Genomic DNA, 54,859 nt, shown 5'->3' with positions numbered 1-54,859 from the left:
GAGGGCAGCCGTTCGCCTGGGGTAGAAGGTCAGAAGCCGATGCAACGCCAAGCTGCCGCCGAACCATGCGGCGATGATCAAAGTGAGATCGTTACTCACGACAATGGCCATCACAGCGGCAAGCGTGGCCAGCAACGCACTGGCGTAGAAATGTTGCCGCGCCTCTCCTTGAAGGTGGCGCCTCGAATACCCGACGATGACCACGCCGAGAAAACTCACGAGCAGCAACATGACGGATGCAGCGAGGTCGATGCGAAACATCCCGCCAACTGACGGGCCGATCCCCCACACCCAGAGCAGCACGCACGCGATGCATGCCATGAGCGCTGCCAAGCCCGCACTCCAAGCCATGCGCCAAACGCGCCCGGGCTGCGTCCCGAGGCGCGCACACGCCGCGGATCCCATTCCAAAAATCAGCAACGGCACTGCGCATGCGATCTCGCCAATCCCCACGGTGAAGCTCCCGATACTGTTGATATCGTGTAGTTTCAGGCCTGCGCGTCATTCTGTAAAATAGATGATTTAGAACAAAACGTTCATGAAAAAAGAACAGATCGCGGCGAGCCGAATCAACTACCGTCACCTGCATGCGTTCTGGGCCGTCGCCCGGCAGGGCCATCTCACGCGCGCGGCCGAGCAGTTGCATGTGTCCCAGTCGGCCTTGTCCACGCAGATTCGTGAGCTGGAGGACCGCCTGGGTACCCCTCTGTTCGTGCGCGAGGGGCGCGGCCTGCAAATCACCGAAGAGGGCAGCATCGTCTTCGATTACGCCCAGGCCATTTTCGACCTCGGGGCGGAAATGCTGGCGACGCTCGAGGGTTCGGGGCAATCGCTCGTACAGCACCTGCGTGTGGGCAGCGTGGCCACCTTATCGCGTAATTTCCAGGACAACCTTTTCCGCCCCCTTCTACCGCGGCCGGACGTACGACTCACGCTCGAGTCGGGGAGTCTCGACGAATTGCTCGTCAAGCTGCGCATGCACAAGCTCGACGTCGTGCTGTCCAACCGTGCGGTGGCCAAGGACGCTGAGAACGCATGGCGTTGCAAGCGCATCGCACGGCAGGCGGTGAGTTTGATCGGGCATCCCGAGCTGGTCCCCGAAAGATTCCGCTTTCCGCGTGACTTGCAAGGCCACAAGCTCGTTTTGCCCGGGTCCAGCAGTGAAGTCCGGGCGCGTTTTGATGCACTTTGTGAGGAACACGGCATCAAACCTGCAATCCTTGCCGAGGTGGACGACATGGCCATGCTGCGCTTGCTGGCGCGCGACTCGGGCGCCCTGGCAGTGCTACCCGCCGTGGTCGTGCAAGACGAGATTCAGCAAGGCGTGCTGCGTGAACTGATGCGCCTGCCCGGAATCGAGGAGCATTTTTATGCCATCACCGTGCCGCGCCGGTTCGATCCGCCCTTGCTCAAAACCATGCTGCAAGCCGCCCGACAAGACACCCTGAGCATGACCGGCGGCTCCACAGCAGCGCCAGTTGGTAGCTGACCAAGCGGACGTCCAGATGCGGCCGCGAACCACGCAACGCGGCCGTCCGTTCAGGCCGAACTGCCGTCACTGGCCGAATTCTGTTCGGGTGACGGTAGAAACTCTGGAAGCCCGCGGGTTGAACACCTAGGCCGAGACGGGCGAGTGGATTTTGTTCAAAGTCGGGAGGTCCCCATCAAAAATTTGGTGGGCATTCAGCCATGACCTTTCGACCTTGTCGAGATCACTCGTCTCGATCCAATGGAAGAGCACGGCACGACCAACACCTGTCGCTGCGTGTTCATGTCGATGCGAAATTGATCAGCGTGCCGACGAAGGGCTGATCAGGCGCTTCATGCTGAGCAGCTCGTCGACGCGCGGCTGACATCGCGGCGTTTGGTCAAACCAAGATCGGCATGATGGTCAAATTCTTGTCGGTACGCACATACCTGGGTTCCCATCTGGGGTTTGGCATGCAGTTCGGCACCATCGACAAGCACCCGGCCTTCGAGCAGTATTGGGCGAGGATCAGCGCTCGCCCTGCGGTGGTGCGAGCACGGCAGTTCGACGATGCGTTGATCTCGAAGAAATCTGCCAATGCTTGAGAGCAGGATCGATTTCAACGGACACCATGAAAGGCGTCATGGCAATGGGCCCCATCAAGCTCAGCGTCCGTCCAGCAGGCCGCGTTCATCTGGCGAGTGGTCAGTCCCGCAGGAGGACCAAGCTTGCCACTGCCTGTTTGTTGACCGGAACCTGGAGTACGGCTCCAGCAACGCCCACCGCCGTGCTCGTCAACCCGTTTCACGACCCATTTGAGCAAGTCACGCGAGGCTTGCAGGCTTGCGCGGTGCCCAGCCCCCCCGACCTACACCCACGCGGAGATGCAGGAGGAAGAACACTATCGCGTCGATCAGAGCAATAGCTGCCATCTAGCCGGCAAATGCCGTCTGTCCAATAGCTTTCTGTACGACCGTGGCATTGCGAGCACTTTGCTTCCCGTACTGCGTGCGGATCCGCAATTGCATGACACCAGCGTATGGATACTGGTCCAGGGGCGCCTCGTGCAATTGCTCGGTTGTGTCTCGCGGCAGGAACAGATCGCGCATCTTGAAGCGGTAGCCCGCGCCACACCCGATGTGCAAGCCGTGCTCAGCAGCATCTTGGTGGGCACACATGGCAAACCGCCTTACCCGCGTATGGCAGTGCTGTGTGGGTCAGGCCTGCTTAAGGCAATGCAGAACAAGTCCCCCGCACGCGGATAAGGCGGTAAAGGTATTTGCATGATGAAACAACAGACCCTTGCCATGGCAGCCGATTCGGAATCGGGATACGAGCAATATCGCAAGCCCACGCGGCGCGATGAATTCTTGAAGGCCATGGAGGCCATCGTGCCGTGGTCGGCCTTGTGCGAGGTCATCGAGCCGCACGATCCCAAGGCGGGCAACGGCCCCGCCCACCCATCGGACTGGAGCGCATGCTGCGCATCCACTTCATCCAGCACTGGTTCAATCTGGCCGACCTGGCCTGCGAGGACGCGCTGTACGACAGCGCCAGCCTGCGCCGCTTTGTCGGAATTGACCTGGGCCGTGAGCCGGTGCCCGACGCCACCACCTTGCTCAAGTTCCGCCGCCTGCTCAATCACAACAAGCTCGGTGAGGCGCTGTTTGCTCAGGTGGGGCGCGGGAACTGCAAGCGCGGGGCTTCAAGGTCAACACCGGCACCATTGTGGACGCCACCATCATTGGCGCGCCCAGCTCCACCAAGAACGCTGACAAGGCGCGCGACCCCGAGATGCACCAGACCCGCAAGGGCCAGCAGTGGTACTTCGGCATGAAGCTGCACATCGGGGTGGACAGCCGCACGGGGCTGGCGCACAGCGCCGTGGTCACGGCGGCCAATGTGCATGACAAACATCCGCTGCCCGAACTGCTGCATGGCAATGCACAACGTGTGCATGGCGACTCGGCCTATGCCAGCCAGAAAGAGCTGATCGCCAGCAAAGCCCCCAAGGCCAACGACTTTCCAAACCAGCGTACCCGGCGCCCTGGCGGCATCGTGGATGAGGTGCAGCGCGGCAAGAATCGCAACAAGTCGAAGATTCGGGCTCGGGTGGAGCACGTCTTTGGCGTAGTCAAGCGGCTGTGGGGCTTTGGCAAGGTGCGTGACCGGGGGCTGCAAAAGCATGCGACGCGGGCGTTTACAGCGTTGGCACTGGCCAATCTTTACCTCAGCCGCCAAAGGCTGATGGCACAGGTGCGTCCATGAGGGCGAAAAACGGGCCAGATGGCCCGTGCATCAGGCCCGGTGGGCCGCAAAATGGGGCGAGGTATGCCTCGTTTCGACCCCTTTGCTCCATCAGGAGGCTGTGTTGGCGTTTTGACGGAGCTTGTTCAGCGTCGCCTTAGGGCGACGCTGAACAAGTCCCTCGTGCGCATCGCTCGGCTGCAAGAGCCGAAGCGTCGCATCAAGTTTGGCCTCCTGAAGGGCAAGCTGACCGTCCCGACAGACTTCGACGCGCCTTTGCCCGACGATGTGCTGGCCGGCTTCGAGGGACGCTGATGCGCCTCCTGCTGGACACGCACATCTTCTTGTGGGCCGTTGCGGGGTCACCGCTGCTAAAAGCCCCAGCCCGCCGTCTCATCGAGTCCGCCGACGAGGTCTACGTCTCGGCAGCCTCCATCTGGGAGGTCGCCATCAAGGCCCGCCTGGGAAAGATCGAGGCAGACCCCGCGCGCGTTGGCGGCAGCCATCGAGGCGAGCGGGTTCTGGAACTTCCCGTCAGAGCGACGCATGCTGCCGGCGTGGCCCAGCTTGCGCTTCACCACAACGACCCATTCGACCGGCTCCTGATGGCCCAAGCACGGGTCGAGCCGCTCAAGTTGGTCACTGTCGACGCGATGCTGGCCAAGTACAGCGACGTTGTGGTCCTGGTCTGAATCGTTGTCGATGCCCGTGCACTGAGGTCGCAAGCCCGAGCCAAGGCTTGCTCGAAGCCATCGGCATGCCGGTCACCAGCACGATTGGGTGACAGCGCCTTATTGAAAGCTGCGTTTGGCATTTGCGCGACAACCGGGTCAGGTCCCGGATGACGCGACCCGGATCCACCGCGCAGCCTTTTCCGCAATCATCAGCGTCGGGCTGTTGATGTTGCCGCTGGGAATGACGGGCATCACGCCCGCATCCACCACGCGCAGGCCTTCGATGGTGCCCCCGCGGCCGTCGCGCAGACGCAGGCGGGTGTCGACCACGGCTTGCGGGTCGTCCAAGCGGCCCATCGCGGTGGTGCCGGCGGGGTGGAAGATGGTGGTGGCGATGTCGCCGGCCAGGCGCGCCAGTTCTTCGTCCGTCCGGAACTGAACCCCGGGCTTGAATTCCTCCGGCTGGTACTGCGCCAGCGCCGGCTGGGCGACGATGCGGCGGGTGAGGCGCAGGCTGTCGGCGGCCACTTGCCGGTCGGCCTCGGTGCTCAGGTAGTTGGGCGCGATGGCCGGGGCGTCTTCGAAGCGCGGACTGGTGATGCGCACCGTGCCGCGGCTGCCGGGGTTGAGGTTGCAGACGCTGGCGGTGAAGGCGTCGAAGCCGTGGAGCGGTTCACCGAAGGCATCCAGGCTCAGCGGCTGGACGTGGTACTGGATGTTGGGGTGCGTGTACTGCGCGCTGCTGCGGGTGAACACGCCGAGCTGGCTGGGCGCCATGCTCATCGGCCCGCTGCGCTTGAGCGCGTATTCCAGCGCGATGGCGGCCTTGCCCCAGGCGCTGGCGGCGCGGGTGTTGAGGGTGCGCGTGCCCTGCACCTTGAACACCGCGCGAATCTGCAGATGGTCTTGCAGATTGGCGCCCACCCCGGGCAGATCGGCCACGGGCGCAATGCCCTGCTGCCGCAGCAGGGCGGCCGGGCCGATGCCCGAGAGCTGCAGGATTTGCGGCGAGCCGATCGCCCCGGCGCTGAGGATGACTTCCCCCTTGGCGTGCGCCGTCACCATCTCCTGGCCGGTCCACACATCCACGCCGCTGCAACGCAGGCTGCCGTCGGGCTGGGTGTCGATGCGCAGGCGCGAAACCTGCGCCGAGGTCCACAGCTCGAAGTTGGGCCGGCCGTAGCAGGTGGGGCGCAGAAACGCCTTGGCGGCGTTCCAGCGCCAGCCCGCCTTCTGGTTGACCTCGAAGTAGTTCACACCCTCGTTCGTGCCGCGGTTGAAGTCGTCGGTGGCGGGAATGCCGGCCTGCTGCGCGGCCCGGGCGAAGGCGTCGAGAACGTCCCAGCGCAGGCGCTGCTTCTCCACGCGCCATTCGCCGCCGTGGCCGTGCCATCGGGCGAAGTCGGGGTCGGCCTTGGCCGGGTCGTCGCCGCGCCAGTGGTTTTCGTGGGCGATGAAGTCGGGCAGGCAGGCGTTCCAGTTCCAGGACTCGTCGCCGAGTTGCTGCGCCCAGGCGTCGTAGTCGCGCGCCTGGCCGCGCATGTAGATCATGCCGTTGATGCTGCTGCACCCGCCCAGCACTTTGCCGCGCGGGTAGCGCAGGGTGCGGCCGTTCAGGCCCGCGTCCGGCTCGGTCTGGTAGAGCCAGTCGGTGCGCGGGTTGCCGATGCAATAGAGATAGCCCACCGGAATGTGAATCCAGTGGTAGTCGTCCTTGCCGCCGGCCTCGATCAGCAGCACGCTTTTGCTCGGGTCGGCGCTCAGCCGGTTGGCGAGCAGGCTGCCCGCGGTGCCGGCGCCGATGACGATGAAATCGAAGGTGGTGTCGCGCATGGTGGTCAACATCATCGCATGCCATCAAGGCTTGTCGCGCAATGCCCGAGCAGCGTTTGGGGCGAGCCCCCATTGCCACCATCCCCCTCCCTGCCTCCCCCACGACGTGGGGGAGGAGAGAACACTCCCTCCCCACTCGTGGGGAGGGTTGGGGTGGGGACAGAGCGGCAGGCGGACGCTGCGGTGCTTGTCTTACTTCGCCGTCGGCATGACGAACTCGGCGCCCTTGGGCGTGCTCTCCGGCCAGCGCTGCATGATGCTTTTTTGCTTGGTGTAGAAGCGCACGCCTTCTTCGCCGTAGGCGTGCATGTCGCCGAACAGGCTGGCCTTCCAGCCGCCGAAGCCATGCCAGGCCATGGGCACCGGAATGGGCACGTTGATGCCCACCATGCCCACCTGGACGCGGCGGGCGAATTCGCGCGCCACATGGCCGTCGCGGGTGAAGCAGGCCACGCCGTTGCCGAAGGCGTGGGCGTTCACCAGATCGAGCGCGGCGGTGAAGTCGGGCACGCGCACGCAGCTCAGCACCGGGCCGAAAATTTCGTCCTGGTAGATGCGCATGTCGGGGGTGACCTGGTCGAACAGGGTGCCGCCGAGCCAGAAGCCCTGAGATTCTGGGCCCCCGTTCGCTGACGCGACCGCACCCCCGGGGGGCTGCGCCAGCGCCTTGGGGCGGCCCGGCGTCGCTGGCTTGTGTCCAGCAATGGTGAAGTTGCGGCCATCGACCAGCAGTTTCGCGCCCTGCTGCACGCCGGAGGCGATCATGCCGCTGATGCGCTCGCGCGCCGCGGCGGTGACGATGGGGCCCATCTCGGCGTCCAACTCCATGCCGTTCTTCACCTTGAGCTGCTGCGTGCGCTCGATCAGCCTGGGCATGATCTTGTCGGCCACGCCGCCCACCAGCACGCCCACCGAAATGGCCATGCAGCGTTCGCCGGCCGAGCCAAAAGCGCTGCCGATGAGCGCATCGACCACCTGGTCGAGGTCGGCGTCGGGCATCACCACCATGTGGTTCTTCGCTCCGCCCAGTGCCTGCGCCCGCTTGCCGAAGCGCGCCGCCTCCTGCGCGATGTGATGCGCCACCGGCGTGGAGCCGACGAAACTGATGGCGCGCACGTCCGGGTGCTCCAGCAGCGCATCCACCGCGGCCTTGTCGCCCTGCACCACGTTGAACACGCCGTCGGGCAGGCCGGCCTGCTTGAACAGCTCGGCCATGAGCAGGCTGGGGGAGGGGTCGAGCGGGCTGGGCTTGAGCACGAAGGTGTTGCCCGCGGCGATGGCCACCGGGAACATCCAGCACGGCACCATGCAGGGGAAGTTGAACGGCGTGACCCCGGCGACCACGCCCAGCGGCTGGCGCAGCGTCCAGTTGTCGATGCCGGTGGACGCTTGCTCGGTGTAGTCGCCCTTGAGCAGTTGCGGAATGCCGCAGGCGAACTCGATGATTTCGATGCCGCGCGTGACCTCGCCCTGGGCGTCGGTGAACACCTTGCCATGCTCGGCGGTGATCATCGCCGCGAGGGTGTCGCGGTGCTGGTTCATCAGCTCCAGAAACTTGAACAGCACCCGCGCGCGGCGCAGCGGCGGGGTGTCGGCCCACTTCGGAAACGCCGCTTGCGCAGCGGCCACCGCGGTGCCGACATCGCTGGCATCGGCCAGGGCGACCTGGCGCGCCACCTGGCCGGTGGCCGGGTTGTAGATCGGCTGGCTGCGGCCGCTGGCGCCCGGCGTGGCGTGGCCCTGAATGAAATGGCCGACCGTGGCCGTGGCGGTAAAGGCTTCTGGGGCACCCATGCGAGTCTCCTGGACTGAATGTGCAATCGGCCAATCGTAGGCCTCGGCTCCGAGCCTGAACAGCCATATGGAGTGACAACATTGTTCAAATTCGTGAACAATGGACCGATGACTGCATCCATGGGCCGATGACCTCTCCCATTCCTCCCCGCGACGACCTGCTGTGGCAGCAGGTGCATTGGCTTGGCGTCATTGCCAGCGCCGGCAGCCTGACGGCGGCGGCGCAGCGCCTGGGCGTGTCCAAGGCCGCCGTGAGCCAGCATCTCGCCCTGCTGGAGCGCCGGGTGGGGGTGCCGCTGGTGCGGCGCACCACCCGCGCCCTGCGCCTGACCGAAGCCGGCCAGGGCCTGGTGGACGACACCGTGCCAGCCTTCGCGCAGATCGCCCATGGCGTGGCCGCGGCGCACGAACTGGCGCAGGCGCCGCGCGGGCTGGTACGCGTGACCGCCCCGGTGGCGCTGGGGCGGCAGCATATCGCCCCGCATCTGCTGGACTTCCTGCGGCGCTATCCCGACATTCGCGTCGAGCTGGAACTGTCGGACCGGCTGGTCAACCTGCCGCAAGAGGGATTCGATCTGGCGATTCGCCATGTCGCCGCGCCGCCCGACAGCACCGTGGCCTGGAAGCTGTGCGCCACGCGCTCGCTGCTGGTGGCCGCGAACGGCTATTTGCGCAGGCGCGGCGCGCCGCAACATCCGGACGATCTGGCCGGGCATGATTGCCTTACCTATCTGCGACCGGGCGCGGCGGTGTGGATGTTCGAGCGCGCGAACGAAGCCGGTGGCACATCACAAACCGAGGGGCAGCCCGAGCGGGTGCGCGTCACGGTGCGTGGGTCGCTGCGCGCCAACACCACCGAGGTTCTGCGCGAGGCCCTGCTGGCCGGCCTGGGCATCGCCCTGGTTCCCGACTTCAGCGTGGCCAAGCCGCGCAACATGCAGCGACTCCAACAGGTCCTGCCTGACTGGAAGCCGGTGGGTTTTTTCGGCGACAGCATCTACGCCATCCGCCCCTGGAGCCCAAGCGCGCCCCGCGCGGTGCAACTGGTGGTGGAGCATCTGCGCACTGCGCTGGCTGGCGGTTTCGCGCGGTTGGGGCTTGAATGACGCGATCCATCCATCTCAACCCATCCTTCAACAGGAGAGCCATTCATGGACAAGTGGGCATTGGTCACGGGCGCTTCGGGCGGCATCGGCCTGGAGATTGCACGCGAGTTGGCCGCGACGGGTTATGCGCTCGTGCTGAGCGCGCGCAGCGATGACAAGCTGCAGACCTTGGCCGAGGAGTTGCGAGCGCAGCATGGCACACGCTGCCTGTGCATGGCGCTGGACCTTGGCGCAGCAGACGGGCCGGAGACGCTGACGCGGCGCATCGCCGAGGCGGGCGTGGAGCCCACGGTGCTGGTGAACAACGCCGGCTTCGGGGTCTACGGCCGTTTCGCCGAGGCGGACGTCGCGCAGACCCAGGGCATGATCGACCTCAACATCAGCGCGCTCACGCGGCTGACGGCGCTGCTGCTGCCCGCGATGCTGCGGCAAGGCCGTGGCCGCATCCTCAACGTGGCGAGTACCGCGGCCTTCCAACCCGGCCCGGGCATGGCGGTGTATTTCGCCAGCAAGGCCTATGTGCTGTCGCTCAGCGAGGCGCTGGACGCGGAGTTGCGCTGGCGCGGCATCAGCGTCACCGCGCTGTGTCCGGGGGCGACCGAAACCGGTTTCGGCGCGCGCGCCCAGGGCGAGCAGCGTTCAGCTCTGTTTCACGGGCGCATGGCGACGGCGCGCGATGTGGCGCGTTACGGCGTGCTGGCGATGGAGCGCGGCCAGCGTGTGGCGGTGTATGGCCTGCTCAACCGCATGCTGGCGGCCAGCGTGCGCTTCACCCCGCGCCCGGTGGTGACGGCGCTGGCGGGTTGGATGATGCGCGAGGTTTGAGGGCGCCCGGCGTTGCCATCACGGCGGCGCCGGCGCGGCTTCAGCTGCGCTGCGGGCTGGCGTCGCAGCCGCCAGCGGTGGTCAAGGGTGAGGCCGTCGAGCCCTGGGCCCGCGCGGCATCGCCGCACACCGGGCATTGCGGGTTGCGGGCGATGCGGATGGTGTGGATGTCCATGTCGAGCGCGTCGATCAGCAGCAGGCGGCCCGCCAGGCTGCGGCCGGCGCCGGCCATGAGCTTGAGCGCCTCGGCGGCTTGCAGGCTGCCGACGATGCCCACCAGCGGCGCGAACACGCCCATCACGGCGCAGCGCACTTCCTCCACCGGCACATCCGGCGGGAACAGACAGGCGTAGCAGGGCGCGCGCTCACCGTCAGCGCGCGCACGCGGGTCGAACACGCTCACCTGGCCGTCGAAACGGATGGCCGCACCGCTCACCAGCGGCACGTCGTGACGCACGCAGGCCGCGTTGAGCGCATGGCGGGTGGCGAAGTTGTCGCTGCAGTCGATGGCCACCGTGGCCTGCGCGACCAGCGCGCCCAGCAGCGCGGCGTCGGCACGGTGCGGCACCATGTCCACCTGTGCCCGAGGGTTGATCTGGAGCATGGCCTCACGCGCCGACTCGACCTTCAACTGACCCACGCGCGCCTCGGTGTGCGCGATCTGGCGTTGCAGATTGGTGAGGTCGACGACATCGTCGTCCACCAAAGTGATGCGGCCCACCCCGGCGCTGGCCAGGTAGAGCGCCACCGGCGAACCCAGCCCGCCCGCGCCCAGCACCAGGGCATGGCTCGCCGCGATGCGCTCCTGACCTTCGACGCCGATGTCGTCGAGCAGGATGTGGCGGGAGTAGCGCAGCAATTCGGCATCGTTCATGGCATCAAGCATATAAGCGGCGTGCCCGCTGCGCACACCATCGGCTTGCGTGCAGATCCATGGGCGCCGGCAGGGCAGCGTTACGCATGGATACATAGGCTCGCTTGCCCGTCCACCAACTATCAATAAGAATGATTCGTATTTGGAGAAATGAGATGCGAATCAAGCGTTGGATCATGGCCACGACAGGTTTCGCCGGCATGCTGTTTGGAATGCAGGCGCAAGCTCAACCATGGCAGGTGCAGCCCTGCGATGTGGACGACTACATCACCAAGGCCATCGGCATCGAGGAGCCCTGGCTGGAAAACGCGGTCTATGGGTTCGCCCAGGCCGACAACAACGGCTCGCTGCGTTCGCTGACACTCTCGCCCGAGTTCGAGGGCAAGTTCAGCGAGCGTCTCGGCATGGAACTGGACCTTCCCGCCTACACCGCCAACGAGCCCCTCGAACAAGGGCAGGGCGCCTTCGGTCCCGTGGCTGCGGGCTTGAAGTTCGCCGCCCTGCACACCTGCAATCTGAGCGAAGGGCGCGCCAGCCTGCTGACTGTGGAGGTGGAAGGCCAGTACTGGGCCCATCCGCGCCCGAGCGTGCTGCCGGGGGAGGGCAATGCGGTGACGGCCCAGGTGATGTGGGCGCAGCTCTGGTATCCCTGGTTCACGCAGGGGGAGGCGGGCTACACCCGGCGCATCGGCTCTCAAGGAAACGCAGGGCCGCCCCAAATTTCCTTGACCCCCACGGGGGGCGGGTCGGCGAGCCGACCCTGGGGGCGCTCTCAAGGAAACGCAGGGCCGCCCCAAATTTCCTTGACCCCCACGGGGGGCGGGTCGGCGAGCCGACCCTGGGGGCGCTCAGGAGTCACCAGCGGCTGGTTCGTCAACACCAGTCTGGGCCATGCCCTTGGCACGGCTTATGCCGTGCAGTTGGAAGTCGAGGTGGACAACCAACTCACTCTGGATGACGGACACCGCGGGATCGAAGGCAGTGTGATGCCGCAATTCGCCTACCACCTGACGCAGCAGTGGCTGTTGGCCATCGGCGAGCAGGCTGCCATCCAGCAAGGCCAGTCGCAGCCGCAATGGTCGACTTGGTTGATGGTCGAGCACGATTTCTGATCCCAGCGCCTGGCATGCCGGCCACGCGAAACGCAACGGCTCGGCGCTGCCCTGAAACGACCAAGGCCAGCAACGGGTGCGGGCCTTGGCGTCTGGGGGCAGCAGGTCATGCCCTGCGGCTCCTGGAAGCCCTGTTCATTTCTTGGCCGGCACCAAGGAGTTCGCAGGCTTGGACGCAGGGACGGTGGCCGAAGTTGGCGCAGTGGGAGTGGGTTTGGCGGATTTTTCGTCAGCCTTGGCCAGAAGCTTGGTCGTCACGACGGGCTTGCCCTGCAGTTCGTTCAACGCCTGTTCGAGCTGCCAGTCATCCTTGCTGCCGTACTCGGGCAATTTCGGGAATTTGTTCGGATCTTTCTCGATCTCGGCTTCCAGCAGGCGGCGAGCTTCCTCCTGCTTGCGCAACTCGTCCTTGATGCCGGTGGAATCGGCCGATTCGACGCCCGTGCCGATCTGGTTCTTGTAATCCACCTCGCGCATGCGCAGCGCGGCGTAGGGGTCGCCGGTGGGCAGCGGATCGACGAAGTAGTTGGGCGTGATGCCCTTGGCCTGGATGGACTCGCCGTTGGGCGTGTAGTAGCGCGCCGTGGTGAGCTTGAGCGCCGTGTCCGGACCCAGCGGCAGCACGGTCTGCACCGAGCCCTTGCCGAAGGTCTGGGTGCCCATCACCACCGCTCGCTTGTAGTCCTTCAAGGCGCCGGTGACGATCTCCGAGGCCGAGGCCGACCCGCCGTTGACCAAGACGACGAGGGGCAGCGTTTTGACCGCGGCCGGCAGGCTGGACAGGGGGTTGTCACCGGGGATGCGGGAGTAGTCGCTCGGGGTGTTGCGGTAGCTCACATTGGCTTCGGGAATCTGGCCGCGGGTGGAGACGATGACGGCATCCGGCGGCAGGAACACCGAGGCCACGCCCACGGCGCTTTCCAGCAGGCCGCCGGGGTCGTTGCGCAAGTCGAGCACCATGCCTTTGAGCTTGGGATCCTGCTTGTAGAACTCGTCGACCTTCTTCATGAAGTCGGCCAGGGTGTCGGACTGGAACTGGGTGATGCGCACCCAGGCATAGCCGGGAGCGACGATCTTGCCGCGCACGCTCTGCACATGGATTTCCTCGCGCGTGACCGTCACGTTGAAGGTGCGGTTCTCGCTCTTGCGCAGGATGGTGAGCACGACCTTGGTGCCGGGCTTGCCACGCATGAGCTTGACCGCCTGGCTCAGCGGCAGGCCCTTCACCGGGGTGTCGTCGATGCGGGTGATGAGGTCGCCGGCCTGAATGCCGGCACGCGCCGCGGGCGAGCCCTCGATCGGGGAGACCACTTTCACCAGCCCGTCTTCGGCCGAGATTTCAATGCCCACGCCGACGAACTTGCCACTGGTGCTTTCGCGGAATTCCTTGAAGTTCTTCTTGTCCAGATATTCCGAATGCGGGTCGAGGTTGTTCACCATGCCGTTGATGGCATTTTCGACCAGTTTCTTGCCCTCGACAGGTTCGAAAAAGTCAGCCTTGATCAGGCCGTAAACCGCAGCGAATTGCTGCAGTTCTTCCAGCGGCAGCGGCGACACGGCGCTGCGCGCCATGGCCTGCAATTGCAGGGTTGCCAGGGCGCCGGTGAGCACACCGGCCGTGACCCAAGCCGCGATTTTGAATTTGCCAGCCATGCGTGATTCCTCGAAGAGGGCACAGTATAGATTCGGGGCATCGCCCCCAGGGCGCGTGGGCCTGTGCGCCGCGGAGCCGGCCTGCCGGCCATCTGGCCGCGTCGTTGGCTCCAGCAACCCGCGCGAGAGCGATCAGGCTGCGGCGGCAGTTGGGGCGTCGAGGTAGTAGCGGCGCATGGGTTTGAGCGCCGCATCCAGTTCGTACACCAGCGGCACGCCGTTGGGGATGTTCAGGCCGACGATGTCGGTGTCGGAAATGCCGTCGAGATGTTTGATGATGGCGCGCATGGAATTGCCATGCGACACCGTCAGCACCCGCTTGCCGGCGCGGATGGCCGGTGCCAGCGATTCTTCCCACAGCGGCAACACGCGGCGCACCGTGTCTTTCAGGCATTCGGTCAGCGGCAGGTCTTGGGCATTGACCCGGCCGTAGCGCGGGTCGGCCGCCAGTTCGTGGCGATGCGACTCGTCCATCGGCGGCGGCGGCACGTCGTAGCTGCGGCGCCAGATGAGCACTTGCTCGTCGCCGTACTTGACGGCGGTTTCAGCCTTGTTCAGGCCCTGCAGCGCACCGTAGTGGCGCTCGTTGAGCCGCCAGCTATGCACCGTGGGCAGCCACATGCGATCCATCTCGTCCAGCGTCAGCCACAGGGTGCGCACCGCGCGCTTGAGCACCGAGGTGTAGGTGATGTCGAAGTCCAGCCCATGCGCTTTGAGCAACTGGCCGGCTTGCCTGGCTTCGGTCACGCCCTTGTCGGTCAGGTCCACGTCGACCCAGCCGGTGAAGCGGTTTTCCTGGTTCCAGGTGGATTCGCCATGGCGAATCAGTACGAGTTTGTGCATGGTGGGGCGTCGATTGCGCTTGGGAGTGGGTTCAACAGTTGAATCGAACCCTTATCGTAGTGGAGCCTGATAACACGATCATGGTGCCAACCTGTCGCTGCAGGGGTGCGACGGACCCGCACCAAGGGCCGTAATAACCCTGCGCATTCAATCGCTTGCGGGCGCAGCAATATTCATTCTGGCTGATGTTCCTAAAATTGCGGCTTCATCTGATTGGGAGTTGGCATTTTGAAGTTCGTCATGGAAAACCTGTCACTCATCGCCATTGCCCTGGTTTCCGGCGGCATGTTGCTGTGGACCACCTTTTCGGGCAGTGGTGGCGGTGGCGTGACTGCCGCCGAGGCTGTGCGCCTGGTCAACCGCGAGAAAGGTGTCTTGATCGATGTCTGCGAGCCGCAGGAGCATGCGGCCGGCCACAGCGTCGGTTCGCGCAACGTGCCGCTTGGCCAGCTCGAACAGCGCTTGTCCGACCTGCCCAAGAACAAGGAAACCCCGGTTTTGCTGATGTGCCAGAGCGGCACGCGTGCCAGTCGCGCTGCCAACACCCTGCGCAAGCTGGGCTATACCCGTGCCACGGCGGTTGCTGGCGGCCTGCGTGCCTGGCGCGACGCTGGCTTGCCGGTGGAAAAAGGCTGAGTTCGCGTTGATTCGGGGCTGCTTCAGCGCGGGCCGGGGCACGCTTCGCTGCCCTATCGTTGTCGTTGTTGTTGTCGATCGCGAACGCCATCCTGTTTGTTGGGGTTGCGCCGCGTCCTGGCCTGGGCTCGTCGGTGGATGACTCGGCCAAGTTTCTGGAGTTTTCATGTCTCAGGTTCGCATGTACACCACCGCGGTGTGCCCCTACTGCGTTCGCGCCAAAGCCTTGTTGCTCAAGCGCGGCGTGCAGCATATCGAGGAAATCCGGGTCGATCTCGACCACCAGGCCCGTCTGCACATGATGGAGAGCACCGGCCGGCGCACCGTGCCGCAAATCTTCATTGGCCAGACCCATGTGGGCGGCTGCGACGACCTGTACGCGCTCGACACCCGCGGAGGGTTGGCGGCGCTGCTGCAAGCCGTGGGCTGATGCGGCTCGCTTCGGCTCAGGCGAGAGCGGGCGGCTCCTACAATGCCGGATTCCTGTTTCCGTCCTTGCTTTCATCCGCCCATTGAGGCGGGCCCACCCTCTGGAGCCTTTTTGCATGAGCACCCCCTCGAATAACGCGGTTGCCGATCAGTCGCCGGTCTTCATGTTGCAGCGCTGCTACCTCAAAGACCTGTCGCTGGAGCAGCCCAATGCGCCGAAAATCCTGCTGGAGCAGGCCCAGCCGACGGTGGATGTGCAGATGAACGTGGAATCGCAGGCCGTGGTCGAGGGCATTTTCGAAGTGGCCATCACCGCGACCATCACCGCCCGCGTCAACGACCAGACCCTGTTCCTGGTCGAGGGCAAGCAGGCCGGTATTTTCGAGATGCGCAACATCCCGCAGGAACACGCCGACTTGTTGCTGGGCATCGCCTGCCCGCAAACGGTTTACCCCTACCTGCGCGCCAACCTGGCCGACACCATCACCCGCGCCGGTTTTCCGCCGGTGCACCTGGCCGAAATCAACTTCCAGGCGATGTACGAAAGCCAGCAAGCCCAGCAAGCCGGCCAGGCCCCGGGCGGCCTGATCGCGCCCGACGGCTCGGCGCTGAACTGAGTCTCGTCGCCTTTTCGAACCGCCTGGCAGGCGTTGCTGCCACGGTGTCTGCCATGATCGGCCCAGCGTTTCCCGGGGCTCGCTGACCCGCCCGGTCCCGGCCCGTCCTGCATGCGTATGAACATCACCATTCTCGGTGCCGGCGCCTGGGGCACAGCCCTGGCCTGCCACGCGGCAAGTCGCCATGTCGTGCAACTCTGGGGGCGCGACGCGGTGCTGATGCAAGGCTTGCGCACGCGCGGCGAGAACACCCGCTACCTGCCCGGGATCGCCTTGCCCGAGACGCTGGGCCTCACGTCCGACCTGGGGGCAGCCTTGGCGCATGCCGGCGCTCCAGGAGGCTCAGGGCTGTTGGTGCTGGCCACGCCGGTGGCCGGTTTGCGCAGCGTGGCGCAGGCCATGCGCGAGCATGCGCAGGCAAACGCCGCAGCCGTGCATCCGGTTGCGGGCAGCGTCGAACAGGTGTTGATCCTGGCCAAGGGCTTCGAGCGGGGCAGCGGCCTGCTGCCCCATGCGGTGCTGGAGCAGGTGTTCGCAGGCTGGGCGGGCCGGCCGGCCATTGGCGTGCTCTCCGGCCCGAGCTTCGCCCAGGAAGTGGCGCGCGGCCTGCCGGTGGCGCTTACCGTTGCCAGCGCCGATGCCGGTCTCATGCACCATGCCGTGCAGGCCCTGCATGGTGGTGGCATGCGCATTTACGCCAGCGGCGACTTGATCGGCGTGGAAGTGGGTGGGGCGGTGAAGAACGTGCTGGCCATCGCCTGCGGCGTGAGCGACGGCCTGGGCCAGGGGCACAACGCCCGCGCCGCGCTCATCACCCGTGGCCTGGCAGAAATGTCCCGCCTGGGTCTGGCCCTGGGAGCGCATATGGAAACCTTCATGGGCCTGAGCGGCCTGGGTGACCTGGTGCTCACCTGCACCGGGGAGTTGTCGCGCAACCGTCGTGTCGGACTGCAATTGGCGGCGGGCAAGACGCTGGACAGAATCGTGGCCGAACTCGGGCATGTCGCCGAAGGCGTGCCCACCGCGCAAACCGTGCTGGAGCTGGCACACAGCCGAGGTGTGGCCATGCCCATCACCGCGGCCGTGGCCGATTTGCTCGGCGGGCGCTGCAGCGCGAAGGATGCGCTGCGCACCCTGCTGGCGCGCGAGCCGCAGCCCGAGGCTGGGGCCACGTCTGCGCCCACGGTCGAGATGCCGACCAAGCCCGGAGCGCAGGCGTGATCCGGCTCATCGTTGGCCTTGGCAACCCCGGGCCGGAACATGCGCAACAGCGTCACAACGCCGGCTTCTGGTGGCTCGATCAGATCGTGCAGCGCGAGGGCCTGAGCCTGCGGGCGGAGCGCGGTTTTTTCGGCGACATCGCCCGCCTGCGCGGCCCGAAAGGCGACGTCTGGCTGCTGGAGCCGACCACCTATATGAACCGCTCGGGCCAGGCCGTTGCCGCCATGGCGCGGTTCTACAAAATTCCGCCCGAGGACATTCTGGTGGCGCACGACGAACTCGACTTGCCGCCGGGGCAGATCAAGCTCAAGCTGGCTGGCGGCCATGCCGGGCACAACGGCTTGCGCGACATCGCCGCGCAGCTCGGCACGCCGCAGTTCTGGCGCTTGCGCATCGGCATTGGCCATCCGGGCGACCGCTCCGAGGTCATCGGCTTCGTCCTGGGCCGGCCGCCGCGCAGCGAGCTCGATCGCATCGAACAGACCCTGCAGCGCGGCCTGGACGAACTGCCGCGGCTTTTGCGCGGCGAATTCGAGGCGGCGATGATGCACCTGCATCGCGGCAATACGCCACCGCCTGGGCCGAGTCCAGTGCCACCGAAGGGCGCAAACAAGGAGTTGTCATGATGATCATCACCGGTTTTCACCTGGCTCGTATGGCGCTGTTGCTCCTGCTCTTTGCCTGGATGCTGCAGCAGGGTGGCGCGGCCTTCGCGCAGTCGGTGTATCGCTGCGGCAGCACCTATTCCCATGCCCCGTGTCCCCAGGGCAAGCCAGTCGATGTGGCCGACCCGCGCGAGCCCGCCCAAGTCGAGCAGGCACGCGCCCAGACCGCGCGCGACCAGCGCCTTGCCGACCAACTCCACCGCGAAAACGCCGAACGTGAAGCGGCGCGGCGCAAGGCCTTGAAGCAGGAAGCCCTGCAGGCTCGCAAACACGCGCTTGCCCAGCAGCGTGCCTGGCTCCGGCAGGAGCGTGCTCGCAAGGCGGCGCGCAAACACGACACGCGCAAGGCGGTGAGCGGCATTCCCGCGTCCTGAGGCTTCAAATCGGCAGCTGAAAGCAGCTTGCGCTGCCTTGGCCGCAAGTTCGGGTCAGTCGGTCTGCGGGCTTGAGACGCCTGCTTCGGCCGCCACGGTTCGCGGCGGCTCCAGCCCCGCCAGGCTGCGGTACCTCGCCATCAGCACGCCGCGGCTTTCCACGCGGTCGGGGCGAACGGGGATGCAATCGACCGGGCACACTTGCACGCATTGCGGGGTGTCGAAATGCCCGACGCATTCGGTGCAGCGGTCGGGGTTGATTTCGTAGATGTCCAGGCCCATCGAAATGGCCTGATTCGGGCACTCGGGCTCGCAGACATCGCAGTTGATGCACTCGTCGGTGATCCACAAAGCCATGGCAGAGACCTCAGTTCGGCAAACGCCCGGCCAGCTTCACGGCCAGGCGCTCGGTCACCAAGGGGACCACAAATTTGCTCACGTCGCCACCGAGCACGGCAATTTCCCGCACGAACGTCCCGGATACGAACTGGTACTGATCGGCGGGGGTCATGAAGATGGTTTCCACGTCGGGCATGAGTTGGCGGTTCATGCCCGCCATCTGGAACTCGTACTCGAAGTCGCTGACCGCGCGCAGGCCGCGTATCACCACCTCGGCTTCACGCTCCAGCACGAAATTGCGCAGCAGGCCGGAGAAGCCCTCGATCTCCACGTTCTTGTAGGGCGTGAGGATGGTGCGCGCCAAGTCCAGGCGTTCGTCCAGGCTGAAGAGCGGGTTCTTGTGGTGTCCGCCAGCCACGGCGACGATCAGCCGGTCGCAGAGTTTGCTGGCGCGACGCACCAGGTCTTCATGCCCACGGGTGAAGGGGTCGAAAGTGCCGGGGTAGACGGCCGTCAGCATGGTGAACTCCAGGGTTGGTGCACGGCGGCAGTTTATTCCGCGGCGCCGGCTTCGGCCTTGCGCTGCAGCACGGCGTAATGCACCTGACCGGCGCGGTCCCGGCGGTACACGCTCCAGGCGCCGCCGTCGGTCCAGGCGGCCAGCTGGCGCGCATCAGGCGCCTCGATGTAGGCCATGCCGCCAGCGGGCAGCAGACGCGAAGCAGCAGCCAGCGCGGCGGCGTGCAGGCCGCTATCGGCCAGTGCGAACGGCGGGTCGATGAACACGATGTCATAGCTGCCCCTGGCGCAGCGCGCGGCGAACTGCAGCGCGTCTTGTGCATGGACGCGAGCCGCGGCCACGCCGAGCCGGGTGCAGGCCTCGGTCAAGGCCTTGGCGAGCCGGGCATCACGCTCGACCAGATCGACCCAGGCCGCGCCGCGCGACGCCGCCTCCAGGCCCAGCGCGCCGCTGCCGGCGAACAGATCGAGGCAACGCAGCCCGGCGAGATCCTGGCCCAGCCAATTGAACAGGGTTTCGCGCACGCGGTCGGGCGTGGGGCGCAGCCCGGGGTGATGGGCGACCACCAGCTTGCTGCGCTTGAGGCGGCCGCCAATGATGCGAACCTCACCCGGCCCATGGTTGGGCTGCGGGCTGCGGGGTTTGGGTGCAGATGAAGGTTTTCCGGGCATGGCGGTGCGTCCGAACAAAGGTTGGCGCCGGGGAGCATAGCCGCGTGCGCTCGGGGTTGGCACGGGCTGACGGTGGCAGGCGACAATAAGGCCCGCCGCATGCGCCCGCATGCGGCCACTGCATGCCACCACCGAACCTTCTTCGCCCATGTTCCGTTTTTTCAAACGCAAGCCCGCAGCGCCCGAATCCGCCCAGGCCCATCCGCAGGAAGCGCAGCTGGCCGCGCCAGCTGCAGCGCCCGTTGCCGTGGTCGAAGGCCCCTTGTCCGCAAGCAGGGCGGAGCAGGGCGCCGTCAGGCGCGACGAGGAGGCGAACCCGGGCGCGGCCCAGCCTGCCCCGGAGTTGATCGGTCCAGCGGGAGGCGGCGCCGACACCGAGGCTGCGTCCGGCTGGTTTTCGCGTTTGCGCCAGGGTTTGCGCAAGACCGGTTCGGGCATTTCCGTCCTGTTCGGCGGCAGTCGCGTCGACGAGGCGCTGTACGAGGAACTGGAGACGGCGCTGATCCTGGCTGACGCCGGCATGCCGGCGACGCAGTTCGTGCTGGAACAGTTGCGCAAGAAGGTGCGCACCGCGCGCGCCGAGACGCCGCTGCAGGTCAAGGAGCTGCTGCGCGATGTGCTGGCCGAGTTGCTTCAGCCACTGGAGCGGCCGCTCGACATCGGCAAAACCACGCCCACGGTCATCATGCTCGTGGGCGTGAACGGTGCGGGCAAGACCACCACCATCGGCAAGCTCACGCGGCATTTGCAGCAGGCCGGCTGCAAGGTTCTGCTGGCGGCGGGCGACACCTTCCGCGCCGCGGCGCGCGAACAACTCGCAGCCTGGGGCGAGCGCAACGCGGTGCAGGTCATCGCCCAGCAGGGCGGCGATCCGGCCGCGGTGGCTTTCGACGCCGTGACCGCCGGCCGCGCGCGCGGCATGGACGTGGTCATCGTCGATACCGCCGGCCGCCTGCCCACGCAGCTGCACCTGATGGACGAGTTGAAGAAGGTCAAGCGCGTGACGGCCAAAGCGATGGAGGGCGCGCCGCACGAAGCCATTCTGGTGATCGACGCCACCAACGGCCAGAACGCGCTGGCGCAACTCCGCGCCTTCGACGAGACCCTGGGACTGAGCGGCATCATCCTCACCAAGCTCGACGGCAGCGCCAAGGGCGGGGTGATCGCGGCCATCGCGCGCGAGCGCCCGGTGCCCATCTATTTCATCGGCGTGGGCGAATCGCTCGACGACCTGCAGCCTTTCGACGCCCGCGCCTTTGCCCAGGCGCTGGTGGGTTGAGGCGGCTGTCTCACGCCGACTGCTCTTTTCTCTCTTTTCTTCCCGGAATCGCGCGCAGCCATCCTTCACGACCATGCAGACCGCCCCGCACACCAGTCCATCCAGCAGCACCGTGGCCGATGCGCCAGACTTGCCGCTTGGCCCCGTGGTGTCGGCTTGGAAACCGCCGCCGTCGCCCGCACACACGCCGCTTGCCGGCCTGCGCGCAAGGCTGGAGCCCTTGGACATGGCAGACCACGCCGTTTCCTTGCACGCGGCTAACGCCGAAGACAGCGCTGGGCGGATGTGGACCTATCTACCCTACGGCCCGTTTGCCGACGCCGCGGCTTACGCCGACTGGGTGCGGGAAAGCCAGGCCTCGCGCGATCCGCTCTTCTTCGCCATCGTCGCGGCCGCAACCGGCCAGGCTTCGGGCGTGGCCGCCTACTTGCGCATCGACCCGAACAACGGCTGCATCGAGATCGGCCATCTGGCCTTCGCGCCGCGCCTGCAGCGCACCCCGGCCGCCACCGAGGCGCTGTTCCTCATGCTCGACCACGCTTTTGCGCTGGGATACCGGCGCGTGGAGTGGAAGTGCAATGCCCTCAATGCCCCCTCGCGCCGGGCGGCGCCGCGCCTGGGCTTCAGCTTCGAGGGTTTGTTCCGCCAAGCGGCGGTGGTCAAAGGGCGCAACCGCGATACCGCCTGGTACGCCATGCTCGACCGCGAATGGCCAGCCCTGCGGCGGGCTTATGTCCAATGGCTGGATGCCGCCAATTTCGATGCCCAAGGCCGGCAGCGCCAGGCCCTGGGCACGCTCACCCAGCCGGCGCTCGCGTCGTCCCATCCTGCAGCCGCGCAGGTTTGATGATGGCCCAGTGCGGGGCCTGATGCGGAACTCCGGCAGGCGCTTAGCACTCTGATGGCCTGAGTGCTAAAATTCAAATCCTGAATAGACAGAGGAGTATGCATATGGCCCGCACCAATGCCCTTGCCCTGCAACCCACACTGGGGACAGCATCTGTGGCGGGGGCTTCTTTCGCCGTCGGATTTCCCGCCCAGGTGCCCAGCTTGGGCAATCTGGAGTCCTACATCGCCGCCGCCAACCGCATGCCCATGCTGAGCCTTGAAGAAGAGCGCTCGCTGGCGCTGGCCTGGCGTGAGCGCGAAGACCGCGACGCCGCCGGGAAACTGGTGATGTCGCACCTGCGTGTGGTGGTCTCGGTCGCCCGCCACTATCTCGGTTACGGCCTGCCGCATGCCGACCTGATCCAGGAAGGCAATATTGGCCTGATGAAAGCGGTTCGCCGCTTCGACCCGTCGCAAGGCGTGCGTCTGGTCAGCTACGCGCTGCACTGGATCAAGGCGGAAATCCACGAATACATCCTGCGCAACTGGCGCTTGGTCAAGGTGGCCACCACCAAGGCGCAGCGCAAGCTGTTCTTCAACCTGCGCTCGATGAAGCAGGGCTTCGAGAGCTTTCACGACGCCGAGATCGATGCGGTGGCGAAGACCTTGCAGGTCAAGCGCTCCGACGTCATCGAGATGGAGCAACGCATGGGCGGCAGCGAAGTCTCACTGCAGCCCGTGGGTGACGATGGCGAAGAGTCATTCGGCCCCGGCGCCTACCTCTCGGACCGCAGCCACGAACCCGATGCCGTGCTGGAAGCTCGCAGCCGCGAGCGCCTGCAGGTGCAAGGTCTGGAGCAGGCTCTGGAAACCCTGGATGCACGCAGCCGCCGCATCGTCGAGCAACGCTGGCTGGCGGTGAACGACGATGGCACCGGCGGCAAGACCCTGCACGACCTGGCCGCCGAGTTCAGCGTGTCGGCCGAGCGCATTCGCCAGATCGAAGTTCAGGCCATGAAAAAAATGCGCCAAACCCTGGCGCAATACGCCTGACGCAAGACTCCCGGGGCGATACCCCCGGGTTGGTGCGCCCGGCCTGGGCTTGGTTGTCGCCCGCCGCCAGCGCCCTGCGGCGTGGTCCTGCCGCAGGCGTCATGCCTTGCCCTCTGCAGGGCGTGACCAGCCGTGCGCCCAAGAGGGGTCATGGCGTCAACAGCCGTGGTTTCACGGTCATCCATCCCGCGCTTATTCTGGAAAGTCCCCAGTGGCAAGATGCGCTGACAACTGCATACTCCCGGAACTAAATGGATAACCTGGAGGAGTCAGCATGGGAGTGGAAATCGACCCGCCGTTTTTCATCAATGCGGCGGTCATTGCGGTGATGAGCGTTGGCTTGTTCACCGATGAAAAAAGCCACCGATTTTCAGCGCAGGGCTGAACCTTCCATTCAGGCTGATTCGGCCTTGGGCTGAATCAAGCCGTCTGCCTGCATCCCCTTTTTGCCCGGGCCATTGCGCCCGTTTCACAACCGAGGAGACAACACCCATGCATCGCATTGCTGCAAACCACCGTCAAACCCTGGTGCGCTTGGCCCTGGCCACCCTGTTCACGACCGCCGCCGTGGCAGCCCAGGCTGCCGCCCCCGTGCTCATGTCACCGCAATGGACGGCCAATTTCTGCCAGGCCTGGAACCAGACCGCCCAACTCGCCGAGGGCCTGGCCGGCGAATGGCTGCACGATGACAAGGGCCGTGGCTACAAGGTGGTGGAGTTGTACCGGACCGATTGCGGCAAGGGCTCGATGGTGGAACTCAAGATCGTGCCGAAGGATGGCAAGGCCTTTTGCACCTACGGCGGCGTCCCCAACACACCGGCCAACTTCGACGTGGACTTTTTGATGCACGCCAGCACCAGGAACTGGGAAGCCATGGGCAAAGGCGACCCGGGGCCCATGTGGGCCATGATGAGCGGCAAGCTCGAGTTCCAGGGCCCGAAGTTGGTGGCCATGCGTGCGATCAAACCGTTCGAGAGCTTCCTGCTCAATGTCGGCAAGGTCGCTGGCGACGCGGCAACCTGTCCGGCCGGAGCCACGCAGACCAGCTTGGCGCAATAAGCGGCGGTCTGATTTCAGGCACCGAAAAGCCCGCTTCGTGCGGGCTTTTCGCGTCTGCAGAGCCCTTGCGTTCAGCCGGCGCAAGGGCTTCAATCAAGATTTCCTCAGACCTGAGTCCCGTCATGACCGAGCGCATCAGCCGTTTCCCCGTCCCCGAACTCGCCGACCTGCCGGACGATATCCGCCAGCGCATTCTCGCCGTGCAGGAGCGCAGCGGCTTCGTGCCCAGCGTGTTTCTCGCCCTGGCGCATCGGCCCGATGAATTTCGCGCTTTTTTCGCTTATCACGACGCCTTGATGCTCAAGCCCTCGGGTCTGAGCAAGGGTGAACGCGAGATGATCGTCGTCGCCACCAGCGCCGCCAACCACTGCCTGTATTGCGTCGTCGCCCATGGTGCGATTTTGCGCATCCACGAGAAAGCGCCGCTGCTTGCCGACCAACTCGCGACCGACTGGACCCGGGCTCCGCTCACTGCGCGCCAGCGCGCGATGCTGGCGTTCGCCCTGAAGGTGGCGCAGCAGGCCAACACGGTGGACGCAGCCGATGACGAGGCTCTCTATGCCGCAGGCTTCAGCCAGGAAGACATCTGGGACATCGGCGCCATCGCAGCCTTCTTCGCACTTTCCAACCGCATGGCCGGACTCACCGGCATGATGCCCAACGCCGAGTTCTACATGCTGGGGCGGGTGCCCCGAACCCCTTGATGGGCCCTACAGCAGCACGATGTCGAACTGGTGCTGGACGTAGCCGGGTTCGACTTGCAGGGCGATGGGTTTGCCGATGAAGTCGGACAGTTCGGCGAGGTGGGCGCTTTCCTCTTCGAGGAAGAGATCGACCACGGCGTTGGAGGCGACGATGCGGAATTCGCGCGGGCTGAACTGCTTGGCCTCGCGCAGGATTTCGCGCAGGATGTCGTAGCAGGCGGTGCGTGCGGTTTTCACCTGGCCCTGGCCGGCGCAGACGGGGCAGGGTTCGCATAGCTGGTGGGCGAGGGATTCGCGGGTGCGCTTGCGCGTCATTTCCACCAGGCCGAGTTGCGAGAAGCCGTTGACCGACACCTTCACGCGGTCGCGCGCCAGCGATTTTTTCAACTCGTCGAGCACGGCGGCGCGGTGCTGGGCGCTGCCCATGTCGATGAAGTCGAGCAGGATGATGCCGCCCAGATTGCGCAGGCGCAGTTGCCGGGCGATGGCCTGCGCGGCTTCCAGATTGGTCTTGAAAATAGTGTCGTCGAAGTTGCGTGCGCCGACGAAGCCGCCGGTGTTCACGTCCACCGTGGTCATGGCCTCGGTCTGGTCGATGATGAGATAGCCGCCGGATTTGAGGTCCACGCGCCGACCCAGGGCTTTTTCGATTTCGGCGTCAACGTTGTACAGCTCGAACAGCGGGCGCTCGCCGCGGTAGAGCTGCAGCAGGCCGGCCACACGCGGCATGTACTCCGCGGCGAAAGCCTGCAGGCGCTCGAAGTTCTCGCGCGAGTCGATTTGAATGCTGCGCGTGGCGTCGGTGACGAGGTCGCGCAGCACGCGCTGCGCCAGGCTCAGTTCCTGGTAGAGCAGGGCGGGGGATTGCGCCTGACGCATGCGGGCGTCGATCGTGCTCCAGGTCTTGCGCAGATAGCTGATGTCGTCGAGCAGCTCGGCGTCGCTCGCATCCTCGGCGTTGGTGCGCACGATGAAGCCCAGGCTGGCGTTGGGGTCGTGCGCCTGGGCCTGCGTGGTCAGGCGCTGACGCAGCGCGTCGCGCAGCGCGGGGTCCTCGATTTTTTGCGAAATGCCAATATGCTCGTCCTGCGGCAAATGCACCAGCAGCCGCCCGGCCAGGCTGATCTGCGAGGACAGTCTCGCGCCCTTGGCGCCGATCGGGTCCTTGATCACCTGCACCAGCAGCGACTGGCCTTCGAACACCAGTTTCTCGATGGGAACCGGCGGCGCGTTCTGCCGCCCCTCGCCGTTGCTGCCCAGCATGCGCTGCCACAGGTCGGCCACATGCAGGAAAGCGGCGCGTTCCAGGCCGATGTCGATGAAGGCCGACTGCATGCCTGGCAGCACCCGCACCACGCGGCCCAGATAGACATTGCCGGCCAGGCCGCGCTCCAGCGTGCGCTCGATGTGAAGCTCTTGCACCGCCGCGTGGGCGATGAGCGCAACACGGGTTTCCTGCGGCGTGATGTTGATCAGCAAGTCTTCCTGCAAACCGGGGTTGTTCATACGGGGATTCCAGCTTGTCGCAGCAATTGGGTGGTTTCGAACAGCGGCAGCCCCATGATGCCCGAGTAGCTGCCGCCGATGTGTTGAATGAACGCCGCCGCCCGGCCCTGCACGCCGTAGGCGCCAGCCTTGCCGAAGGGCTCGCCGCTGGCCACATAGGCCGCGAGCTGCGCGTCGGACAGCGCTGCGAATTGCACCCGGCTGGTGCTCAGCGCTTCGCGTCGGTGTGAGCCTGATGTGTGCGATGCAGCCTTGTGCGGGCCTGAGGTCTGCGGGCCTGAGGCATCGGCCCATTGCAGCGCCACGGCCGTCAGCACGCGGTGGGTGTGGCCGGCCAGCAGCCTGAGCATGGCCGCGGCCTCGGCGGCATCGGACGGTTTGCCGACGATTCGCCGGCCCAGCGCCACGGTGGTGTCGGCACACAGAATGGGTGCTGGCTGCAGGCCGCGATGCGCCAGGCGCGCGGCCGCGGCCTGCAGCTTGAGCCGCGTGACGCGCGTCACATAGGCGCGGGCCGACTCGCCTGGCCGCACCCGTTCCAGCGTCTCGGCATCCTCCTTGGCGTCGGGGGCCAGCAGCACGAAGTCCACCCCGATCTGGCGCAGCAATTCCTGCCGTCTGGGGCTGGCGGAGGCGAGGTAGACGAAGGGCTTGGCGTGCATGGGAGCGTGCATTGCGGAGTGCGTCTGCGGCACTGGCGAGCCATGGGTTGGGGGACGGCCGATCATACCGGGCATGGCCACCGCGAGCAGCGCCGCGCAGCCCGGTGGCACAATGCCCGCGCGCCGGCATTCCGCCGGCCTTCATCGCTCCCCATGGCCGTTCTCTCCATCTCCGACCTCAGCCTGGCTTTCGGCCACGTTCCCCTGCTCGACCACGCCGCCATGGCACTGGAGGCGGGCGAGCGTGTCGGCCTCATCGGCCGCAACGGCACCGGCAAATCGTCGCTGCTGAAAATCATCGCCGGCCTGGAGCAGCCCGATGGCGGCCTGGTGCAGGTGCAGCAGGGTTTGCGTCAGGTGTATGTGCCGCAAGAAGCAGCGTTTCCGGCCGAGGCCACGGTGTTCGACACCGTGGCCCATGGCGTGGCCGAAGCGCGCGACCTGCGGGCGCGCTACGAGGCGCACTCGCCGGACGATGACCTGGACGCGATCCAGACGCGCATCGAACTGCTCGACGGCTGGACCTGGGAGCAGCGCGTGGACCAGACCCTGCAGCGCCTGGAACTGCAGGCCGAGGCGCGCATCGGCAGCCTGTCCGGCGGCATGCAAAAGCGCGTGGCGCTGGCGCAGGCGCTGGTGGCCGCGCCCGACGTGCTGCTGCTCGACGAGCCCACCAACCATCTCGACCTCGACGCCATCACCTGGCTCGAAGGCCTGCTCATCGGCTTTCGCGGCAGCGTCGTGCTCGTCACCCACGACCGCAGCTTTCTCGACAACGTCGCCACCCGCATCGTCGAACTCGACCGCGGCCAGTTGCGCAGCTATCCCGGCAACTTCAGCGCCTACGAGGCGCGCAAGGCGCAGGAGCTGGCCGACGAGGCCGTGTCCGCGGCCCGTGCCGACAAGTTGCTGGCGCAGGAAGAGGTGTGGATCCGCAAGGGCGTGGAGGCGCGGCGCACCCGCAGCGTCAGCCGCATCAACCGCCTGGAAGCCTTGCGCGCGCAGCGCCAGGCGCGGCGCGAAACCCTGGGGCGCGTGAAGCTGGAGGTGGACGGGGGCCAATCCAGCGGGCGCATCGTCGCCGCGCTGGAGGCGGTGGGCAAGCGCTTTGGCGAGCGCATCGTGGTGCAGGATTTTTCCGCCACCATCCTGCGCGGCGACAAGGTCGGCATCATCGGCCCCAACGGCGCCGGCAAGACCACGCTGCTGAAATTGATCCTCGGCGAACTGGCGCCCGACAGTGGCAGCGTGCGCCAGGGTACGCGCCTCACCGTGGCCTACTTCGACCAGATGCGCACCGCGCTCGACCCCGAAGCCACGCTGGCCGACACCATCAGCCCGGGGAGCGAGTGGATTGAAATCGGCGGCTCCCGCAAACATGTGATGAGCTATCTGGGCGACTTCCTGTTCGCCCCGGCGCGGGCCAATTCACCGGTGAAGTCGCTGTCGGGCGGCGAGCGCAACCGCCTGTTGCTCGCGCGCCTGTTCGCCCGCCCCGCCAACGTGCTGGTGCTGGACGAGCCCACCAACGACCTCGACATCGACACGCTGGAGTTGCTGGAACAACTGCTGCAGGAGTTCGACGGCACCGTGTTCCTCGTCAGCCACGACCGCCGCTTTCTCGACAACGTCGTCACCAGCACCATCGTCGCCGAATCCGCCCCCGGCCACCCCGGTCGCTGGCGCGAATACGAAGGCGGCGTGAGCGATTGGCTGACGCAATCGCAGCGCGCCCGCAGCCTGCAGCAGGCCGGCACTCCGGCTGCGGCGAAACGGGCAGACCGTGCAGAGCGCAGCAGCGCCGCGGGGCCCGCGCAGCCCAAGCCCACCACCGCCGCTGCTGCATCATCCCAAGGCGGGGGCAGCGCTCTCGGGGGCCAGCCAGCGCATGCGGGCGCGGGGGCCACGCCACGGCGCAAGCTCAGCTACAAGGACCAGCGCGAACTGCAGGAACTGCCCGGCCGCATCGCCGCGCTGGAGGTCGAGCAAAAAGCACTGTCCGAGCAATTGGCCGACCCGGAAACCTACAAGTCCGCACCGGAGCGGCTGAGCGCGATGCAGCAACGCTTCGCCCAGATCGAGGACGAGCTGCTCCAGGCCCTCGAACGCTGGGAAGCCCTGGAAGCCCCATGACCCAACCCACGCCCTCGGCGATGCAAGCCTCCCAACCCCTCGACAACATCGACCTGCGCACCGACCCGCAAGCCGCGCAATACGTCAAGCACGAGGCCGTGCAGGTGCAATTCGCCACCGCGCCGGGCGAACTCATCAGCCGCGAAGGCCCCAACCGCTACGCCACAGGCGACGCCCTCATCACCGGCTCCACCGGCGATCGCTGGAGCGTGTCCCGCGATCGCTTCGACGCTCGCTACCAGGCCGTCGCCCCGACGCTAGATGGGCAAGACAGCCTCTACATCAACAAACCCCTGCCCGTGCTGGCCCGGCAAATGCCAGCCCCATTCCGCATCGCCCGCAGCGCCGGCGGCGACCTGCTGCACGGCAAAGCGGGCGACTGGCTGCTGCAATACGCGCCGGGGGATTATGGGGTGGTGGAAGGGGCGCGGTTCGAGCGGGTGTATCGACGTGTCGATCCATCCGTGTTCAAGATCGGCGATGGCGCCCCGCCACGCGGCTGACACCGTCCGAACATGGGGTTCCCCCGGAGGCTCCGTCCGTCTCTTCACGACTGCCGAAGCGAACGAACGATTTCGTGAGATCTCCAGAACATCGTCGTGCCCGAGATGCAGCGACGCGCACGGTCCGATGATGAGCCCGATTCAGTTCTTTTTGCTGAGCAGGTACAAAACGTAGCCGCCCACAGCGCCGACAATCGCACCGGCCAAAACATCGTTGAATGACTGCTGGGCCACATTCCGAAGAAGTACCGCATCCAGGCCTTGCAGGTCGGCGCCCCTCGATACCACGTCCCTGAAGGGGAGTTGGCCGATGAGCGGCACCGATGGTCTCATGAGGAAGCCGATGAACCCGCCAACCAGCGCGCCTAAGGTCGCGAACCAGCTACCGGCCATCATTGCAGTTGTCCATGTTTGCGTGGGGGCCCTGTAGCGCAGCCCGTTCGGAGATTCTTACAGGCAGTCTACCCGACGGAGAGGCGGTATTTTCCTTGCCTGCATATCCCAGCAGACAGGAGAAATGCCCAGGGCACAGGCTGGCAGCGCGAGCAGCAGGCCCAGCACGGAATAGGGCGTGGCCCATAACATGCCGGGCAACTGGCGGGCCAGCCGAGCGGCGGCCGTGGCGCGGTGCATGACGGCACTGGCTTGAGGGTGAGCGGCGTCAAGCCCGGTGGTAGGGATGCCCGGACAGCAGGCTGTGGGCGCGATAGATTTGCTCGGACAGCAGCACGCGGGCCAGGCCGTGGGGCAGGGTGAGGTCGGACAGGCGCAGCAGGGCGTCGGCACGCTGCTTGAGGCGCGGCGCCAGGCCGTCGGCACCGCCGATGAGCAGGGCGACGTCGCGCCCTTCCTGGCGCCAGCGTTGCAGCTCGGTGGCCAGGCTGGCCGTGGTGTGGCGCTGGCCATGCTCGTCCAGGGCGATGAGGCGGCAGCTTTGCGGCAGCGCGGCCTCGATGCGCCGCGCTTCGCGCTCCATCACCGCCTCGGCGCTGAGGCTGGAGCTGCGCGCCTCGGCGCGAATCTCCTTGAGCAGCAGCGGGGTTTCGGCGGGCAGGCGCTTGGCGTAGTCCGCATAGGCTTCATCCACCCAATGCGGCATGCGCTGCCCGACCGCCAGCAACCAGATTTTCATGGGGCTCTCAAGGAAACGAAGGGCCGCTCCCGAGTTGTCTTGACCCCCTCGTGGGGAAGTCCGCTTGCGAACTGCTGGGGGCGCTGACCTCAGGCTACCGCCTTGCGGCTGCGGCCCTTCGATGGGGCGAGAAAACATGGGGCGGCCATGCGTTTGTCATGCGGCGCCGTGCGTGGCCATGGGCAGACAGGTGAAGCGGCCCGAGCCTTGTCGTGCTGCGGGCCAGGCTTTCAGCTTGGCGTTTTTTTTGCGGCGGCGCGGCGCGTCACCGCCGGTTTGCTCGCATTGCGCGCCGTTGAGCTGGCCGAGGCTGAACTGATTGTCGCGCCGCTTTTGCTGCCGCTGGCGGCACGACTCGCAGCACGCTTGCGCGGCGCGGGGGTGGTGTTGGCAACCGTCTTGCTCGTTGCCCGGGGCTTGGCCCCCGAGCTGCCGGCGGTCTTGGCCGGGCTCGGGCTCTTGGCGCGTGGTTTGGCTGCTGACGCAGCGTCCGTGGTGTAGCCGGTGTCGGCCTTGGTCTTGCCGGGCCAGGGGCCGCGCTTGGCGGGCACCTTGCTTGCCGCGTTGCGGGTGGGTGCGGGGTTTGCGCCAGCGCGTTTGGCCGCAGGTTTTTTGGCGGGGGCTATTCGCTTCGCGGCCGTGGCGGAACTGGCTTTGGCGCTGCGAGCCGCCCCTGGGCTGGCGCTGCGCGCTGCCTTGGTGGCGGCAAGAGCCGCTGCGTCCTGCTTGGCTTTGAGGTGCACGTTCTTGCCACCCCAAATGTCTTCCAGCTTGTAATAGGCGCGGATGACGGGCTGCATGATGTGCACCACGGCGTCGCCGCAGTCCACCAGAACCCATTCGCCGCTGCCTTCGCCTTCCGGGTTTTTCACGGTGCCACCGGCGGCGCGGACCTGATCGCGCACGCTGGCGGCCAGGGCCCGGGTCTGCCGGTTGGAGCTGCCGCTGGCGACGATGACGCGGTCGAACAGGCTGGTCAGGGCCTCGGTGTTGAAGATCTGGATGTCTTGCGCCTTGACGTCTTCCAGGGCGTCGACGATGGTGCGTTGCAGCTTACGAATGTCCATGCGGGGTGGGTGTGGAGTAAAGATGGTGGTCTTCAATATAGCGCGCCACGGGCGCGGGCATGAGCGCGCCGAGCGGCACGCCGCGCGCAACGCATTCGCGCACGCGGGTGGCGGAGAGGTCGATTTCGTCCATGGCGAGTCGGTGCAGCACATGGCCGGCGCGGGCCAGGGCGTGCGGCAGCTCGGGCGGAGCGGCGTCGGAATGGCCCGGGCGGCGGGCCACGGCCAGATCGACGCATGCGGCGATGTCTTCCCAGCCGTTCCAGCTCGTCAGGTTGCGCAACTGGTCGGCGCCGAGGATGAAGGTGAAGGCGGTGTCGGGGTGTGCGGTTTGCAAGGCGCGCAGGGTGTCGATGGTGTAGCTGGGGCCCTGGCGTTTGAGTTCGATGTCGCAGCCGTGCAGCCCGGCGTGGCCGGCGATGGCGAGCTCGAGCATGGCCCAGCGGTCGGCCTGGCTGGCGGCCAGCGGGTCGCGCTGCCAGGGCTGGCCGGCGGGAATGAGCCACACGGCGTCGAGCGCAAGTTCGCGCCGGGCGCTGAGGGCCAGTTGCAGGTGGGCGGTGTGGATGGGGTCGAAGCTGCCGCCAAGCAGGCCGATGCGCGGCGGCTTTGCCACGGTGGCGATGGTGGCGTCGCTCACGCCGCAGCCCAGTCGCGTGGCTTGAGGAACACTTCGTACAGCCGCGCTTCGGGTGTGCCGGGTGCGGGGTGCCAGTCGTAGCGCCACTTCACGATGGGCGGCATGGACATGAGGATGGACTCGGTGCGCCCGCCCGATTGCAGGCCGAACAGGGTGCCGCGGTCCCACACCAGATTGAACTCGACATAGCGTCCGCGCCGGTAAGCCTGGAAGTCGCGCTCGGGCTCACCAAAAGGCAGGGCGCGGCGACGCTCGACGATGGGCAGATAGGCGCCGAGAAAGGCATCGCCCACCGCACGCATGAGGGCGAAGCCGCGGTCGAAGCCGCCGTCGGCAAAGTCGTCGAAAAACACCCCGCCGACGCCGCGTGGCTCATTGCGGTGCTTGAGGAAAAAATAGTCGTCGCACCAGGTTTTGAAGCGCGGGAAATAGCCGGGGTCGAGCGCGTCCAGCGCCTGCTTGCAGGTCTGGTGAAAGTGCATCGCATCGTCCTCGAAGCCGTAGTAGGGCGTCAGGTCCATGCCGCCGCCGAACCAGGCCACCTCCGGCTTGCCCGCGGGCTGCGCCACCAGCATGCGCACATTCATGTGGACGGTGGGCACATAGGGGTTGCGCGGGTGCAGCACCAGCGACACCCCCATGGCCTCGAACGGCGCCCCCGCCAGCTCGGGCCGATGCTGCGTGGCCGAGGGCGGCAGCCTCGCGCCGCGCACATGCGAGAAGTTGCAGCCACCACGCTCGAACAGCCCGCCGTCCTCGATCAGGCTCGTCGCCCCATCGCCTTCCAGCGGCCCACCGGCTGGGCGGGTCCAGGCGTCGCGCCGAAAGCTCTTGCCATCCAGCGCTTCGAGGGCGTGAAGGATGCGGGATTGCAGGTCGAGCAGGTAGTTGCGAACTTCGGTGTGCATGGGCGCCAATTCGATGGGGGATGTCGAATTGTCCAACAGACGTGACGATATCCGTCAGGCGCCCAGATGGCTCGCGCTGCGGCCGGCTCGCATATTCTGCGGGAGCCAGGTCGCGAGACCGGGGAAAACGTACAGCAGGGCCAGCGCGGGGATCATCAGAAAGAACATGGGAAGGGCCTTGCGGGCAAGCCAGGGGAGTTCGCGCCCGGTCATGCCTTGCAGCACGAACAGGTTGAATCCGACCGGCGGGGTGATCTGCGCCATCTCGACCACCAACACGATGAAAATGCCAAACCAGATGAGGTCGATGTTGGCATGCTGCACGGTTGGCAGGATCACGCCGATCGTGAGCACCACCATGGAAATACCGTCGAGGAACATGCCCAGCACGATGTAGAACAATGCCAGGGCGACGAGCAACCCGGTCTGCCCAAGCCCGAGTGTGTCGATCCGCTGTGCGAGGGCGTTCGGCAGTCCGATATGGCCCATGGCCAGGGTGAGGAATTGGGCGCCGACGAGGATGAGCGCGATCATGCAATACAGCCGTGTTGCGCCGAGCAGGGATTCGCGGAACGTGGGCCAGTTGAGCGAACCCTGGATGGCCGATAGCACCAGGGCGCCGACGACGCCGATTGCGGCTGCTTCCGCGGCGGTTGCCACACCGGTGTAGATGGAGCCCAGCACGACGGCGATCAGCAGCACGACTGGAATGAGGTGGCGCGATTGCCAGAGCTTTTCGCGCAGGCTGAGATCGGCGTCGGCCGCCGGGATCAGCCCTGGATGGCGCAAGGCCCAGATGGCGATATAGCCCATGAACAGGAGCGCCAGCAGGATGCCAGGAATGATGCCGGCAATGAACAACCGCGCGATCGATACATTGGCCGAGACGCCGTAGACGGTCATGATGATGGACGGGGGAATCAGCAATCCAAGGGTGCCGGCACCGGCCAGCGTGCCGATGACCTGGTCTTCCGGGTAGCCGCGTTTCTTGAGTTCGGGGATGGTCATCTTGCCGATGGTCGCGCAGGTCGCAGCCGACGAGCCGGACACCGCGGCAAAGATGGCGCAGCCGATGACATTGGTGTGCAGCAACCGTCCCGGCAGGCGGTTGAGCCAGGGTGCCAGGCCTTTGAACATGTCTTGCGACAGGCGGGTACGGAACAGGATTTCCCCCACTGCGTACTGGTCGATGGCTTGCAGGAGTTGGGGACATTCGTCGGGTCGGATCGCGGGCTGGTGCTTGGGTCCATGTGGAGTGAGGGCCTTTGCCAGATCAAACGCACCCCTCGCTTCGATCTGGCGCAGGGTGTCGAGCACCTGCACCGAGGTGATCCGGTCAATCGCCAGAGGTCCGAGGTCGGGGTCGAGGTCAGCCTCCAGCCTATGCTTGACATCGCGGGTGTGGCTGTCCACCCAGATGCAGCGCTGGCGCTCGAACCATTCGGTGGCGATGTGCTGGAAGCTCCTGGTGGCGTCGATGTGCGCTTCGGGCCCTATTGGCCTGGCGCACGGCGCTGGGGTCGATGCCCTGGATGAGCTGGCGCTTGGCGTCGTCGCCGGCCTGGCGGGCCTCTTTCAGGCTGATCAGTGGACAGTGGATAAGCGCCGAAAGAGAGGCGCTTCTCGACGCCGCCGTAGCGGTACTTGAAGCGCCAGCCTTTGCTACCGGCCTTGGTGATTTCGAGGTAGAGCCCACCACCATCAAACAGGCAGGTGAGTTTGCCGGCTTTGGGCTGGGCCGCGCGCGTTTGGGCGTCGGTGAGCGTGGACATCGTGGGCTGGGGGCAAGTGGACGATGGAATCCATGCTATTGCCCCCAAATCACCCCCGCACAACCGCATCCAACCGGTGCATTGGGGGACCGCAACAGCGCCATAGCACTTCCACACTGAGCCAGTCCCATCTCAACAGCCTGCAATCCCTGAAGATCAGCAAACCCCTAATTCAAGCTGTCAACACGCGGTCTTTCGTTTCGGGCAGAGCGAATGCGGCAATGAAGAAGAGTGCATAGGCGCCAACAGCGAAAATTGCAATAGCATTCCCAAATCCTATAGAAGATTTTAGATAACCGATAAGCGCTGGGAAAAGAGCTCCAATGGCACGGCCAAAATTATATGTAAATCCTTGCCCTGAGCCGCGAATAATTGTTGGAAAAAGCTCAGTTAAGAACGGTCCCATACCTGAGAAATACCCACTCGCAAAAAAGCCCAGTGGGAATCCCAAAATAAAAGTTACTTCATTGGGGATTGGAAGCTGCGTGTAAGCAAGAATGGTGGCAATGGCCCCAAGGGAAAAAAGGAGGAACAACATGCGACGGCCAAGCCTGTCGGCTAACCAAGCGCCACTCAAATAGCCAATAAAGCTGCCGATGATGAGGATGGCAAGGTATGGGGTGCTGCCGACGACGCTGAGATGCTTATCAGCGTGAAGAAATGCTGGCAGCCAAAAAATAACTGCATAATACCCGCCCTGTGCGCCAACGGAGAGAAGAGAGGCCAGGATCGTTGTCCGTAATACGGCAGGATCAAAGATGGCAAGAATGCTTGGGCGCACAGCCTTTTTGCGCGCCGCAACTGCAATTTCTGGTTCAGGCACGTTTCTCCGAATAAATAGAACCATCAGTGCTGGAATAACTCCGATGGCAAACATTGCTCGCCACGCAGTTTCTGCTGGCAATGCTGAATAGATGATTGCTTGCGCAATAACAGCGATACCCCATCCAATAGCCCAGGCGGATTGGACACTACCCACGGCCCGACCGCGGAATTGGGGCCGAATTGTTTCTCCCATCAGAACTGCGCCAGCAGCCCATTCTCCGCCAAATCCAAATCCAAGCAAGGCTCTCAGCACCATGAGTTGATCGAAGTTTTGTGCAAATGCACATAGAAAGCTGAAGAGTGAAAACCATAGAATGGTGATCTGGAGCGTCTTCACACGTCCGATGCGGTCAGAAAGCAAACCTGCGGCCCAACCGCCAACGGCGGAAGCAAGTAACGTCAGTGTTGCTGCAAATCCGGCCGGCCCCGCGCCGACTGACCATTGATGCATGATCGTGACAATGATTAGCGGATAGATCATGAAATCCAAACCATCAAGACCCCATCCCCCAGCACACGCCCAGAATGTGCGTCGCTCCGTATTGGTCATATTTCTGTAGAAGCTAGACAGGCCGCGGCCTGCAACCTCTGCTTTAGGCGTCGTCGTTGAGGCGTCATTCATGGTTACTTCTCCTATCCACGAAACTTAAGTTAAATCGCTCTTGGAATGGGCGAGAATGTGCTATTAAATATGCCTCGCACCAAATCGTTGAATTTTTCATTGATATGTCAAGTCTTTGAGTCCTTATAAATTTGCCGCAGACTTATCATGGCATGAACCGAACGTTACCATTATTAGCTTTTGCTTGATTTGCTGGAGAGTCCACGTGCCCAATCACAGTGACATGACCACAGCGCCCTTGAGCCCTTTTGCCTCTGGTCATGACGCACGCCGTCACTGAATTCAATTGAAGGACCGATGCTGCGGGACCTGACAGCTAGCTAAGTCGGGCTGGCAACGGTTGCATGGACCATAAAACACCTATAAGATACATGTAAAACATCAGCGACAATTGATTGTCATCCTCGTAATTTATTTTGAAATAGGTGGAAACCCTCATGAGCACTCCCCCTGGAACGGTAAGTGGGCAAAGCACTGGGATCGTCTCGTCGTCCCATCTGGCTTCTCCACGTGGCCTGGCTGCCTCCGAATTCGAGTTCGGCCTGATCGTGAGCTGGAATGCGTTTTCGCGCTGGGTGGTCCGCTGCATGGCGGCTGCAGGCTACCGCGATCTCACCATCACGGACGTATTGCTGCTGCATCACATCAACCACCGCGCCCGCAACAAGAAGTTGGCCGACATCTGCTTTGTCCTCAACTATGAGGACGTCCACGTGGTGGCCTACGCCCTTAAGAAGTTGGTTGCCGCCGGCCTTGCACAGACCGAGAAGATCGGCAAGGAGGTGTTCTACAGCCCGACATCTGCGGGCGAAGAGGCCGTGTACAAATACCGAGAGGTGCGGGAGCAGTGTCTGATCGCCAATCTTGATGCGCAGATGAACCAGGATCTCGGAGAAGTCGCGCGCATGCTCCGGACCATGAGCGGCCTTTATGACCAAGCGGCGCGCGCTGCTAGTTCACTCTGATGCAGTTTTAGTTGAGTGGGCACCTTGGACGTCGCAGCGAAGTCCGTCCCTTGGGACCAGGAAACACTGTGCATCTCCAGCGACTTACTTGAGAGAGTCACTCGATACTCCCTACCAAAACCATCAACATTCCGATGAGCAACATGCAAGACAACAACCTGAGCACATCCGGGCGCTGGCAATTCTGGGTCGACCGTGGCGGCACCTTCACCGATATCGTGGCGCGCAAGCCTGATGGGACTCTTCTCGCCCACAAGCTGCTTTCGGAGAATCCGGAGCAGTACCGCGACGCAGCAGTGGCGGGCATCCGGCAACTGCTGGGCCTGGCGCCTGATGCGCCGATCACGCCGGATCGGGTGGAGTGCGTGAAGATGGGCACGACCGTGGCGACCAACGCGCTGCTGGAACGCAAGGGCGAGCCGGTGGCGCTGGTGACGACGCGGGGCTTTCGCGATGCCTTGCGCATCGCCTACCAGAACCGGCCGCGGCTATTCGACCGCCATATCGTGCTGCCCGAGTTGCTGTACCAGCACGTCATCGAGGCTGACGAACGCCTGGGTGCTGACGGCGAGGTCGTGCGCGCGCTGGATGAAGGGGACCTGCGCACGCGGTTGCAAGAGGCGTTCGACGCCGGCTTGCGCGCGGTGGCCATCGTATTCATGCATGGCTATCGCTACGCTGTCCATGAGCGGGTGGCAGGGAAGATCTCCCGCGACATCGGGTTCACACAAGTCAGCACCTCGCACGAAACCAACCCGCTGATGAAGTTTGTCTCGCGCGGCGACACCGCCGTGGTGGACGCCTATCTCTCGCCCATCCTGCGGCGCTATGTGGACCAGGTCGCGGCCGAGATGCCGGGGGTGCGGCTGCTGTTCATGCAGTCCAGCGGCGGTCTGACCGAGGCGCATGCGTTTCGCGGCAAGGACGCCATCCTGTCGGGGCCGGCGGGCGGCATCGTCGGCATGGCGCGCACGGCGGAAATGGCAGGCCACCAACGGGTGATCGGCTTCGACATGGGCGGCACCTCCACCGATGTGTCGCATTACGCCGGTAGCTTCGAGCGCGCCTTCGAGACCCAGGTGGCCGGGGTGCGCGTGCGCGCGCCCATGATGAGCATCCACACGGTGGCGGCTGGCGGGGGCTCGATGCTGCACTTCGACGGCGCGCGTATGCGCGTGGGGCCCGATTCGGCTGGGGCCAACCCCGGGCCGGCCTGCTACCGGCGCGGAGGACCCCTCACCGTGACCGACGCCAATGTGATGCTGGGCACCATCCAGCCGGCGCATTTCCCCTCCGTGTTCGGTCCGCAGGGCAATCAGCCGCTGGATGCCGAGACCGTGCACCGCCACTTCACCGAACTTGCGGCGCGGATCGCGCGAGACACGGGCCGCGCCCAGACGCCCGAGGGCGTGGCCGAGGGCTTCGTGAACATTGCGGTGCAGGCCATGGCAGGGGCCATCAAGCGCATCTCGGTGGCGCGCGGGCACGACGTCACGCACTACACCCTGCAATGCTTTGGCGGCGCCGGGGCACAGCACGCCTGCCGTGTGGCCGATGCGTTGGGCATGGAGCGCGTGTTCATCCATCCCCTGGCCGGTGTGCTGTCGGCCTACGGCATGGGGCTGGCCGAACAAACGGTGATACTGGAGCGCAGCGTGGAGGTTGAACTCGATGCTGAAGCGGGAGCGCACATCGACGAAGCGCTCCGGGGCTTGTCCGTCGCAGCCCGCGAGCAGTTACTCGGGCAGGGGGTAGCACTCGATCGCATCCATGTACTGCAGCGCGTGCATGTGCGCTACCAGGGCACAGATTCCGTGCTGGCGGTTGACGCGGGCAGTCTCAAAGAAATCACGCAGCGCTTCGAACAAAGCTATCAACAGCGCTTCGCACACCTGCTGCCTTCGCGTCCGCTTGTGGTGGAGTCAGTATCGGTGGAAGCCGCTGGCGGCGGCGACGTCATACGCGAGAGTCAGCTCGAAGATGCCGTAGAGGATGCGATGCCGATCCGGAATCGTATCCAGCTCTACAGTGGCGGCGTTTGGCATGACGCCGCGCTCGTATTGCGCAACATCGGTGCGCCCGGCCAGCGAATTGATGGGCCAGCGGTCATTGCCGATGCCAATACCACGATTGCCGTTGAACCCGGTTGGCGGGCGCGCATCACAGCGCTGAACCATCTGGAACTCACGCGCATCGCCCCACGGGCCGCCGCTTCGACGCACGACACCAAGGCTGACCCGGTGCTGCTGGAGGTGTTCAACAACCTGTTCATGAACATCGCCGAACAAATGGGGGCGCAACTGCAGAACACGGCGGTGTCGGTGAACATCAAGGAGCGGCTGGACTTTTCCTGCGCGTTGTTCGACGTCGAAGGCAACCTCATCGCCAACGCGCCGCACATGCCGGTGCACCTGGGGTCGATGGGCGAGAGCATATGCACCGTGATCCAGCGCAACGCCGGCAGCCTGCGACCCGGCGATGTGTTCATGCTCAACGACCCTTACCACGGCGGCACGCATCTGCCCGATGTGACCGTGGTCACGCCGGTGTTCGACGCCACTGGCCGCAGCGTACTGTTCTTCGTCGCCTCGCGTGGTCACCACGCCGACATCGGCGGCACCACCCCCGGCTCCATGCCGCCGTTCTCCCGCAGCATCGAGGAGGAGGGCGTGGTGATCGACAACTTCAAGCTGGTGGCGCAAGGGCGCTTGCGTGAAGCCGAGACCCTGGCCTTGCTGGCGAGCGGCAACAACCCGGCGCGCAATCCGCAGCAGAACCTCGCCGACCTCAAGGCGCAGATCGCGGCCAATGCGAAAGGCGCGCAGGAGCTGCGGCAACTGGTGGCGGACTACGGCCTGGCGGTGGTGCAGGCCTATATGCGCCATGTGCAGGACAACGCCGAGCAGGCGGTGCGCCGCGTGATCGGCGCCTTGCACGACGGCAGCTTCGTGCTCGATCTGGACAACGGCGCGCGCATCGCGGTGGCGATACGCGTGGACCAGGCAGCGCGCAGCGCCGTCATCGATTTCACCGGCACCTCGCAGCAGCAGGCCAACAACTTCAACGCGCCAAGGGCCGTGACCATGGCGGCGGTGCTCTACGTCTTCCGCTGCCTGGTGGACGACGACATTCCGCTCAACGCCGGTTGCCTCAAGCCGCTGCAGGTCCTCATTCCCGAGGGCTCGATGCTGGCGCCCGCATCACCGGCCTCGGTCGTGGCCGGCAATGTGGAAACCTCGATGTGCATCACCAACGCCCTGTTCGGCGCCCTCGGCGTGCAGGCGGCCAGCCAGTGCACGATGAACAACTTCACCTTCGGCAACGCCCGCCACCAGTATTACGAAACCATCGCCGGCGGCTCCGGCGCGGGCGGCATGTTCGACGCGCAGGGCCGGCTCACTGGCGGCTTCGATGGCACGGCGGTGGTGCAGACCCATATGACCAACTCGCGCCTGACCGACCCGGAGGTGCTGGAGTTCCGCTATCCGGTGCGGTTGGAGAGCTTCACCATCCGCGAGGGTTCGGGCGGCGCGGGGCGCTGGAGGGGCGGGGACGGCGGCGTGCGGCGCATCCGCTTCCTGGAGCCGATGACCGCTTCCATCCTGTCGAATGGCCGCAAGGTGGCGGCTTTCGGCATGGCGGGCGGTCAGCCAGGGGCCCTGGGCATCAACCGCGTCGAGCGAGCGGGCGGGCTGATACAGCGACTGGGGCCCACGGCCAGCGTGGAGATGCAAGCGGGGGATGTGTTCGTCATCGAAACCCCCGGAGGCGGGGGTTTCGGCACAGCCGGGGGCTGAAGACAGGCCCGGCCTGCCGCGCAAGAGGCGCAGCTGCAGAGCGGCGCCGGAGGCGGCGCTTAGCGCTGCGCCACCTTCAAGTCATGCCGGAACGAAGTGTGGATGGAGTAGCGCAGCGAGCGCTTGGTCGTGCGTGTGATTTTGCGTCGGTCGGCCACCCGCACGATGCGGCGTTTGTCACGCTGCGCCAGAACGATCTCATGCTGCTTGAACACCGGCCGGCGCGAATACACCACGATGATGGAGCGTGGCCGAAACCGCCCGCCTTCGGCAATGTGGTTCCACTGCGCCACCTCGGCCGGGCTCAAGCCATAGCGGTGCGCCACGGTGAAGGGCGTGTCGTTCGGTCCGGCGATCAGGCGCTGCCTGCGCCCTGGGGGAATATCCGGCGCCAAGGCCAGCACGGCGTTTTCCACCGCATGCTTGCTGACGTTCTGGTCGTCCTGCGGCGGTTTTGGAATCAGCAGCGTCGAGCCCGCCTTCACCAGCGTGCGCAGCGGAATGTTGTTGACATCGCGCAGCGTGGCCTCGGTCAGGTGCAGGTTGCGTGCCAACTGGAACGGGGTGGCGGTGGAGCGCACGACGTAGGTGGTCCAGGTGGACAGCGGGCCCTGGTAATTGGCAACGGCCTGCTCGAACGCCGTGGCGTTGTCGTAGGGCAGCAGAATCTTCGGCTTGGTCGCGGCCAGGATGACGGGCTTGTTGTACGAGGGGTTGAGCGAGCGGAATTCGCGCACCGTCATGTTGGCGAGTTTGGCCGCCAGATCCACGTCGATGTCCTGGGTGATGGTGACGGGTTTGAAATAGGGGTGATCGGGCACGTCCGGCAGGGTGATGCCGTACTTCGCCGGGTCGGCGATGATGTCTTTCACCGCTTGCAACTTCGGGTAGTAGTTGCGCGTCTCGATCGGCATGTTCAGCGCGCCATAACTCACCGGAAGGCCCTTGGCCTGGTTGTAGGTCATGGCGCGCTGCACCCCACCTTCGCCCCAGTTGTAGGCCGCCAGAGCGAGTTGCCAGTTGCCGAACATGGTGTGCAGCTTGGTGAGGTAGTCCAGCGCGGCCTTGGTCGAGGCCATGACGTCACGCCGGTCGTCCTGGAACATGGTCTGCTTCAGCTTGAAATGCTTGCCCGTGGAGGGGATGAACTGCCACATGCCCGAGGCCTGGGCCGAGGACATGGCATCGGGGTTGAAGGCGCTTTCGACGAAAGGCAGCAGTGCAAGCTCGGTGGGCAGGTGACGGCGCTCGACTTCCTGCACGATGTAGTAGAGGTATTTGCGCGAGCGCTCGGTCATGCGGGCGACATAGTCGGGCCGGGTGCTGTACCACTGCACGGCCTGGTTGACGTAGGGGACCATGGCCGGGCCGTCCATGTCGGGAACGGCGAAGCCGGCGCGAATGCGCTGCCAGATGTTGGTGTAGAGCACATCCGCATGGTCGGCCGCCTGTTTGGCGGCCTGCATTTCCATCGCATCGTCGCGGGCGATTTGCGCCGCGTCCGGCGGCGTGGCCAGCGGTGCTTGCTGGATGGCGGAGGGGTTTTGTCCGAGTGCCGTGGCCGAGGCGTCGGTCGACCAGGAAGAGGAGGCTGAGGAATTGGATGAGGGCGGGACGGCGGCGCAACCGGCTGCCATCACAACCACGGCAGCCAGGGCCCAGAATTTCAGTCGTCTCAATCGGTGCATCCTGTCGTCCTCAGAAATCGTTTTTCCACTGCCGCATCAGTGTGAAAGCTTCGATGCGGTCGGCCGGCTTGTGCCCAGCATGCGCCGTGAGCTGGGCCTGGACTTCGGGCTCGCTGACGCGCAAGAAGGGGTTGACATGCAATTCCCGCTCCAGCGTGCTGGGCAGGGTCGGTTGGTGTTCTGCGCGCTGCCTGAGGCACCACTGCGTGTAATCCTGCATCGCCGTATTGCCGGGCTCGACGTGCCGCGCGAATTGTAAGTTGCCCAGGGTGTATTCATGGGTGCAGAACACGCGGCTATCGGCGGGCAGGCTGCTCAGACGGTCGAGCGAATGCAGCATCTGGCTGGGCGTGCCCTCGAACAAGCGGCCGCATCCGGCCGAAAACAGGGTGTCGCCACAGAACAGCAAACGCTTGCCCGGACCACCATCGGCGAAGTAGGCGATGTGCCCGAGGGTGTGCCCCGGCACCTGCAGGATCTCGAACTCGAGATGAAAACCGGGCGGGGCGATGCGGTCGCCATCGTGCAGCGGGTGGGTCATGCCGGGGATGGTTTCGGCTGCCGGACCCCACACCGGAAGCTGCCTGGCGCGCAGCAGATCGACGATGCCGCCGGTGTGATCCGCATGGTGGTGGGTGACTAGAATGCCAGCGAGTTCCAACCCTTGCGCCTTGCAGGCCGCCTCGACCGGGCCGGCGTCCCCCGGGTCCACCACCAGCGCGCGATGCGTGTCGTGGATCATCCAGATGTAGTTATCCCGAAAGGCTGGCAGCGCGACGATATGCATGTGAATCCCGAAGTCAGCGCGAGTATAAGTCTCGACTCGTGGTTGAAAACCCCGAGCGGACGCTATGCGCTGAGCTGGGAGCAGGGGCAGCTGGACCGCGTCGTGGCAGACATCTTCGGCTTTCATGCGGTGCAGCTCGGGTTGGCTCCGCTGCATGCGCTGTCCCACAACCGCATGCCGCATCGCTGGCTGGTTCAGGGGGCACCCAACGGCCAGCAGTTGCTTCGCAACAGGCCGCTGCTCTGCCAGGATTTGCTCCAGGCCGAGCCATCGCCCATCTACACCGATCCGCAATTCATCACGGCTGCCGCGGCACAGCCCGGACCCGGCCAGGCTGCGACCGAGCTGGCGCAAGTGGTGCCTGCCGGTCGCAAGACCGAGGCCCTGGTGTGCGAATTCACCGACCTGCCATTCGCCACGCAAAGCCTGGATCTGGTCGTGCTGCCGCATGCGCTTGAAGTGGTCTCCGACCCGCACGCCTGCCTGCGCGAAGTCGACCGCGTGATGGTCGCCGGCGGGCAAGTCGTGATTACCGGCTTCAATGCCTTGAGCCTGTGGGGCGCACGCCAGGCCCTTGGCCGCCTCGGCGGCCCGCTCTACCTGCCGCAGCAAGGCGAATTCATCTCGCCACGACGCGTGCGCGACTGGCTGCGCCTGCTCAGCTTCGAGGTCACGGCGGGGCGTTACGGCTGCTACCGCCCCGCTGCCTGCACCCAGCCCTGGCTGGACCGCTGGCGCTTCATGGAGAAGGCCGGCGACCGCTGGTGGCCCATGCTGGGCGCGGTGTACATGCTCGTGGCCACCAAGCGCGTGCGCTCCATGCGCCTGGTCGGCAAGGTGTGGAAGTCGCCGCGCGAAAAGGCTCGCGCCACGCAACCCGTTGCGCATGGACGCGACGCGCTGGGTTCGCTCCAGCATCCTGAATCAACCCCCCAACACCATGAGCACATCCTCTGACAAAACCGTCCATGCCTATACCGATGGCGCCTGCAAAGGCAATCCGGGTCCGGGTGGCTGGGGTGTGCTGCTGCAAGCCGCGGGCGCCCGCAAGGAGTTGTTCGGCGGCGAGGCGCTGACCACGAACAACCGCATGGAATTGATGGCCGCCATCATGGCACTCGAGTCGCTGCGCAAACCCTGCGAGGTGCAGTTGTTCACCGATTCGCAATATGTACTCAAGGGCATGACCGAATGGCTGCCGGGCTGGAAGGCGCGCGGCTGGAAAACGGCGGACCGCAAGCCGGTGAAAAATGTCGATCTCTGGCAGCGGCTGGAGCAGGCGCTGGCGCCGCATACCGTGCAGTGGGTCTGGGTGCGTGGGCACAACGGCGACGCGGGTAACGAAGCCGCCGACGCCTTGGCCAATCGGGGTGTGGACAGCGTGTTACGCGCGGCCTGAAACGGCCCTGATCGCTCACTCTTTCAAGGACCCGCCATGACACGTCAAATCGTTCTCGACACCGAAACCACCGGGCTCAATCCGGCATCCGGCGACCGCATCATCGAGGTGGCGGCGGTCGAACTGTTCAAGCGCCGCAGGTCCGGGGCGCATTTCCAGCGCTACGTCAACCCGCAGCGCCCCAGCCATCCGGACGCCTTGCGCGTGCATGGTCTGACCGAGGAATTTCTGGCGGACAAGCCCCTGTTCGGGCAGGTGGTGGCCGATCTGCTCGACTTCGTGCGCGACGCCGAAGTCATCATCCACAACGCCGCTTTCGACGTCGGTTTTCTCGACGCCGAACTCGATCGCCTGGGCCTGCCGCCCTTCGCCCAGCATTGCGGCAGCATCACCGATTCACTGACCTTGGCGCGCAGCCAATTCCCCGGCAAGTTCAACAGTCTCGACGCCCTGTGCAAGCGTTTCGGCGTGGACAACACCAGGCGGACCTTGCACGGGGCCTTGCTGGACGCCGAGCTTCTGGCCGAGGTTTATGTCTGGCTCACGCGAGGCCAGGACAGCCTCGTGATGGAACTCGACGGCCCCGAACTGCTTGCCGAGTCCGATCCGGTCGACGACCTAAGCGGCTTTGTCCTTCCCGTGCAACTGGCCGACGACACCGAGTTGCAAGCCCACGCGGCCATTCTCCAAAGCCTCGACAAGGGTTGCGCGTCCGGCTCGGTCTGGAGGCAAGACCCCGACGGCCTTCAGTCCGCTTGACAACGCCAACAACGCCGATGCCGCCGTCAAGGTGCAGGTTTCGCGGGTTTGCAGCCACCCACCGGGCTCATTCATGAGCCCGGTGGAATAATGCTTGCACCATGACAGTGCCGACCTTCCTGACCTGGCTGCGGGTGGCAGCCATTCCGCTCATCCTCGGTGTGTATGCGCTGCCGCATGGCTGGCTGGCGCCGCCGGACCGCAACCTGATCGCCACGGTGCTCTTCATCCTGAGCGCCATCACCGACTGGTTCGACGGCTTCCTCGCGCGCCGCTGGAACCAGACTTCCGCCTTCGGCGCCTTCCTCGACCCCGTGGCCGACAAGCTGATGGTGTCGGCCGCGCTGCTGGTGCTGCTGGAACTCTCGCGCATCGGTGCGCTGGTGGCGCTCATCATCATCGGCCGCGAAATCGCCATCTCCGCGCTGCGCGAATGGATGGCGCGCATCGGCCAGTCGCGCAAGGTGGCGGTGAACTGGCTGGGCAAGGTGAAGACGGCCACGCAGATGGTGGCCATTCCATTCCTGCTCTACGACGGCCGCCTGTTCGGCCTCATTCCCACGTCCGTGTGGGGAACCTGGCTGCTGGACATTGCCGCAGCGCTCACGCTCTGGTCCATGCTGTATTACTTCAAGCTGGCGCTCGCCGGCATCAAGCTGTCGGAATGAAAGCCGTACTGGACATCCCGCCTCGGGATGCAGCAGCGCCATGGGCAAGCTTTGCCCTGCGCCTCATGCCCTGGGTCTTCGTCGTCATCTGGAGCACCGGCTTCATCGTCGCGCGCTATGGCATGCCGTATGCCCCGCCGCTGAAGTTTCTCTGCCTGCGCTACGGCGCCTCGCTGGCCCTGTTGCTGCTCGTGGCTTCGGGTCTGCGCGTGCGCTGGCCACAGTCGCGCCGCCAGTGGCTGCATCTGGCCATCGTGGGTTTGCTGATGCAGGCCGGCTACCTCGGCGGGGTCTGGGCAGCTGTCAAGCATGGCATCGGTCCTGGGACGGTGGCGCTGATCGTCGGCCTGCAGCCCTTGCTCACGGCCCTGCTCGTGTCGCTGGCCGGCCACAGGGTGCGGGCGCTGCAGTGGTTCGGCCTGTTGCTGGGCTTCGCCGGGCTGGGCCTGGTGGTGGCGCGGCAACTGGAGCAGGGCACACTCTCGGGCACCAATCTGGGGCTGGCGCTGTTCGCCCTGTGCTGCATCACCGCCGGAACCCTGTGGCAAAAGCGCTATGTCGTCACCACGCCGGTGTGGACGGCGGCTGCCGTACAGATTGGCGCGGCCTTGTTGGTCAGCCTGCCGTTCGCGGTGCTCGAGACCGAGCCGGTGGTGTTCAATATGCAACTCATCGGTGCCCTGGCGTGGTCGGTTCTGGCCCTCACGCTGGGCGCGAGTTCCCTGCTTTACCTGTTGATTCAGCGCGGTGCGGCGGTGCAGGTCACCAGTCTCATCTACTGGGTGCCACCCGTCACGGCGCTCATGAGCTGGTGGTTGTTCGACGAGCGCCTGGGGCCAGCCACCTGGACCGGCATGGCGCTGGTGGCCGCCGGGGTGCTGGCGGTGACGCGTTCCAGGGCGTGACGCCGCATGTCGCGGACGTCATTCACGATTTGATCGAGGAGATTGATCCATGCCGTCCGATGCATCACACAAGCAGCCATCGAAACCCTTGCGCATTGCCGTGATTCCCGGCGATGGCATTGGTCTGGAGGTGGTTCCCGAAGGTCTGCGCGTGCTCGAAGCCGCAGCGCAGCGTTTTGATCTCAAGCTGGACTTGCGCCATTTCGACTTCGCCTCGTGCGACTACTACCTGCGCCACGGCCGCATGCTGCCGGACGACTGGAAGGAACAACTCGCCAGCTTCGATGCCATCTTTTTCGGCGCTGTGGGCTGCCCCGAAAAGGTGCCGGACCATGTCTCCCTGTGGGGTTCACTGCTGCAATTCCGCCGCGAATTCGATCAGTACGTCAACCTGCGCCCGGCGCGTCTCATGCCAGGCCTGCGCTCGCCACTCGCGGGTTTGGCGCCGGGCGATGTCGACCTGCTCATCGTGCGCGAGAACACCGAGGGCGAATACTCCAATGCAGGCGGGCGCATGTTCGCCGGCACCGCGCGCGAAATGGCGTTGCAGGAAACCGTGATGACGCGTCACGGTGTGGACCGCGTGCTGCACTTCGCCTTCGAGCAGGCGGCAAAGCGCCCGCGCCGGCTGTTGACCTCGGCCACCAAGTCCAACGGCATCTCCATCACCATGCCCTTCTGGGACGAGCGCGTGCATGCGGTGGCGGCCGAACACACGCAGGTGCGCTGGAACCAGTTCCACATCGACGCGCTGTGCGCCCGCCTGGTGCAGCGTCCGCAGGACTTCGACGTCATCGTCGGCAGCAATTTGTTCGGCGACATCCTGAGCGACCTCGCCCCGGCGCTGTGCGGCACGCTCGGCATCGCGCCTTCGGCCAATCTCAATCCCGAGCGCAAATTTCCATCGCTGTTCGAGCCGGTGCATGGCTCGGCTCCGGACATCGCCGGGCGAGGCATCGCCAACCCCATTGGCCAGATCTGGAGCGCGGCGCTGATGCTCGATTTTCTGGACCATCCCGAGGCCGCTGCCGCCATTGTTGCCGCCATTGAAGCCGTGCTCGCGCCCGGCAGCGGTGCGCCGCATACGCCAGACCTCGGGGGCAAGAACAAGACGCAGGATCTGGGCAATGCCATTGCCCAGGCCGTGCGCTGCAGTTAATCTGAATTGACACGGTGGAGTGGCATCGTTCTAATGCAATCGGCGGCTGCTCTTAAAATCACGGCGGCTGCTAACCCAGCGATCACCCATCACCATTGCGCCTGCGTGCGCCTTGCACTTACAGCGTCGGCTTGCGCCGTTTCGAAAGCCGGCACATCCTGTCTTTGAACCATCCTTCCGAGGGGGCTAGAGTGAATAAAACAGAATTGATCGAACACATCGCCAAAAAATCCGACATCTCCAAGGCCGCTGCCACGCGCGCGCTTGACTCGATGATCGAGGGTGTGAAGGTCACGCTCAAAAAAGGTGGCACGGTCACCCTCATCGGTTTCGGCACCTTTGCCGTCACCAAGCGCCCGGCTCGTACCGGTCGCAATCCGCGCACCGGCGCAGCCATCAAGATCAAGGCTGCCAAGGTTCCGAAGTTCCGTCCGGGCAAGGGCTTGAAGGACGCGTTGAACTGAACCGTGGATCGGCAAGCCATGTTCGCTGAACGCAGTCATGCAGCCCATCAGCCGCTTGGCTGCCAAGGTTCCGGGTGCTTAGCTCAGTTGGTAGAGCGGCGCCCTTACAAGGCGTAGGTCGGGGGTTCGAACCCCTCAGCACCCACCAGATCGAACTGGCCCGTCACGCGGTTTGATCGGCACACCAAGGCGAACAACGGTTGTTCGCCTTTTCTTTTTTGACGTTCCCATTCATAGCTGCGAGTTGATCGCACACGACGAGCCACCCCATGTTTGATTTCGTCCGCAAGCACACCAAGCTGCTGCAGGTTCTTTTGTTCCTGCTCATCTTCCCGTCCTTCGTGTTGTTCGGCATCCAGGGCTATGACAGCTTCAACAACAACGGCAGTCTCGCGGCCAAGGTCGATGGCATTCCCATCAGCATGCAGCAGCTCGACAACGCCCAGCGCAGCGAGATTGCGCGCATGCAGCAGACGCTGGGCGCGTCGGCCGACATCAAGAGCCTGGACACGCCCGAGGCCAAGCTGCGCACCCTCGACGGTCTGATCCGGCAGACCTTGCTGCAGGTGGCTGTGCGCAAACAGCACCTGGCGGTGAGCGACAGCCAGGTGCAGCAGGCCATTCTGCAAATTCCCCAGATCGCCGCGCTGCGCAAACCCGATGGCAGCTTTGACGAGGAGGCTTATCGGCAACTCATCGCGGCGCAAGGCATGACCACGGCGCAGTTCGAAGGCCAGGTGCGCGAGCAACTGCTGCTGCAGCAGGCCGTGGACGGCATCGCCGAGCCGGTGATTGAAAGCAAAACCATCGCCGGCCAGCTTTACGACTGGCAAAACCAGAAGCGCCAAGTGCGTCTGGCGCTGTTCAACACGCAGGATTACACATCCCAGGTGCAGCCAAGCGCCGCGCAAATCGAAGCGTTTTACAAGGACCACACCGCGCTGTTCCAGTCGCCGCAAAGTGCCGACATTCAGTATGTGGTGCTGAGCCTGAACGCCGTGCGCCAGGGCATCGTCATCACCCCGGCGCAGGCGCAGGCTTATTACACCCAGCACATCGCCGAGTTCAGTACACCGCAGGAGCGCAAGGCCAGCCACATCCTGATCACGCTGCCGCCCAACCCCACCCCGGCGCAGGTGCAGGCGGCCAAGACGAAAGCGGATGCCATCCTGGCCGAGGTACGCAAGGATCCTGCCCAGTTCGCCGAAATTGCCAAGCGCGATTCGCAAGACCCTGGCTCCTCGGCGCAAGGCGGAAACCTCGGTTATTTCACGCAAAACGCCATGGTCAAGTCCTTCGCTGACGCCGTGTTCGCCATGAAGAAGGTGGGTGACATTGTTGGGCCTGTGCTGTCCCCATACGGCTTTCACATCATCGAGCTGACGGGCATCAAGCCGGCCGAGCAAAAGCCGTTTGCACAGGTTCAAAGCAGCATTCAGGCGCAATTGCAGAATCAGGAGGCACAGAAGCGTTTTCCCGAGATGTCCGACAAATTCAGCAGTCTCGTTTACGAAGACAGTCGCAGTTTTGCTCAGGTCGCCGCAAAGTATCACCTCGAGGTGCAGACTGCCGAAGGTGTCAGCCCAACGCCCAAGGCGTCAGGCGACAGCAGGACCGATCCGCTCGCCAATGCCGCCTTCCTCAAGGCCGTCTTCAGCAGCAACAGCATCCGCGACAAACGCAACATCTCTGCGGTCGAGATAGCGCCCAACACCCTGGCCTCGGCCCGTATCTTGAAATATCAGCCGGCAAGCACGTTGACGTTCGCCCAGGCGCAGGACAAGGTGCGCGCTTTACTGGTCGCGCAGCAGGCCGCCGCATTGGCCGTCAAGGCCGGCGAACAGGCACTGGCTGCCGCCCGACAAGGCAAGGCCATGCCGGCATGGGGTGCGCCGGTTGAAATTTCCCAATCCCAAACACCGGCCACGGCCGGTGTCCCCGTTGCGGCGGTCACGGCAGCTTTCCAGCTTCCAGTGGCAAAGCTGCCGGCACTGACAGGCCTGACGCTGCCGGGGCAGGCTGGCTACGCCATCGTCTCAGTCGACAGTGTGAGCAAGGCCAAACCCGATGCCGAGCAACTGCGCGCGCAGCAAGGCACCATGAGTCAGTTGCTGTCCCAAGGCGTGACCGAGGCCTATATCGACAGCCTGAAAAAACGCTACGGCGTCGAGATGCTCTACAAAGTCCCGCCTCTGGCCAATTCCTGAAACAGCTTCGCGAGGGCAGGGCCACATCCATGTCCTGCCTATAATGATCAGTTCTGCGGTGGCTGTAGCTCAGTTGGTAGAGTCCAGGATTGTGATTCCTGTCGTCGTGGGTTCGAGTCCCATCAGCCACCCCAAATAAATCAACAGCTTGCAGGCCCTTCGCGGGCCTGTTTCGCTTCATGGACGCAGAAAAATTCCCGCCGTGGGAATTTTGAGGTTTTGAAACGGCTTCACAGACCCTTCCGTCGAATCTCTTTTGCGCGGTCGTAGATCCTTGCTGTAGTGCTTGGGTTCGAATGAAGATTGGGTAGGGTTCCGCGCTGTTTTCGGTACTGCGTAACGTGGTAGGCGCGCAAGTCGTGGAAGGTGAAAGGCTCGGACACGACACCTTCAGCGCGGGCATCACTCATAAGCCGGTTCCACATCGTCTTGAACCCGGCTTCGCTGTAGGGGCCGCCGCCACGAGTAAGAAACACATAACCGATTCGTGGCTCGACCGCCAGCGCACGCATGCGCGACAGGAGATCGGCAAGAGCAGGAGTGATCTCGACGGCTTCCCAAACCTCTTTTCCGCGTTGCTTGGCGCGCGAAAGGCGCACAGCGTCATCACTGACTTGTAGCCACGTAAGTGCCCGAAACTCGATCCTGCGGTTACCCGTCAGCGCCGCAAATTCGGCCATTCCCGCCAGCACCTGCGCAGAGTGGCCTTGGTTGCGTGCCCAGGATAGAAACGCAACCAACTCGGAAGGCTCCACGGCTCGGGTGCGAGGCTGTTCTTTGTTTCGCCGTACCTGACGGCATGGGTTCGCGTCGAGCAAGCCGCGCCGGATGCCGAGCGCGAGAAGGTTTGAGAGCAAAGCCATTTCGCGATTGGCACGGATTGGTGCACTGCGCTTGTCAAGGTAGGTCGCGATGTCCGACGGACGGACGAACGCCGCCTGCACTGCGCCAAAGACAGCCAACAGCGGGTCGGAGCACTGTAGGTAGTCCTTCTGTGTAGCTGGGGCCAGATCGGCCCAAACACGACTTTCTTGATACTCACGAAAGAGCGCGGCGATGGTTCCGGTGTCGTCTGACTGGTCGGTGAGATCGAGGACTTTACGGATGGCCACGCCGCGATTAGTGCCCAGGTTGACGGGTTTGCCACCGATGGGGTGATAGCGATACGTCACCAGGCCGTCTTTTCGGCGGCGGATTTCCATCCTGGGAAGCAGGCCATCACGGGTTTTTTTTATCATTTGACGCTGTCCCATTTTGGTGTAACGGGTTGTTGAATGAGATTCTGCGCCGGGACGCGGCCAGATTGCCACTGCACCAGCGCATCGCGCGTCAGCATCACGCGGCCCGCGCGGTTTCTGGAGGCGCGCAGGCCACGGGCGAGTAACCATCGCTCCTGCGCGGATGATTGCGATAAGCCGGTGAGTTCGGCCATCTCGGCGTTAGTGAGGAATAGGGCTGACATTCAGTGACTTTACTGATTGCGGTTTTGTGACGATGCATCCAAGCGGCACAGCTTTCCGGTGAATAGCTGACTAAGAGTTAGGGGTAAATTTGGGATGGAGGTACGGCGATTTAGATGCCCCACGCATATCCTTACATTCATTTCACCCCTCGCAGCATGGGTTGCAACCACGAAAAACACGAAAATTGCCCAACAATTTGGAGGCAGCCTTCCAAGAATGACTGCCTGCTGCGCGTCGGGACAGAGTTAGTGTTCGCCTTTTGTGACGCTAAAGCCGTTGAACTGGCGATGAGCTGCAGCTAATAGGGGGGGCGGTTTCAAGGGCATCGTGCCGGCGTGAAGGACTGCGCGGCGCGCCTGCGGGCGTGACGTGATCTAATTCGCACCAGCCGGGCGCCAAACGCGGGGGAGGGATCCGAATTGCATTCCGATGTTGAGCCTAAAAATTGTGACCTTTGCGCAAAACCGTGACCTTTCGTGTGCGTGTATTGAATGAAATCAATAACTTGCGAGGCCATGGAGCGTTCCGTCGCGGAATTTCTCGGTTTTCGCTTAGGGTTTACGGACGCTGGCTTGAGGCCTGTGCGCGCCGATCAATGTTGACCAGCGCGATTGCGTGATGCGATTGAAATTTGACCGGGGTGTTGGACCTACCCTGCCCATTTTTGGGGCAAGGAACCGAGGTGATCACCATGGGTATCAAAACGAAGATTCGCACGCTGCGCTTTCGGGTGAGGAAGTCGATCAGCGAGATTGCCAGGCGCACGGGCCTGTCACGCAACACGGTCAAGAAGTGGCTGCGAGCACCAGAGGAGTCTGAGCCGCGCTACGAGCGGCGAGACTCAGCGATCATGCTGACGCCGTACGCGGAGTGGTTGGAGCAGGCGTTGAAGGTCGATGCGCATCGACCCAAGGCTCAGCGCCGTACGGCCAAGTTGCTCTGTTTGCGCAGTTGCAAAGCCAGGGCTACGGCGGCGGCTACAGCCGCGTGACCGACTTCATTCGCGCTTGGCGCGAGAACGAAGGCCGGGCGGTCCTCACGCAGGCCTTTGTGCCCCTGACGTTCGAGTTGGGAGAGGCATTCCAGTTCGACTGGAGCGAGGAAGGCCTGACAGTCGGTGGCGTGTATTACCGAGCACGGCTGGTGGCCTATCCGTCGCAAGGTCATGAGATGCTGTTCCCCGTCAACCGGCGCATCCAATCCAGCCCACGCCGAACGCGCGATGGTGGGCTGGATGATTCACTGGGTGATCGAATCGACTGAGGCTCCTCATCGACGACCGCATCGTCATCGCTCAAGTCGCTGACATTCTTATCGTCCATCAACAGCCAGGTTTCTTCGGGGTCACCTTCGTCCTCTTGCTCTTTTTGACCCCCACCCGCAGGGGAACACCCTGGCGTGTGGATTTTCCCTGCATAGGCATCACGGCCAGGGTCCGGGTAGTCCAGCACATAGAGCGTGCCGTCATCCAGAACCCGTGCATCAAAGCAGGTGTAGACCTGGCAATGTTCACAACGCGCCGCAGCTTGAATCAGCACCGCACGGTCATATCTCCGAATACGGCCGTGCGGCACGATCAGGTTTGAACATTTGCGACACTGAAACCGCGGTGCATCGATTCGAGTGCCATTGGCCAGGTGAACGGGGAAATGCCACATCACCTCAGGTAGCGCGAGGAGCGCGTCGATATGCGCGTCGGACATGGTGTCCGTCACGGCGCGGCTGTCCTCGTCATATTCGTCCCATTCTGCGCTGTAAATCTGAAAAACGTTACTCTGTCCTGGCATGGGCTTCATCATGACCTCCTGAACCAACATTACCACGCGATGCAACAGTAGCAAGCTGCAGCGTGCGGCCATACACCGCTTTAGACGCGCTCGACCTGCACCAGCACTTCGTCGGTCTGCCCGGCGGTCACCAGGGCGCGGTAATCGTCCAGGTCGCGAATCTCGTGCGCCACGGAGGGGATGATGATGTTGTGTTCGGGGCCAGCGTCCGTGGACC

Annotated in this window: 57 protein-coding genes, 2 tRNA genes and 1 pseudogene (1 of these 60 cut by a window edge); 35 read left to right on the top strand and 25 right to left on the bottom strand. The window is 64.6% G+C overall.

What is annotated here, in order from left to right:
- Positions 1–321: part of a proton-conducting transporter transmembrane domain-containing protein coding region (locus ACYCUK_RS08415; protein WP_461594340.1), annotated on the bottom strand (this coding region is incomplete at its 3' end). Its footprint begins 290 nt before the window's first position; the window shows 321 of its 611 annotated nt.
- Positions 322–553: 232 nt separating this feature from the next.
- On the opposite strand from ACYCUK_RS08415, the gene ACYCUK_RS08410 reads away from it, so the two are divergent.
- The 6 genes and pseudogenes from ACYCUK_RS08410 to ACYCUK_RS08385 all read left to right on the top strand — a co-directional run bounded on the left by ACYCUK_RS08410 (position 554) and on the right by ACYCUK_RS08385 (position 4,407).
- Positions 554–1,489, top strand: a complete 936-nt coding sequence (locus tag ACYCUK_RS08410) for a LysR family transcriptional regulator (protein WP_461594344.1) — start codon at positions 554–556, stop codon at positions 1,487–1,489.
- Between the two features lie 452 nt (positions 1,490–1,941).
- Positions 1,942–2,073 carry a hypothetical protein gene (locus ACYCUK_RS08405; protein WP_461594339.1) on the top strand — a complete coding sequence of 44 codons (132 nt, stop codon included), beginning with the start codon at positions 1,942–1,944 and terminating at the stop codon, positions 2,071–2,073.
- Positions 2,074–2,352: 279 nt separating this feature from the next.
- Positions 2,353–2,733: a BON domain-containing protein gene (locus ACYCUK_RS08400; protein ID WP_461594338.1), complete on the top strand. Its 381-nt coding sequence runs from the start codon at positions 2,353–2,355 to the stop codon at positions 2,731–2,733.
- A 21-nt stretch (positions 2,734–2,754) separates the two neighbouring features.
- Positions 2,755–3,736 (top strand): annotated as a pseudogene (locus ACYCUK_RS08395) (IS5 family transposase).
- Between the two features lie 63 nt (positions 3,737–3,799).
- Positions 3,800–4,030, top strand: coding sequence for a hypothetical protein (locus ACYCUK_RS08390; RefSeq protein WP_461594337.1), 231 nt, complete (start codon positions 3,800–3,802; stop codon positions 4,028–4,030).
- On the top strand, positions 4,030–4,407 hold the full coding sequence (locus ACYCUK_RS08385) for a type II toxin-antitoxin system VapC family toxin (protein ID WP_461594336.1): 378 nt from the start codon (positions 4,030–4,032) through the stop codon (positions 4,405–4,407). The genes ACYCUK_RS08390 and ACYCUK_RS08385 overlap by 1 nt, the downstream gene beginning before the upstream one ends.
- A 138-nt stretch (positions 4,408–4,545) precedes the next feature.
- Here the strand turns inward: ACYCUK_RS08385 and ACYCUK_RS08380 are convergent, their stop codons facing one another.
- Positions 4,546–6,222, bottom strand: coding sequence for a GMC family oxidoreductase (locus ACYCUK_RS08380; protein WP_461594335.1), 1,677 nt, complete (start codon positions 6,220–6,222; stop codon positions 4,546–4,548).
- A gap of 192 nt (positions 6,223–6,414) precedes the next feature.
- Positions 6,415–8,016 carry a CoA-acylating methylmalonate-semialdehyde dehydrogenase gene (locus tag ACYCUK_RS08375; protein ID WP_461594334.1) on the bottom strand — a complete coding sequence of 534 codons (1,602 nt, stop codon included), beginning with the start codon at positions 8,014–8,016 and terminating at the stop codon, positions 6,415–6,417.
- A 128-nt stretch (positions 8,017–8,144) separates the two neighbouring features.
- Here ACYCUK_RS08375 and ACYCUK_RS08370 point away from each other — a divergent pair, with 128 nt between their 5' ends.
- A complete protein-coding gene (locus ACYCUK_RS08370; protein WP_461594333.1) occupies positions 8,145–9,122 on the top strand; it encodes a LysR family transcriptional regulator in 978 nt (325 codons plus the stop codon).
- Between the two features lie 45 nt (positions 9,123–9,167).
- Entirely contained in the window at positions 9,168–9,947 is a 780-nt protein-coding gene (locus ACYCUK_RS08365) for an SDR family NAD(P)-dependent oxidoreductase (RefSeq protein ID WP_461594332.1), read from the top strand.
- Between the two features lie 40 nt (positions 9,948–9,987).
- Here the strand turns inward: ACYCUK_RS08365 and ACYCUK_RS08360 are convergent, their stop codons facing one another.
- The gene (locus ACYCUK_RS08360; protein WP_461594331.1) at positions 9,988–10,821 is read right to left on the bottom strand and encodes a HesA/MoeB/ThiF family protein; all 834 of its coding nucleotides are present in this window, start codon (positions 10,819–10,821) and stop codon (positions 9,988–9,990) included.
- A gap of 155 nt (positions 10,822–10,976) precedes the next feature.
- Between ACYCUK_RS08360 and ACYCUK_RS08355 the strand changes: the two genes are divergently transcribed.
- A complete protein-coding gene (locus ACYCUK_RS08355; protein WP_461594330.1) occupies positions 10,977–11,933 on the top strand; it encodes a hypothetical protein in 957 nt (318 codons plus the stop codon).
- 135 nt (positions 11,934–12,068) lie between these two features.
- On the opposite strand, the gene ACYCUK_RS08350 is transcribed toward ACYCUK_RS08355, so the two are convergent.
- Together ACYCUK_RS08350 and gpmA are read right to left on the bottom strand one after the other, a co-directional pair.
- Positions 12,069–13,586 (bottom strand): S41 family peptidase, encoded by a 1,518-nt coding sequence (locus ACYCUK_RS08350; RefSeq protein WP_461594329.1) that lies wholly within the window; start codon positions 13,584–13,586, stop codon positions 12,069–12,071.
- Positions 13,587–13,718: 132 nt separating this feature from the next.
- Entirely contained in the window at positions 13,719–14,429 is a 711-nt protein-coding gene (gpmA, locus tag ACYCUK_RS08345; RefSeq protein WP_461594328.1) for a 2,3-diphosphoglycerate-dependent phosphoglycerate mutase, read from the bottom strand.
- Between the two features lie 228 nt (positions 14,430–14,657).
- On the opposite strand from gpmA, the gene ACYCUK_RS08340 reads away from it, so the two are divergent.
- From ACYCUK_RS08340 to ACYCUK_RS08315, 6 genes are all read left to right on the top strand, one after another.
- The gene (locus ACYCUK_RS08340) at positions 14,658–15,065 is read left to right on the top strand and encodes a rhodanese-like domain-containing protein (protein ID WP_112485830.1); all 408 of its coding nucleotides are present in this window, start codon (positions 14,658–14,660) and stop codon (positions 15,063–15,065) included.
- Between the two features lie 166 nt (positions 15,066–15,231).
- Positions 15,232–15,495 (top strand): glutaredoxin 3, encoded by a 264-nt coding sequence (grxC, locus tag ACYCUK_RS08335; RefSeq protein ID WP_461594327.1) that lies wholly within the window; start codon positions 15,232–15,234, stop codon positions 15,493–15,495.
- Positions 15,496–15,610: 115 nt separating this feature from the next.
- Positions 15,611–16,111: a protein-export chaperone SecB gene (gene secB / locus ACYCUK_RS08330; RefSeq protein ID WP_461594326.1), complete on the top strand. Its 501-nt coding sequence runs from the start codon at positions 15,611–15,613 to the stop codon at positions 16,109–16,111.
- Between the two features lie 117 nt (positions 16,112–16,228).
- Entirely contained in the window at positions 16,229–17,332 is a 1,104-nt protein-coding gene (locus tag ACYCUK_RS08325) for an NAD(P)H-dependent glycerol-3-phosphate dehydrogenase (RefSeq protein WP_461594325.1), read from the top strand.
- Positions 17,329–17,958, top strand: a complete 630-nt coding sequence (gene pth, locus ACYCUK_RS08320) for an aminoacyl-tRNA hydrolase (RefSeq protein ID WP_461594324.1) — start codon at positions 17,329–17,331, stop codon at positions 17,956–17,958. The genes ACYCUK_RS08325 and pth overlap by 4 nt, the downstream gene beginning before the upstream one ends.
- Positions 17,955–18,371 (top strand): hypothetical protein, encoded by a 417-nt coding sequence (locus tag ACYCUK_RS08315; RefSeq protein WP_461594323.1) that lies wholly within the window; start codon positions 17,955–17,957, stop codon positions 18,369–18,371. Before pth ends, ACYCUK_RS08315 begins: the two co-directional genes overlap by 4 nt.
- Before the next feature lie 54 nt (positions 18,372–18,425).
- Here the strand turns inward: ACYCUK_RS08315 and ACYCUK_RS08310 are convergent, their stop codons facing one another.
- From ACYCUK_RS08310 to rsmD, 3 genes are read right to left on the bottom strand one after another with little or no spacing between them, the layout of a single operon-like run.
- Complete coding sequence (locus ACYCUK_RS08310; RefSeq protein ID WP_461594322.1) at positions 18,426–18,728, bottom strand: YfhL family 4Fe-4S dicluster ferredoxin; 303 nt, start codon at positions 18,726–18,728, stop codon at positions 18,426–18,428.
- A 10-nt stretch (positions 18,729–18,738) separates the two neighbouring features.
- Positions 18,739–19,230 (bottom strand): pantetheine-phosphate adenylyltransferase, encoded by a 492-nt coding sequence (coaD, locus tag ACYCUK_RS08305; RefSeq protein WP_461594321.1) that lies wholly within the window; start codon positions 19,228–19,230, stop codon positions 18,739–18,741.
- Between the two features lie 32 nt (positions 19,231–19,262).
- Positions 19,263–19,901 carry a 16S rRNA (guanine(966)-N(2))-methyltransferase RsmD gene (gene rsmD, locus ACYCUK_RS08300; RefSeq protein ID WP_461594320.1) on the bottom strand — a complete coding sequence of 213 codons (639 nt, stop codon included), beginning with the start codon at positions 19,899–19,901 and terminating at the stop codon, positions 19,263–19,265.
- 148 nt (positions 19,902–20,049) lie between these two features.
- On the opposite strand from rsmD, the gene ftsY reads away from it, so the two are divergent.
- The 5 genes from ftsY to ACYCUK_RS08275 all read left to right on the top strand — a co-directional run bounded on the left by ftsY (position 20,050) and on the right by ACYCUK_RS08275 (position 24,824).
- Positions 20,050–21,180 (top strand): signal recognition particle-docking protein FtsY, encoded by a 1,131-nt coding sequence (gene ftsY, locus ACYCUK_RS08295; RefSeq protein ID WP_461594319.1) that lies wholly within the window; start codon positions 20,050–20,052, stop codon positions 21,178–21,180.
- Between the two features lie 73 nt (positions 21,181–21,253).
- Positions 21,254–22,027, top strand: a complete 774-nt coding sequence (locus tag ACYCUK_RS08290; protein ID WP_461594318.1) for a GNAT family N-acetyltransferase — start codon at positions 21,254–21,256, stop codon at positions 22,025–22,027.
- A 104-nt stretch (positions 22,028–22,131) separates the two neighbouring features.
- Positions 22,132–23,061 carry an RNA polymerase sigma factor RpoH gene (rpoH, locus tag ACYCUK_RS08285; protein WP_461594317.1) on the top strand — a complete coding sequence of 310 codons (930 nt, stop codon included), beginning with the start codon at positions 22,132–22,134 and terminating at the stop codon, positions 23,059–23,061.
- Between the two features lie 492 nt (positions 23,062–23,553).
- Entirely contained in the window at positions 23,554–24,120 is a 567-nt protein-coding gene (locus ACYCUK_RS08280) for an SCP2 sterol-binding domain-containing protein (protein ID WP_461594316.1), read from the top strand.
- 122 nt (positions 24,121–24,242) lie between these two features.
- Entirely contained in the window at positions 24,243–24,824 is a 582-nt protein-coding gene (locus ACYCUK_RS08275) for a peroxidase-related enzyme (protein WP_461594315.1), read from the top strand.
- Positions 24,825–24,830: 6 nt separating this feature from the next.
- Here ACYCUK_RS08275 and rng read toward each other — a convergent pair whose 3' ends face one another.
- Both rng and ACYCUK_RS08265 read right to left on the bottom strand, forming a co-directional pair.
- Positions 24,831–26,315: a ribonuclease G gene (rng, locus tag ACYCUK_RS08270; RefSeq protein WP_461594343.1), complete on the bottom strand. Its 1,485-nt coding sequence runs from the start codon at positions 26,313–26,315 to the stop codon at positions 24,831–24,833.
- A gap of 11 nt (positions 26,316–26,326) precedes the next feature.
- On the bottom strand, positions 26,327–27,004 hold the full coding sequence (locus ACYCUK_RS08265; protein WP_461594314.1) for a Maf family protein: 678 nt from the start codon (positions 27,002–27,004) through the stop codon (positions 26,327–26,329).
- Positions 27,005–27,145: 141 nt separating this feature from the next.
- Between ACYCUK_RS08265 and ACYCUK_RS08260 the strand changes: the two genes are divergently transcribed.
- Together ACYCUK_RS08260 and ACYCUK_RS08255 are read left to right on the top strand one after the other, a co-directional pair.
- The gene (locus ACYCUK_RS08260) at positions 27,146–29,125 is read left to right on the top strand and encodes an ATP-binding cassette domain-containing protein (protein ID WP_461594313.1); all 1,980 of its coding nucleotides are present in this window, start codon (positions 27,146–27,148) and stop codon (positions 29,123–29,125) included.
- Positions 29,122–29,628 (top strand): PGDYG domain-containing protein, encoded by a 507-nt coding sequence (locus ACYCUK_RS08255; RefSeq protein WP_461594312.1) that lies wholly within the window; start codon positions 29,122–29,124, stop codon positions 29,626–29,628. The genes ACYCUK_RS08260 and ACYCUK_RS08255 overlap by 4 nt, the downstream gene beginning before the upstream one ends.
- Before the next feature lie 141 nt (positions 29,629–29,769).
- On the opposite strand, the gene ACYCUK_RS08250 is transcribed toward ACYCUK_RS08255, so the two are convergent.
- The 9 genes from ACYCUK_RS08250 to ACYCUK_RS08210 all read right to left on the bottom strand — a co-directional run bounded on the left by ACYCUK_RS08250 (position 29,770) and on the right by ACYCUK_RS08210 (position 36,594).
- Positions 29,770–30,024 (bottom strand): hypothetical protein, encoded by a 255-nt coding sequence (locus tag ACYCUK_RS08250; protein ID WP_461594311.1) that lies wholly within the window; start codon positions 30,022–30,024, stop codon positions 29,770–29,772.
- Positions 30,025–30,078: 54 nt separating this feature from the next.
- Positions 30,079–30,261 (bottom strand): hypothetical protein, encoded by a 183-nt coding sequence (locus tag ACYCUK_RS08245; RefSeq protein WP_461594310.1) that lies wholly within the window; start codon positions 30,259–30,261, stop codon positions 30,079–30,081.
- A 28-nt stretch (positions 30,262–30,289) separates the two neighbouring features.
- Entirely contained in the window at positions 30,290–30,760 is a 471-nt protein-coding gene (rlmH, locus tag ACYCUK_RS08240; RefSeq protein WP_461594309.1) for a 23S rRNA (pseudouridine(1915)-N(3))-methyltransferase RlmH, read from the bottom strand.
- A gap of 230 nt (positions 30,761–30,990) precedes the next feature.
- A complete protein-coding gene (rsfS, locus tag ACYCUK_RS08235; RefSeq protein WP_461594308.1) occupies positions 30,991–31,827 on the bottom strand; it encodes a ribosome silencing factor in 837 nt (278 codons plus the stop codon).
- Positions 31,814–32,467 (bottom strand): nicotinate-nucleotide adenylyltransferase, encoded by a 654-nt coding sequence (nadD, locus tag ACYCUK_RS08230; protein WP_461594307.1) that lies wholly within the window; start codon positions 32,465–32,467, stop codon positions 31,814–31,816. Before nadD ends, rsfS begins: the two co-directional genes overlap by 14 nt.
- Positions 32,464–33,375, bottom strand: coding sequence for an oxygen-dependent coproporphyrinogen oxidase (hemF, locus tag ACYCUK_RS08225; RefSeq protein ID WP_461594306.1), 912 nt, complete (start codon positions 33,373–33,375; stop codon positions 32,464–32,466). The genes nadD and hemF overlap by 4 nt, the downstream gene beginning before the upstream one ends.
- A gap of 54 nt (positions 33,376–33,429) precedes the next feature.
- Positions 33,430–34,827, bottom strand: a complete 1,398-nt coding sequence (locus ACYCUK_RS08220) for a TRAP transporter large permease (RefSeq protein ID WP_461594342.1) — start codon at positions 34,825–34,827, stop codon at positions 33,430–33,432.
- Positions 34,828–34,868: 41 nt separating this feature from the next.
- Positions 34,869–35,147 (bottom strand): Arm DNA-binding domain-containing protein, encoded by a 279-nt coding sequence (locus ACYCUK_RS08215; RefSeq protein ID WP_461594305.1) that lies wholly within the window; start codon positions 35,145–35,147, stop codon positions 34,869–34,871.
- Positions 35,148–35,319: 172 nt separating this feature from the next.
- A complete protein-coding gene (locus ACYCUK_RS08210) occupies positions 35,320–36,594 on the bottom strand; it encodes an MFS transporter (RefSeq protein ID WP_461594304.1) in 1,275 nt (424 codons plus the stop codon).
- Positions 36,595–37,031: 437 nt separating this feature from the next.
- On the opposite strand from ACYCUK_RS08210, the gene ACYCUK_RS08205 reads away from it, so the two are divergent.
- Both ACYCUK_RS08205 and ACYCUK_RS08200 read left to right on the top strand, forming a co-directional pair.
- The gene (locus tag ACYCUK_RS08205) at positions 37,032–37,559 is read left to right on the top strand and encodes a winged helix DNA-binding protein (protein WP_112485851.1); all 528 of its coding nucleotides are present in this window, start codon (positions 37,032–37,034) and stop codon (positions 37,557–37,559) included.
- A gap of 143 nt (positions 37,560–37,702) precedes the next feature.
- Positions 37,703–41,356: a hydantoinase B/oxoprolinase family protein gene (locus ACYCUK_RS08200; protein ID WP_461594341.1), complete on the top strand. Its 3,654-nt coding sequence runs from the start codon at positions 37,703–37,705 to the stop codon at positions 41,354–41,356.
- 59 nt (positions 41,357–41,415) lie between these two features.
- On the opposite strand, the gene ACYCUK_RS08195 is transcribed toward ACYCUK_RS08200, so the two are convergent.
- Both ACYCUK_RS08195 and gloB read right to left on the bottom strand, forming a co-directional pair.
- The gene (locus tag ACYCUK_RS08195; protein ID WP_461594303.1) at positions 41,416–43,035 is read right to left on the bottom strand and encodes a transglycosylase SLT domain-containing protein; all 1,620 of its coding nucleotides are present in this window, start codon (positions 43,033–43,035) and stop codon (positions 41,416–41,418) included.
- 19 nt (positions 43,036–43,054) lie between these two features.
- A complete protein-coding gene (gene gloB, locus ACYCUK_RS08190) occupies positions 43,055–43,831 on the bottom strand; it encodes a hydroxyacylglutathione hydrolase (RefSeq protein WP_461594302.1) in 777 nt (258 codons plus the stop codon).
- Between gloB and ACYCUK_RS08185 the strand changes: the two genes are divergently transcribed.
- From ACYCUK_RS08185 to ACYCUK_RS08140, 10 genes are all read left to right on the top strand, one after another.
- A complete protein-coding gene (locus ACYCUK_RS08185) occupies positions 43,826–44,788 on the top strand; it encodes a class I SAM-dependent methyltransferase (protein WP_461594301.1) in 963 nt (320 codons plus the stop codon). The genes gloB and ACYCUK_RS08185 overlap by 6 nt on opposite strands.
- Positions 44,772–45,230 carry a ribonuclease HI gene (gene rnhA, locus ACYCUK_RS08180; protein ID WP_112485855.1) on the top strand — a complete coding sequence of 153 codons (459 nt, stop codon included), beginning with the start codon at positions 44,772–44,774 and terminating at the stop codon, positions 45,228–45,230. Before ACYCUK_RS08185 ends, rnhA begins: the two co-directional genes overlap by 17 nt.
- A 36-nt stretch (positions 45,231–45,266) precedes the next feature.
- Positions 45,267–45,989 (top strand): DNA polymerase III subunit epsilon, encoded by a 723-nt coding sequence (gene dnaQ, locus ACYCUK_RS08175; RefSeq protein ID WP_461594300.1) that lies wholly within the window; start codon positions 45,267–45,269, stop codon positions 45,987–45,989.
- Between the two features lie 101 nt (positions 45,990–46,090).
- Positions 46,091–46,657, top strand: a complete 567-nt coding sequence (gene pgsA, locus ACYCUK_RS08170) for a CDP-diacylglycerol--glycerol-3-phosphate 3-phosphatidyltransferase (protein ID WP_461594299.1) — start codon at positions 46,091–46,093, stop codon at positions 46,655–46,657.
- Positions 46,654–47,562, top strand: coding sequence for a DMT family transporter (locus tag ACYCUK_RS08165; protein ID WP_461594298.1), 909 nt, complete (start codon positions 46,654–46,656; stop codon positions 47,560–47,562). Before pgsA ends, ACYCUK_RS08165 begins: the two co-directional genes overlap by 4 nt.
- Positions 47,563–47,611: 49 nt before the next feature.
- Positions 47,612–48,721: a tartrate dehydrogenase gene (locus ACYCUK_RS08160; RefSeq protein ID WP_461594297.1), complete on the top strand. Its 1,110-nt coding sequence runs from the start codon at positions 47,612–47,614 to the stop codon at positions 48,719–48,721.
- Positions 48,722–48,912: 191 nt separating this feature from the next.
- Positions 48,913–49,185: an HU family DNA-binding protein gene (locus ACYCUK_RS08155; RefSeq protein ID WP_112485860.1), complete on the top strand. Its 273-nt coding sequence runs from the start codon at positions 48,913–48,915 to the stop codon at positions 49,183–49,185.
- Between the two features lie 72 nt (positions 49,186–49,257).
- A tRNA-Val gene (locus ACYCUK_RS08150) sits at positions 49,258–49,333 on the top strand.
- 121 nt (positions 49,334–49,454) lie between these two features.
- Positions 49,455–51,392, top strand: coding sequence for a SurA N-terminal domain-containing protein (locus ACYCUK_RS08145; RefSeq protein ID WP_461594296.1), 1,938 nt, complete (start codon positions 49,455–49,457; stop codon positions 51,390–51,392).
- 58 nt (positions 51,393–51,450) lie between these two features.
- Positions 51,451–51,526 (top strand) — tRNA-His (locus ACYCUK_RS08140).
- Positions 51,527–51,622: 96 nt separating this feature from the next.
- On the opposite strand, the gene ACYCUK_RS08135 is transcribed toward ACYCUK_RS08140, so the two are convergent.
- Positions 51,623–52,630: a tyrosine-type recombinase/integrase gene (locus tag ACYCUK_RS08135; RefSeq protein ID WP_461594295.1), complete on the bottom strand. Its 1,008-nt coding sequence runs from the start codon at positions 52,628–52,630 to the stop codon at positions 51,623–51,625.
- Positions 52,627–52,854: a DUF4224 domain-containing protein gene (locus tag ACYCUK_RS08130; RefSeq protein ID WP_461594294.1), complete on the bottom strand. Its 228-nt coding sequence runs from the start codon at positions 52,852–52,854 to the stop codon at positions 52,627–52,629. Before ACYCUK_RS08130 ends, ACYCUK_RS08135 begins: the two co-directional genes overlap by 4 nt.
- A 692-nt stretch (positions 52,855–53,546) precedes the next feature.
- Here ACYCUK_RS08130 and ACYCUK_RS08125 point away from each other — a divergent pair.
- Positions 53,547–53,846, top strand: coding sequence for a helix-turn-helix domain-containing protein (locus tag ACYCUK_RS08125; RefSeq protein ID WP_461594293.1), 300 nt, complete (start codon positions 53,547–53,549; stop codon positions 53,844–53,846).
- 172 nt (positions 53,847–54,018) lie between these two features.
- On the opposite strand, the gene ACYCUK_RS08120 is transcribed toward ACYCUK_RS08125, so the two are convergent.
- A complete protein-coding gene (locus ACYCUK_RS08120; protein WP_461594292.1) occupies positions 54,019–54,651 on the bottom strand; it encodes a hypothetical protein in 633 nt (210 codons plus the stop codon).
- Positions 54,652–54,859 lie beyond the last annotated feature (208 nt).

This window comes from Thiomonas sp. (genome assembly GCF_054608695.1).
This window is presented reverse-complemented; position numbering and strand designations above follow the sequence as displayed.

Bases quoted from the DNA above. Each gene is read 5' to 3' on its own strand.
- ACYCUK_RS08405 (WP_461594339.1), top strand. From the start codon at position 1,942: ATGCAGTTCGGCACCATCGACAAGCACCCGGCCTTCGAGCAGTATTGG.
- ACYCUK_RS08400 (WP_461594338.1), top strand. From the start codon at position 2,353: ATGCAGGAGGAAGAACACTATCGCGTCGATCAGAGCAATAGCTGCCAT.
- ACYCUK_RS08390 (WP_461594337.1), top strand. From the start codon at position 3,800: ATGCCTCGTTTCGACCCCTTTGCTCCATCAGGAGGCTGTGTTGGCGTT.
- ACYCUK_RS08385 (WP_461594336.1), top strand. From the start codon at position 4,030: ATGCGCCTCCTGCTGGACACGCACATCTTCTTGTGGGCCGTTGCGGGG.
- ACYCUK_RS08380 (WP_461594335.1), bottom strand. From the start codon at position 6,222: ATGCGCGACACCACCTTCGATTTCATCGTCATCGGCGCCGGCACCGCG.
- ACYCUK_RS08375 (WP_461594334.1), bottom strand. From the start codon at position 8,016: ATGGGTGCCCCAGAAGCCTTTACCGCCACGGCCACGGTCGGCCATTTC.
- ACYCUK_RS08370 (WP_461594333.1), top strand. From the start codon at position 8,145: ATGACCTCTCCCATTCCTCCCCGCGACGACCTGCTGTGGCAGCAGGTG.
- ACYCUK_RS08365 (WP_461594332.1), top strand. From the start codon at position 9,168: ATGGACAAGTGGGCATTGGTCACGGGCGCTTCGGGCGGCATCGGCCTG.
- ACYCUK_RS08360 (WP_461594331.1), bottom strand. From the start codon at position 10,821: ATGAACGATGCCGAATTGCTGCGCTACTCCCGCCACATCCTGCTCGAC.
- ACYCUK_RS08355 (WP_461594330.1), top strand. From the start codon at position 10,977: ATGCGAATCAAGCGTTGGATCATGGCCACGACAGGTTTCGCCGGCATG.
- ACYCUK_RS08350 (WP_461594329.1), bottom strand. From the start codon at position 13,586: ATGGCTGGCAAATTCAAAATCGCGGCTTGGGTCACGGCCGGTGTGCTC.
- gpmA (WP_461594328.1), bottom strand. From the start codon at position 14,429: ATGCACAAACTCGTACTGATTCGCCATGGCGAATCCACCTGGAACCAG.
- grxC (WP_461594327.1), top strand. From the start codon at position 15,232: ATGTCTCAGGTTCGCATGTACACCACCGCGGTGTGCCCCTACTGCGTT.
- secB (WP_461594326.1), top strand. From the start codon at position 15,611: ATGAGCACCCCCTCGAATAACGCGGTTGCCGATCAGTCGCCGGTCTTC.
- ACYCUK_RS08325 (WP_461594325.1), top strand. From the start codon at position 16,229: ATGAACATCACCATTCTCGGTGCCGGCGCCTGGGGCACAGCCCTGGCC.
- ACYCUK_RS08315 (WP_461594323.1), top strand. From the start codon at position 17,955: ATGATGATCATCACCGGTTTTCACCTGGCTCGTATGGCGCTGTTGCTC.
- ACYCUK_RS08310 (WP_461594322.1), bottom strand. From the start codon at position 18,728: ATGGCTTTGTGGATCACCGACGAGTGCATCAACTGCGATGTCTGCGAG.
- coaD (WP_461594321.1), bottom strand. From the start codon at position 19,230: ATGCTGACGGCCGTCTACCCCGGCACTTTCGACCCCTTCACCCGTGGG.
- rsmD (WP_461594320.1), bottom strand. From the start codon at position 19,901: ATGCCCGGAAAACCTTCATCTGCACCCAAACCCCGCAGCCCGCAGCCC.
- ftsY (WP_461594319.1), top strand. From the start codon at position 20,050: ATGTTCCGTTTTTTCAAACGCAAGCCCGCAGCGCCCGAATCCGCCCAG.
- ACYCUK_RS08290 (WP_461594318.1), top strand. From the start codon at position 21,254: ATGCAGACCGCCCCGCACACCAGTCCATCCAGCAGCACCGTGGCCGAT.
- rpoH (WP_461594317.1), top strand. From the start codon at position 22,132: ATGGCCCGCACCAATGCCCTTGCCCTGCAACCCACACTGGGGACAGCA.
- ACYCUK_RS08280 (WP_461594316.1), top strand. From the start codon at position 23,554: ATGCATCGCATTGCTGCAAACCACCGTCAAACCCTGGTGCGCTTGGCC.
- ACYCUK_RS08275 (WP_461594315.1), top strand. From the start codon at position 24,243: ATGACCGAGCGCATCAGCCGTTTCCCCGTCCCCGAACTCGCCGACCTG.
- ACYCUK_RS08265 (WP_461594314.1), bottom strand. From the start codon at position 27,004: ATGCACGCTCCCATGCACGCCAAGCCCTTCGTCTACCTCGCCTCCGCC.
- ACYCUK_RS08260 (WP_461594313.1), top strand. From the start codon at position 27,146: ATGGCCGTTCTCTCCATCTCCGACCTCAGCCTGGCTTTCGGCCACGTT.
- ACYCUK_RS08255 (WP_461594312.1), top strand. From the start codon at position 29,122: ATGACCCAACCCACGCCCTCGGCGATGCAAGCCTCCCAACCCCTCGAC.
- ACYCUK_RS08250 (WP_461594311.1), bottom strand. From the start codon at position 30,024: ATGATGGCCGGTAGCTGGTTCGCGACCTTAGGCGCGCTGGTTGGCGGG.
- ACYCUK_RS08245 (WP_461594310.1), bottom strand. From the start codon at position 30,261: ATGCACCGCGCCACGGCCGCCGCTCGGCTGGCCCGCCAGTTGCCCGGC.
- rlmH (WP_461594309.1), bottom strand. From the start codon at position 30,760: ATGAAAATCTGGTTGCTGGCGGTCGGGCAGCGCATGCCGCATTGGGTG.
- rsfS (WP_461594308.1), bottom strand. From the start codon at position 31,827: ATGGACATTCGTAAGCTGCAACGCACCATCGTCGACGCCCTGGAAGAC.
- hemF (WP_461594306.1), bottom strand. From the start codon at position 33,375: ATGCACACCGAAGTTCGCAACTACCTGCTCGACCTGCAATCCCGCATC.
- ACYCUK_RS08215 (WP_461594305.1), bottom strand. From the start codon at position 35,147: ATGTCCACGCTCACCGACGCCCAAACGCGCGCGGCCCAGCCCAAAGCC.
- ACYCUK_RS08210 (WP_461594304.1), bottom strand. From the start codon at position 36,594: ATGAATGACGCCTCAACGACGACGCCTAAAGCAGAGGTTGCAGGCCGC.
- ACYCUK_RS08205 (WP_112485851.1), top strand. From the start codon at position 37,032: ATGAGCACTCCCCCTGGAACGGTAAGTGGGCAAAGCACTGGGATCGTC.
- ACYCUK_RS08200 (WP_461594341.1), top strand. From the start codon at position 37,703: ATGCAAGACAACAACCTGAGCACATCCGGGCGCTGGCAATTCTGGGTC.
- ACYCUK_RS08185 (WP_461594301.1), top strand. From the start codon at position 43,826: ATGCATGTGAATCCCGAAGTCAGCGCGAGTATAAGTCTCGACTCGTGG.
- gloB (WP_461594302.1), bottom strand. From the start codon at position 43,831: ATGCATATCGTCGCGCTGCCAGCCTTTCGGGATAACTACATCTGGATG.
- rnhA (WP_112485855.1), top strand. From the start codon at position 44,772: ATGAGCACATCCTCTGACAAAACCGTCCATGCCTATACCGATGGCGCC.
- dnaQ (WP_461594300.1), top strand. From the start codon at position 45,267: ATGACACGTCAAATCGTTCTCGACACCGAAACCACCGGGCTCAATCCG.
- pgsA (WP_461594299.1), top strand. From the start codon at position 46,091: ATGACAGTGCCGACCTTCCTGACCTGGCTGCGGGTGGCAGCCATTCCG.
- ACYCUK_RS08165 (WP_461594298.1), top strand. From the start codon at position 46,654: ATGAAAGCCGTACTGGACATCCCGCCTCGGGATGCAGCAGCGCCATGG.
- ACYCUK_RS08160 (WP_461594297.1), top strand. From the start codon at position 47,612: ATGCCGTCCGATGCATCACACAAGCAGCCATCGAAACCCTTGCGCATT.
- ACYCUK_RS08145 (WP_461594296.1), top strand. From the start codon at position 49,455: ATGTTTGATTTCGTCCGCAAGCACACCAAGCTGCTGCAGGTTCTTTTG.
- ACYCUK_RS08135 (WP_461594295.1), bottom strand. From the start codon at position 52,630: ATGATAAAAAAAACCCGTGATGGCCTGCTTCCCAGGATGGAAATCCGC.
- ACYCUK_RS08130 (WP_461594294.1), bottom strand. From the start codon at position 52,854: ATGTCAGCCCTATTCCTCACTAACGCCGAGATGGCCGAACTCACCGGC.
- ACYCUK_RS08125 (WP_461594293.1), top strand. From the start codon at position 53,547: ATGGGTATCAAAACGAAGATTCGCACGCTGCGCTTTCGGGTGAGGAAG.
- ACYCUK_RS08120 (WP_461594292.1), bottom strand. From the start codon at position 54,651: ATGAAGCCCATGCCAGGACAGAGTAACGTTTTTCAGATTTACAGCGCA.